Annotated in this window: 51 protein-coding genes (2 of these 51 only partly in view); 24 read left to right on the forward strand and 27 right to left on the reverse strand. The window is 68.0% G+C overall.

Annotated elements, in window-relative coordinates:
• The 4 genes in view from AC1DSZ_RS16800 to AC1DSZ_RS16815 are tightly spaced (at most 38 nt apart) and all read right to left on the reverse strand, a layout consistent with a single transcriptional unit that may run on beyond the window.
• On the reverse strand, positions 1-1,147 hold the 5' portion of the coding sequence (locus AC1DSZ_RS16800) for an ABC transporter ATP-binding protein (RefSeq protein WP_476839497.1). The gene continues 2 nt to the left of window position 1, outside the view; only the first 1,147 of its 1,149 coding nucleotides appear in the window; the start codon lies at positions 1,145-1,147; the stop codon is cut by the window's left edge — 1 of its three bases falls inside, at position 1.
• The gene (locus AC1DSZ_RS16805; protein ID WP_476839644.1) at positions 1,144-2,178 is read right to left on the reverse strand and encodes an ABC transporter ATP-binding protein; all 1,035 of its coding nucleotides are present in this window, start codon (positions 2,176-2,178) and stop codon (positions 1,144-1,146) included. The genes AC1DSZ_RS16800 and AC1DSZ_RS16805 overlap by 4 nt, the downstream gene beginning before the upstream one ends.
• Before the next feature lie 22 nt (positions 2,179-2,200).
• On the reverse strand, positions 2,201-3,715 hold the full coding sequence (locus tag AC1DSZ_RS16810) for an ABC transporter substrate-binding protein (protein ID WP_476839498.1): 1,515 nt from the start codon (positions 3,713-3,715) through the stop codon (positions 2,201-2,203).
• A gap of 38 nt (positions 3,716-3,753) precedes the next feature.
• A complete protein-coding gene (locus AC1DSZ_RS16815) occupies positions 3,754-5,586 on the reverse strand; it encodes a gamma-glutamyltransferase family protein (RefSeq protein WP_476839499.1) in 1,833 nt (610 codons plus the stop codon).
• A 184-nt stretch (positions 5,587-5,770) separates the two neighbouring features.
• Here AC1DSZ_RS16815 and AC1DSZ_RS16820 point away from each other — a divergent pair, with 184 nt between their 5' ends.
• Positions 5,771-6,160 (forward strand): SgcJ/EcaC family oxidoreductase, encoded by a 390-nt coding sequence (locus AC1DSZ_RS16820; protein ID WP_476839500.1) that lies wholly within the window; start codon positions 5,771-5,773, stop codon positions 6,158-6,160.
• Positions 6,161-6,175: 15 nt separating this feature from the next.
• On the opposite strand, the gene AC1DSZ_RS16825 is transcribed toward AC1DSZ_RS16820, so the two are convergent.
• On the reverse strand, positions 6,176-6,883 hold the full coding sequence (locus AC1DSZ_RS16825) for an HAD-IA family hydrolase (RefSeq protein ID WP_476839645.1): 708 nt from the start codon (positions 6,881-6,883) through the stop codon (positions 6,176-6,178).
• A gap of 125 nt (positions 6,884-7,008) precedes the next feature.
• Here AC1DSZ_RS16825 and AC1DSZ_RS16830 point away from each other — a divergent pair, with 125 nt between their 5' ends.
• On the forward strand, positions 7,009-7,950 hold the full coding sequence (locus AC1DSZ_RS16830; RefSeq protein WP_476839501.1) for a LysR family transcriptional regulator: 942 nt from the start codon (positions 7,009-7,011) through the stop codon (positions 7,948-7,950).
• 27 nt (positions 7,951-7,977) lie between these two features.
• Here the strand turns inward: AC1DSZ_RS16830 and AC1DSZ_RS16835 are convergent, their stop codons facing one another.
• Both AC1DSZ_RS16835 and aroQ read right to left on the reverse strand, forming a co-directional pair.
• Positions 7,978-9,036, reverse strand: a complete 1,059-nt coding sequence (locus AC1DSZ_RS16835) for a Gfo/Idh/MocA family protein (protein WP_476839502.1) — start codon at positions 9,034-9,036, stop codon at positions 7,978-7,980.
• Positions 9,033-9,467: a type II 3-dehydroquinate dehydratase gene (aroQ, locus tag AC1DSZ_RS16840; RefSeq protein ID WP_476839503.1), complete on the reverse strand. Its 435-nt coding sequence runs from the start codon at positions 9,465-9,467 to the stop codon at positions 9,033-9,035. The genes AC1DSZ_RS16835 and aroQ overlap by 4 nt, the downstream gene beginning before the upstream one ends.
• 370 nt (positions 9,468-9,837) lie before the next feature.
• On the opposite strand from aroQ, the gene AC1DSZ_RS16845 reads away from it, so the two are divergent.
• The 9 genes from AC1DSZ_RS16845 to AC1DSZ_RS16885 all read left to right on the forward strand — a co-directional run bounded on the left by AC1DSZ_RS16845 (position 9,838) and on the right by AC1DSZ_RS16885 (position 18,916).
• Positions 9,838-10,134, forward strand: coding sequence for an STAS domain-containing protein (locus tag AC1DSZ_RS16845; protein ID WP_476839646.1), 297 nt, complete (start codon positions 9,838-9,840; stop codon positions 10,132-10,134).
• Positions 10,135-10,143: 9 nt separating this feature from the next.
• Positions 10,144-10,509 carry a response regulator gene (locus AC1DSZ_RS16850; RefSeq protein WP_476839504.1) on the forward strand — a complete coding sequence of 122 codons (366 nt, stop codon included), beginning with the start codon at positions 10,144-10,146 and terminating at the stop codon, positions 10,507-10,509.
• 4 nt (positions 10,510-10,513) lie between these two features.
• Entirely contained in the window at positions 10,514-12,505 is a 1,992-nt protein-coding gene (locus tag AC1DSZ_RS16855; RefSeq protein ID WP_476839505.1) for a chemotaxis protein CheA, read from the forward strand.
• Entirely contained in the window at positions 12,505-12,960 is a 456-nt protein-coding gene (locus tag AC1DSZ_RS16860; RefSeq protein ID WP_476839506.1) for a chemotaxis protein CheW, read from the forward strand. Before AC1DSZ_RS16855 ends, AC1DSZ_RS16860 begins: the two co-directional genes overlap by 1 nt.
• A 39-nt stretch (positions 12,961-12,999) precedes the next feature.
• Entirely contained in the window at positions 13,000-14,832 is a 1,833-nt protein-coding gene (locus AC1DSZ_RS16865; protein ID WP_476839507.1) for a methyl-accepting chemotaxis protein, read from the forward strand.
• A 22-nt stretch (positions 14,833-14,854) separates the two neighbouring features.
• Complete coding sequence (locus tag AC1DSZ_RS16870) at positions 14,855-15,256, forward strand: chemotaxis protein CheW (RefSeq protein ID WP_476839508.1); 402 nt, start codon at positions 14,855-14,857, stop codon at positions 15,254-15,256.
• A gap of 71 nt (positions 15,257-15,327) precedes the next feature.
• Positions 15,328-16,206 carry a CheR family methyltransferase gene (locus AC1DSZ_RS16875; protein WP_476839509.1) on the forward strand — a complete coding sequence of 293 codons (879 nt, stop codon included), beginning with the start codon at positions 15,328-15,330 and terminating at the stop codon, positions 16,204-16,206.
• On the forward strand, positions 16,203-17,318 hold the full coding sequence (locus AC1DSZ_RS16880) for a protein-glutamate methylesterase/protein-glutamine glutaminase (RefSeq protein ID WP_476839510.1): 1,116 nt from the start codon (positions 16,203-16,205) through the stop codon (positions 17,316-17,318). Before AC1DSZ_RS16875 ends, AC1DSZ_RS16880 begins: the two co-directional genes overlap by 4 nt.
• A complete protein-coding gene (locus AC1DSZ_RS16885; protein WP_476839511.1) occupies positions 17,315-18,916 on the forward strand; it encodes a coiled-coil domain-containing protein in 1,602 nt (533 codons plus the stop codon). Before AC1DSZ_RS16880 ends, AC1DSZ_RS16885 begins: the two co-directional genes overlap by 4 nt.
• Positions 18,917-18,920: 4 nt before the next feature.
• On the opposite strand, the gene AC1DSZ_RS16890 is transcribed toward AC1DSZ_RS16885, so the two are convergent.
• The 10 genes from AC1DSZ_RS16890 to AC1DSZ_RS16935 all read right to left on the reverse strand — a co-directional run bounded on the left by AC1DSZ_RS16890 (position 18,921) and on the right by AC1DSZ_RS16935 (position 30,042).
• Positions 18,921-21,023, reverse strand: a complete 2,103-nt coding sequence (locus tag AC1DSZ_RS16890) for a methyl-accepting chemotaxis protein (RefSeq protein ID WP_476839512.1) — start codon at positions 21,021-21,023, stop codon at positions 18,921-18,923.
• On the reverse strand, positions 21,020-22,123 hold the full coding sequence (locus AC1DSZ_RS16895) for a TRAP transporter substrate-binding protein (protein WP_476839513.1): 1,104 nt from the start codon (positions 22,121-22,123) through the stop codon (positions 21,020-21,022). Before AC1DSZ_RS16895 ends, AC1DSZ_RS16890 begins: the two co-directional genes overlap by 4 nt.
• 161 nt (positions 22,124-22,284) lie before the next feature.
• The gene (locus tag AC1DSZ_RS16900) at positions 22,285-23,391 is read right to left on the reverse strand and encodes a mandelate racemase/muconate lactonizing enzyme family protein (protein WP_476839514.1); all 1,107 of its coding nucleotides are present in this window, start codon (positions 23,389-23,391) and stop codon (positions 22,285-22,287) included.
• Between the two features lie 32 nt (positions 23,392-23,423).
• Positions 23,424-24,437, reverse strand: a complete 1,014-nt coding sequence (locus AC1DSZ_RS16905) for a Gfo/Idh/MocA family protein (protein ID WP_476839515.1) — start codon at positions 24,435-24,437, stop codon at positions 23,424-23,426.
• An 18-nt stretch (positions 24,438-24,455) separates the two neighbouring features.
• Positions 24,456-25,340, reverse strand: coding sequence for a sugar phosphate isomerase/epimerase family protein (locus AC1DSZ_RS16910; RefSeq protein WP_476839516.1), 885 nt, complete (start codon positions 25,338-25,340; stop codon positions 24,456-24,458).
• 2 nt (positions 25,341-25,342) lie between these two features.
• Positions 25,343-26,179, reverse strand: a complete 837-nt coding sequence (locus tag AC1DSZ_RS16915) for a carbohydrate ABC transporter permease (protein WP_188518537.1) — start codon at positions 26,177-26,179, stop codon at positions 25,343-25,345.
• Positions 26,176-27,060: a carbohydrate ABC transporter permease gene (locus tag AC1DSZ_RS16920; RefSeq protein WP_476839517.1), complete on the reverse strand. Its 885-nt coding sequence runs from the start codon at positions 27,058-27,060 to the stop codon at positions 26,176-26,178. Before AC1DSZ_RS16920 ends, AC1DSZ_RS16915 begins: the two co-directional genes overlap by 4 nt.
• A 72-nt stretch (positions 27,061-27,132) precedes the next feature.
• Positions 27,133-28,413, reverse strand: coding sequence for an ABC transporter substrate-binding protein (locus AC1DSZ_RS16925; RefSeq protein WP_476839518.1), 1,281 nt, complete (start codon positions 28,411-28,413; stop codon positions 27,133-27,135).
• Positions 28,388-29,380, reverse strand: a complete 993-nt coding sequence (locus AC1DSZ_RS16930) for an alpha/beta hydrolase (RefSeq protein WP_476839519.1) — start codon at positions 29,378-29,380, stop codon at positions 28,388-28,390. Before AC1DSZ_RS16930 ends, AC1DSZ_RS16925 begins: the two co-directional genes overlap by 26 nt.
• Positions 29,377-30,042 carry a GntR family transcriptional regulator gene (locus AC1DSZ_RS16935; protein WP_476839520.1) on the reverse strand — a complete coding sequence of 222 codons (666 nt, stop codon included), beginning with the start codon at positions 30,040-30,042 and terminating at the stop codon, positions 29,377-29,379. The genes AC1DSZ_RS16930 and AC1DSZ_RS16935 overlap by 4 nt, the downstream gene beginning before the upstream one ends.
• A 167-nt stretch (positions 30,043-30,209) precedes the next feature.
• Between AC1DSZ_RS16935 and AC1DSZ_RS16940 the strand changes: the two genes are divergently transcribed.
• From AC1DSZ_RS16940 to AC1DSZ_RS16950, 3 genes are read left to right on the forward strand one after another with little or no spacing between them, the layout of a single operon-like run.
• Positions 30,210-30,908 (forward strand): hypothetical protein, encoded by a 699-nt coding sequence (locus AC1DSZ_RS16940; protein ID WP_476839521.1) that lies wholly within the window; start codon positions 30,210-30,212, stop codon positions 30,906-30,908.
• 32 nt (positions 30,909-30,940) lie between these two features.
• Entirely contained in the window at positions 30,941-31,987 is a 1,047-nt protein-coding gene (locus AC1DSZ_RS16945) for a LacI family DNA-binding transcriptional regulator (RefSeq protein ID WP_476839522.1), read from the forward strand.
• A 56-nt stretch (positions 31,988-32,043) separates the two neighbouring features.
• Positions 32,044-32,871: a shikimate dehydrogenase family protein gene (locus AC1DSZ_RS16950; protein WP_476839523.1), complete on the forward strand. Its 828-nt coding sequence runs from the start codon at positions 32,044-32,046 to the stop codon at positions 32,869-32,871.
• 15 nt (positions 32,872-32,886) lie between these two features.
• Here AC1DSZ_RS16950 and AC1DSZ_RS16955 read toward each other — a convergent pair whose 3' ends face one another.
• From AC1DSZ_RS16955 to AC1DSZ_RS16975, 5 genes are all read right to left on the reverse strand, one after another.
• On the reverse strand, positions 32,887-33,678 hold the full coding sequence (locus AC1DSZ_RS16955; protein ID WP_476839524.1) for an enoyl-CoA hydratase/isomerase family protein: 792 nt from the start codon (positions 33,676-33,678) through the stop codon (positions 32,887-32,889).
• A gap of 25 nt (positions 33,679-33,703) precedes the next feature.
• The gene (locus AC1DSZ_RS16960) at positions 33,704-34,543 is read right to left on the reverse strand and encodes an ABC transporter ATP-binding protein (protein ID WP_476839525.1); all 840 of its coding nucleotides are present in this window, start codon (positions 34,541-34,543) and stop codon (positions 33,704-33,706) included.
• Between the two features lie 10 nt (positions 34,544-34,553).
• Positions 34,554-35,057, reverse strand: coding sequence for a MaoC/PaaZ C-terminal domain-containing protein (locus AC1DSZ_RS16965; RefSeq protein WP_476839526.1), 504 nt, complete (start codon positions 35,055-35,057; stop codon positions 34,554-34,556).
• Positions 35,058-35,099: 42 nt separating this feature from the next.
• Positions 35,100-36,134: an ABC transporter substrate-binding protein gene (locus AC1DSZ_RS16970; protein ID WP_476839527.1), complete on the reverse strand. Its 1,035-nt coding sequence runs from the start codon at positions 36,132-36,134 to the stop codon at positions 35,100-35,102.
• Between the two features lie 64 nt (positions 36,135-36,198).
• Positions 36,199-37,062: an ABC transporter permease gene (locus AC1DSZ_RS16975; RefSeq protein ID WP_476839528.1), complete on the reverse strand. Its 864-nt coding sequence runs from the start codon at positions 37,060-37,062 to the stop codon at positions 36,199-36,201.
• A gap of 166 nt (positions 37,063-37,228) precedes the next feature.
• On the opposite strand from AC1DSZ_RS16975, the gene AC1DSZ_RS16980 reads away from it, so the two are divergent.
• On the forward strand, positions 37,229-38,788 hold the full coding sequence (locus AC1DSZ_RS16980; protein ID WP_476839529.1) for an acyl CoA:acetate/3-ketoacid CoA transferase: 1,560 nt from the start codon (positions 37,229-37,231) through the stop codon (positions 38,786-38,788).
• Here AC1DSZ_RS16980 and AC1DSZ_RS16985 read toward each other — a convergent pair.
• On the reverse strand, positions 38,773-38,898 hold the full coding sequence (locus tag AC1DSZ_RS16985; protein ID WP_476839530.1) for a hypothetical protein: 126 nt from the start codon (positions 38,896-38,898) through the stop codon (positions 38,773-38,775). The two genes, AC1DSZ_RS16980 and AC1DSZ_RS16985, sit on opposite strands and share 16 nt — an antisense overlap.
• Before the next feature lie 303 nt (positions 38,899-39,201).
• Here AC1DSZ_RS16985 and AC1DSZ_RS16990 point away from each other — a divergent pair, with 303 nt between their 5' ends.
• From AC1DSZ_RS16990 to AC1DSZ_RS17020, 7 genes are all read left to right on the forward strand, one after another.
• On the forward strand, positions 39,202-42,009 hold the full coding sequence (locus AC1DSZ_RS16990) for a hypothetical protein (protein ID WP_476839531.1): 2,808 nt from the start codon (positions 39,202-39,204) through the stop codon (positions 42,007-42,009).
• A 205-nt stretch (positions 42,010-42,214) separates the two neighbouring features.
• Complete coding sequence (locus AC1DSZ_RS16995; RefSeq protein ID WP_476839532.1) at positions 42,215-42,799, forward strand: acetyltransferase; 585 nt, start codon at positions 42,215-42,217, stop codon at positions 42,797-42,799.
• Positions 42,800-42,802: 3 nt separating this feature from the next.
• On the forward strand, positions 42,803-44,632 hold the full coding sequence (locus AC1DSZ_RS17000) for an AMP-binding protein (protein WP_476839533.1): 1,830 nt from the start codon (positions 42,803-42,805) through the stop codon (positions 44,630-44,632).
• Positions 44,633-44,649: 17 nt separating this feature from the next.
• Positions 44,650-45,471 (forward strand): hypothetical protein, encoded by an 822-nt coding sequence (locus AC1DSZ_RS17005; RefSeq protein WP_476839534.1) that lies wholly within the window; start codon positions 44,650-44,652, stop codon positions 45,469-45,471.
• Positions 45,468-46,559: an MBOAT family O-acyltransferase gene (locus AC1DSZ_RS17010; RefSeq protein WP_476839535.1), complete on the forward strand. Its 1,092-nt coding sequence runs from the start codon at positions 45,468-45,470 to the stop codon at positions 46,557-46,559. The genes AC1DSZ_RS17005 and AC1DSZ_RS17010 overlap by 4 nt, the downstream gene beginning before the upstream one ends.
• A complete protein-coding gene (locus AC1DSZ_RS17015) occupies positions 46,556-46,708 on the forward strand; it encodes a hypothetical protein (protein ID WP_476839536.1) in 153 nt (50 codons plus the stop codon). The genes AC1DSZ_RS17010 and AC1DSZ_RS17015 overlap by 4 nt, the downstream gene beginning before the upstream one ends.
• Positions 46,709-46,963: 255 nt before the next feature.
• Positions 46,964-47,167: a YgaP family membrane protein gene (locus AC1DSZ_RS17020; RefSeq protein ID WP_476839537.1), complete on the forward strand. Its 204-nt coding sequence runs from the start codon at positions 46,964-46,966 to the stop codon at positions 47,165-47,167.
• 5 nt (positions 47,168-47,172) lie between these two features.
• On the opposite strand, the gene AC1DSZ_RS17025 is transcribed toward AC1DSZ_RS17020, so the two are convergent.
• A complete protein-coding gene (locus AC1DSZ_RS17025) occupies positions 47,173-47,514 on the reverse strand; it encodes an ArsR/SmtB family transcription factor (protein WP_476839538.1) in 342 nt (113 codons plus the stop codon).
• A 113-nt stretch (positions 47,515-47,627) separates the two neighbouring features.
• On the opposite strand from AC1DSZ_RS17025, the gene AC1DSZ_RS17030 reads away from it, so the two are divergent.
• Positions 47,628-48,614, forward strand: coding sequence for an efflux RND transporter periplasmic adaptor subunit (locus tag AC1DSZ_RS17030; protein WP_476839539.1), 987 nt, complete (start codon positions 47,628-47,630; stop codon positions 48,612-48,614).
• Positions 48,611-51,913: an efflux RND transporter permease subunit gene (locus tag AC1DSZ_RS17035; RefSeq protein WP_476839540.1), complete on the forward strand. Its 3,303-nt coding sequence runs from the start codon at positions 48,611-48,613 to the stop codon at positions 51,911-51,913. Before AC1DSZ_RS17030 ends, AC1DSZ_RS17035 begins: the two co-directional genes overlap by 4 nt.
• 25 nt (positions 51,914-51,938) lie before the next feature.
• Here AC1DSZ_RS17035 and AC1DSZ_RS17040 read toward each other — a convergent pair whose 3' ends face one another.
• The 3 genes from AC1DSZ_RS17040 to AC1DSZ_RS17050 all read right to left on the reverse strand — a co-directional run.
• The gene (locus AC1DSZ_RS17040; protein ID WP_476839541.1) at positions 51,939-53,420 is read right to left on the reverse strand and encodes an HlyD family type I secretion periplasmic adaptor subunit; all 1,482 of its coding nucleotides are present in this window, start codon (positions 53,418-53,420) and stop codon (positions 51,939-51,941) included.
• On the reverse strand, positions 53,417-55,564 hold the full coding sequence (locus AC1DSZ_RS17045) for a type I secretion system permease/ATPase (protein ID WP_476839542.1): 2,148 nt from the start codon (positions 55,562-55,564) through the stop codon (positions 53,417-53,419). The genes AC1DSZ_RS17040 and AC1DSZ_RS17045 overlap by 4 nt, the downstream gene beginning before the upstream one ends.
• A gap of 78 nt (positions 55,565-55,642) precedes the next feature.
• Positions 55,643-56,518 carry the final stretch of a sialate O-acetylesterase gene (locus AC1DSZ_RS17050; RefSeq protein ID WP_476839543.1) on the reverse strand. 2,235 nt of this gene lie beyond the right edge of the window, so 876 of the gene's 3,111 nt are visible here — the last part of the coding sequence; its start codon lies off the right edge, out of view; its stop codon occupies positions 55,643-55,645.

Below are 56,518 nucleotides of genomic sequence, written 5' to 3' on the forward strand. Positions count from 1 at the left end.
AGCCTCCCGCCATGGGCGCGGCTTTGGCGGCCGCCGAAGCGGCCGTTTCGGCGGCCGAAGTGGCCGCCATCGCCTCGAAGGCGCCGAACAGCTCTTCGAGCTTGGCGTTGCGGGGCTCGCGGATGCGCGAAGCCTCGTCCTGCGGCGGCAGCTCGCGCCAGAACGCGCAGGCGTTGGCGTGGCCGCTAGGCTCGACGTCGAGGCTCATGTCCACCTGCTGGCAGGCCGGCCGCGCATGCGGGCAGCGGGTGTGGAGGCGGCAGCCGGGCGGCGGGGCCAGCGGGCTCGGCAGGTCGCCGTGCAGCCGCGCCGCCCGCGCACGCTGCAGGCTGGGCGGCGCCGCCACCGTGATGGCCGACAGAAGAGCCCGCGTATAGGGGTGGCGCGGGGCGCTGAAGATCTCCTCGGCCGTGCCGATCTCGACGATCTTGCCGAGATACATCACCGCGACCCGGTCGGCGATGTGCTTCACGACGCCGAGATCATGCGAGATGAACACATAGGCGAGGCCGAGCCTCGCCTGCAGGTCCTTCAGCAGGTTCAGGATCTGCGCCTGGATCGAGACGTCGAGCGCCGACACAGCCTCGTCGCAGATGATGGCGTCCGGCTCCGGCGCGAGCGCCCGCGCGATCACGACGCGCTGGCGCTGGCCGCCCGAGAACTCGTGCGGGTAGCGGCTCGCCAGCTCGGGCCGCAGGCCCACCATTTCGAGCAGTTCGGCCACGCGCCTCGCCCGCCCGTTCGCCGGCACGATGTTTTGCAGCATCAGCGGCTCGGCGATGGTCTGCCCGATGGTCATGCGCGGGTTGAGCGACGCGTAGGGGTCCTGGAAAATGAGCTGCACGTGCCGGCGCTGTTCGCGCATGGCGCCGTGGCTCATGCGGGTGACGTCGCGCCCGGCGATCAGCACCTGGCCGGCGCTGGGCTCCAGGAGGCGCATCATCAGCCGGCCGAGCGTGGACTTGCCGCAGCCGGACTCGCCCACGATCGCGAGCGTTTCGCCCGGCATGAGCGCCAGCGACACGCCGTCCACCGCGCCGAGCCGCGCCAGCGGGCGGCCCAGCACGCTGCGCTTCACCACGAAGCTCTTGGCGACGTCGCGGACCTCGATGATCGGCCCCGGGGGTGAGGCGGCGGTTGCGTTCACGGAACCAAGGTCTCCAGCGGCGCGCGCCAGCAGCGGCTGAAATGGCCGGCGGTGATTTCGGTAAGCGCCGGCGTCTCGGCGCATTTCTCGATGCGGAAGGGGCAGCGCGCCTGAAAGCGGCAGCCGGACGGCGGATGGGCCATGTCCGGCACCGTGCCGGTGATGGCCACCAGCCGCTCGCGCTTCTCGTCCATGCGGGGCAGTGAGCCGAGCAGCCCCACCGTGTAGGGATGCTGCGGGAAGGTGAAGAGGTCCTCCACCGAGCACTGCTCCACCACCTGCCCGGCATACATCACGATCACGTCGTCGCTGGCTTCCGCCACCACGCCGAGGTCGTGCGTGATCAGGATGATGGCCGCGCCGGTCTTGCCCTGCAGCTCGCGCATCAGGTCCAGCACCTGCGCCTGGATGGTGACGTCCAGCGCGGTGGTGGGTTCGTCGGCAATCAGCAGTTCGGGGTCGCAGGCCAGCGCCATCGCGATCATCACGCGCTGGCGCATGCCGCCAGAGAGGTTGTGCGGATATTGCCCGTAGCGCTGCTCGGGCGACGGAATGCGCACGAGCCGCAGCATCGCGATCCCGTGCTCGGTCGCCTGCGCCTTGGTGAAGGGGCGGTGGCGTAGGATGACCTCGTTGATCTGCTCGCCGACCGTGTAGGACGGGTTCAGCGAGGTCATCGGCTCCTGGAAGATCATCGCCATCCGGTCGCCACGCAGGTCGCGCATCGCGCTCTTGGGCTCGGCGAGAAGCTCGCGGCCCTCGAACGCGACCGACCCGGAGATCCGGGCCGAATGCTCCGGCAGGAGGCGCATGATCGCCAGCGAGGTGACGCTCTTGCCGCTGCCGGACTCGCCCACGATGGCGAGCGTGCGGCCCTTCTTCACCGTGAAGCTGACGCCGTCCACGGCCGTGACGGTGCGCCCGTCATTCGAGAACGTGACGCGCAGGTCGCGGACGTCAAGAACCGTGGGCGCGTCCTCGCCGGCCCGCGTGGCGCGGGTCGGAGAGGTCTCGGTCGGGGCTGTCGACATGCTCATCGGCCGGGGCGCAACCTCAGTTCGTCCGCTTCACGCCGGAGAGGCGGATGATGCCGTCCGGGGCGGGCTTCATGCCGGTGATTTTGGCGTTGTGCGCGAAGATCCACTGCGAATGGTAGAGGTACACGATCGGCAGGTCCTTCTGCAGGATCGCGTTCGCCTTGTCGTACTCGACCTTGCGGGCGTTGGCGTCGCCGATGGAACGCGCCTTGGTGAGGATGCCGTCGAGCTCCTTGTTGCAGTACTTGGCGTCGTTGCCCGAGGCGCCGCAGGCCAGCATCGGGGTGATGTTCAGGTCCGGGTCGACGCGCCCGCTCCAGCCCACCAGATGCGCCTCGAACTTGCCCTGCCGGGCGATGTCGAGCAGCGTCATCAGCTCGGTTGGCTTGATCGTCATCGTGATGCCGACCTCGGCCACCATGGCCTGAACGAGCTGGGCGACCTGCTGGCGCTCCGCGTCGGTGGGCACCAGCAGCTCCAGGTTCACCGACTTGACGCCGGCCTCGGCCATCTTCTTCTTCGCGGCAGCCACGTCGCGCGGCGGCACAGGGAACTTCTTGTCGTAATAGGGGCTCGTCGGCGGGAACGGCTGGTTGCCGATGCTGGCCTGCCCGTCGAACACCACGTTGCTGATCGCCTCGCGGTCGATCGCCAGGCTGAAGGCCTGCCGGACGAGGTCCTTCTTGCCGGCGTCGAGGTCCGCGCCCTCGCCGTTGATGTCGAACGTGATGCCGTAATAGCCGAGGCCCACCACGGGCACGACCGTGAAGCCCTTGTCGGCCTTCACGGCCTTGACGTCCGTGGCCGCCATGCGCTCGATGAGGTCGAGCTGGCCGGAGCGCAGGTTGAGCAGGCGGACGTTGGAGTCCGGCATGCCGCGATAGATCAGCCGGTCGAAGCTGAACTTGTCGGCCGCGTAGTATTGCGGGAACTTGTCCAGGACGATGCGGTCCTGCGTGACGCGCTCCACGAACTTGTAGGGGCCGGAGCAGACCGGCGCGTCCGTGAACTTCTCGCCAAGGGCTTCGCCGGCCTTGGGGCTGATCATCATGCCGGCGCGGTCGCTCAGCGCCGCCAGCAGCGGCACGGACGGCTCCTTCAGGTTGATTTTCACTGTGAGCGGATCGACCACGTCGACCGACGCGATGGCGCTGATCTCGGCCTTGCGGCGGGAGATCTTGATCGTCAGCTCACGGTCGAGATTGTACTTGATCGCCGCTGCGTCGACCTTGGTTCCGTCGTGGAACACCGCGTCGGGCCGCAGCTTCAGGGTGAGCGCCGTGCTGTCGGCGTTCCACTCCCAGCTCGCCGCCAGCATGGGGATGATCTGGCCGTTCTCGTCGATGTCGACGATCTTGTCGCACAGCGACTGCAGCACGTGGCGGCCGACGAAGCTCCAGTTGGACACCGGGTCCAGCGTGTCGGGATCGTCCTGCAGGCCGATGCGCAGCGTGTTCTGCGCCGCCGCCGGGGCGGCGGACAGGCTGCCGAGCGCCAGGCTGGCCGCGAGCGCGAGATAGATCGGTTTCATCGACGTCCCTCTCCTGTTGGGCTTGTTCTTCATGAGCGTCATCGCGCGACCGCGTAGCCTTGCACGCCGCGCGGATTTGCGCCCGCTTTCACCAGCTGGACGTCGCCGTCCATCTCGCGCGCCACGGCGGCGAGCCGGCCCTCGGACCACGGATCGTTGAGCGTGATCCGGTGGCCGCGCCTGACGAGATCGTCCTGCACGTCCTGCGGGTAGCGCGATTCCAGCGTCAGCGAGCCGAGGCTCGTCTCGCGCGGCCAGAACGAGCTCGGCAGGTGATCCGTGTGGAACGCGGGGGCGTCGATCGCCTCCTGCAGGTTCATGCCGCCGTGGACGTGGCGCAGCAGCATGATGAGCTGCCACTGGTCCTGCTGGTCGCCGCCCGGCGTGCCGAAAGCCATGTAGGGCTTGCCGTCGCGGAAGGCCGTGGAGGGCGTCAGCGTGGTGCGCGGGCGCACCGAAGGCCTGAGGCTGGAGGGCAGCCCCTCCTCCAGCCAGAACATCTGGCCGCGGGTGGTGAGGCTGAAGCCAAGCCCCGGGATCACCGGGCTCGACTGGAACCACCCGCCGGACGGCGTCGCCGAAACCATGTTGCCCCAGCGGTCCACCGCGCTCACCTGCACGGTGTCGCCGCGCTGCGCGCCTTCCGGCGTCAGGGCGGCCTCGCCCTGCCGGTCGATCGCGGGCGCGACCTGCCGCGCCACCGTGGGCTCGCCGCCGCCGACGCCGGGCTGCGGGATGGTCCCGACCGGCCGCAACGGCGGCCACACAGGCGCGCGTCCGTCCGGCGAGCCGGGGCGGAATTCGGTCGAGGCCTCGGCGCCGATCAGGGCGCGGCGCTCATCCGCGTAGCCCGAAGAAAGCAGCGCCTCGAGCGGAACGTCAGGGCTGTCGCCATACCAGCACTCGCGATCCGCCATGGCGAGCTTGGCGGTCTCGGCCACGAGGTGCACGAAGTCCGGGCCGGTCGGGTCCAACTCGGCGATGTCGGTCCCTTTCAGGATCTGCAGCATCTGCAGCAGCACCGGCCCCTGGGACCATGCCCCGCACTTGAAGACTTCGTAGTCGCCATAAGCGACCGAAACCGGCTTCTCGACCAGCGGCTGATAGTCCGCCATGTCCTGCGCGGTGATGAGGCCCTTGTGGCGGCGGCCCGAGACGTCCCACACCTCCTCTGTGGCGCAGAACTCCTCGATCTGTTCCGCGATCGGGCCCCGGTACCAGAAGTCGAGCGCCGCCTGTATGCGCGCCTCGCGACCGCCGACGCCGCGCGTCCGCTCCAGGATCTCGCCGTACAGGGCGGCGATGTGCGGGTTGCGGAACAGCCGCCCCGCCTGCGGGGCAACGCCGCCCGGCAGGTAGATCTCGGCCGAGCTCGGCCAATGCGTGGTGAAGAGCTCGCGCATCTGCGCGATCGTGTTGGCGATGCGCGGCACCAGCGGATGGCCGGTGCGGGCGTACGAGATGGCCGGCGCGAGCACGTCTTCGAGGTCGGCCGTGCCGTAGTCGCGCAGCAGCGTCAGCCAGGCCCCGAACGCGCCCGGGATGCAGGCCGGCAGCAGCCCTGTGCCTGGAATGATGTCGAGCCCGAGCGAACGGAAATGCGCCACCGTGGCGGCCGCCGGCGACGGCCCCTGCCCGCTGATCACGACAGGCGCGTCCGCGCCAGCGGGCGTCACGATGATGGGGACTTCGCCGCCCGGCCCGTTCAGGTGCGGCTCCACCACCTGCAGCACGAAGCCGGCCGCCACGGCCGCATCGAACGCCGTGTGGCCCTTTTCGAGAACCGCCATGCCGACCGTGGCGGCGAGCCAATGGGTCGACGAGACGGCCCCGAAGGTGCCCCGCAGTTCAGGTCGGGTCGTGAACGTCATGGAACTTCCAAGTTGCTGAATGCGAAGACGTCTCTCGCAACCCATGCGTATTTCAACGGAGGGTCTCGAGGTCAATCGCTTTAGCGCAACCCAGACCAGCACGGCGCGAAATCGACGGCTCTTGCGTGCAGGGCCCCGGACGTGTGGTCTACGCGTACCCAGCACCGAAAGGCACGACCGCACGATGACCAACGCCGACGAGGAAGCCGCCATCCGCGCCGTGATCGCCGCCATGCAGGACGCGTGGAATCGCGGCGACATGCCCGGCTACATGGAAGGCTTCGCCAACCCGGACGTCATCTTTGTCTCGCGCGGCCGCATCCAGAAGGACTGGCAGGGCACGCTGGACCACTATGTCGCCGATTACGGGGGCTCGCCGGGCTCGCAGGGCCGCCTCGCCTTCTCGAACATCCGCATCGAGATGCTGGCGCCGGACGCCGCCCAGTTGATCAGCGACTACGCGCTGGTGCGGCCGGCCGGCAACCAGACGGGCGTCAACACCCGCCTGATGCGCAAGCGCGAGGGCCGCTGGGTGATCGCCCTCAATCACGTCTCCAATATCGAGAGCCGCTGACCGCCGCCCTGCGGCTCAGCGGCCGAACTCCCGCTCCACAGCGTCCGCGAGTTCGCCGAGGCTGGCGAAGTGGAAGTCGGGCTTGGTGACCTGCCTGGGCTCGGGCGTGCCGCCAAAACCCTTCTGCCCCTGCCGGCGCTCGATCCAGCAGACCTTGTAGCCGAGCTCCCGGGCGACCCCGATGTCGTGATACTGGCTCTGCGCCACGTGGAGGATGTCCTCCTGCCGATAGCCGAAGGCCGACTGGCGGCCAAGATTATACGAGAAGAAGCGCGGGTCGGGCTTGGGATACTGCGCGTCATCCACGGTGACGCTGTCGTGAAACGGCAGCCCCAGCGTGTTGGCGCTGGCGCTGTAGGCCACGCGGTCGAAGTTCGTCATCGCGACGAGGCGGAACCGGCGACGCAGCCGCTTCAGCGCATCGGCTGAATCCGGAAATGCCGGGAACTGGAAGAAGTGGCGCATGAAGGCGTCGGCCGCCGCGTCGTCATGCGGCAGGCCAAGCTCCCGGGCGGCGTCGCGATACACGTCGCGCATCACCACGCTGGACCGGCCCGGGTATTTCGCCCGCGCGGTGAGGTAGGGCCCGAAGATGGCGTCATCGGCGAGGCTTGCGGCCGCGGATCCGCCGATCGCCCGGAATCCATCGAGGATGCCCTTCTCGAAGTCGATGCAGGTTCCGATGATGTCGAAGGTCAGGACCTTGAAGTCGGCGAAGGACATGGTGGCGGCGGAGGACATGGGCGGAGCTCCTGTGGCGGCAGGCCACGGTTGCGATGCCGCGAAAGTGCCGCTTGCGCGGATGCTCCGCAATCCGACTAATACTCACCCGGGAGTTACATGATGTAATGCCGCCGCTGCGCCGTCTCCTTCCATCCCTGAACGGGCTCGTGGCCTTCGAGGCCGCGGTCAGGTGCGGCACCTTCGCGGGCGCCGCCGCCGAACTCGGCGTCACCGGGCCGGCCGTGAGCCGCACGATCGGCCGCGTGGAGGCGCAACTCGGAGCGCAGCTCTTCGATCGCACGCCCCGCGGCGTCCAGCTCACGGCGGATGGCGCCGAGCTCTTCGCGGCCGTCACCAAGGGTTTCGGCGAGATTGAGCGGGCGCTGGCCAAGATCGCGCGCCCGAGAAACGCCGGCCGCAAGCCGATCCTGCTGTCGGTTTCGTCCGCCTTCGCGACGCACTGGCTCATGCCGCGCCTCGGCGCCTTTCACGAGCGCTTCCCCGGCCAGGAGATCCAGCTGCAGCTCATGTCCGGGCCGATGCGGGGCCCGGTGGACGGCATCGATCTCGCCATGCGGTACGATCACGTGGCCGACGACGACCACGCCGTCCTGCCCCTCATGGAGGAGCTGCTGATTCCGGTCTGCGCCCCGCATTTCGCCCGCGAGGGCGTGGACGGCCCGGAGGTCGAACAGTCCCTGCGCATGATCACCTTGCGAGAGGCGCAGCCAGATTGGGGCGCGATCTTCTCGCCCGGCTCGGGCCGTTCCGAGGCCGAGCAGCTATCGTTGGCGGACTACTCGCTGGTCGTGCAGGCCGCGCTGGTCGGCCAGGGAATCGCGCTGGGTTGGCTGAACACGGTTTCGCTGCTGCTCGCGCAGGGCAAGCTCGTCCCCGCCGCACGGGCCGTCATCCGAACCGGGCGGCGCTGCGAATTCGTGATCGGAACCAGCGACAAGCGCGCGGTTCTTCACGAGATCCATCACTGGATCGCGGCCGAGATGGCCAAGGACATCGCGGCCATCCGGTCGCGTTATCCCGAGCTGGGCGACCTGCAAGCCGGGTGAATGACTTTCAAGCCGGCTGACGCGCCATCATGCCGTGACCCCGGCATCCGCCAGCATCTCGCCGATCGCCACCGCACGGTTCTCCCGTCCGGCGCGGGCGATGGCCAGCGTCGCCGCCAGCGTCATCATGCCGTCGCGCGCCGAGATGAGCGGCGCGGCTGCGCCTTTCACCACGTCCAGGAAGTGATCGAGCTGGTTCACATAGGTCAGCGAACGCTCCACCGGCCGGTGCTCGCGGACCAGCGGGTCCTGCCAGTCGCCGTCAGGGTCGGCGTGACGCCACAGATAAAGGTCCGATATCGACAGCGACCCCTTGCGGCCCGCCAGGAACAGCGCGGCGCCGGGCTGCGTCGGATGGTAGAGCGCCTGCCCGGAGGTGTACTCCCAGGCCCAGGGGCTCACGGCCGCATCCGAGATCACGAAACTTCCGAGCGCGCCGTTGCGGAAGCGGATCGCCAGGCTGGCGGTGTCCTCCACCTCGAAGCCGCGGACAGCCGAGGAGGTGAACGCCTGGACGCTGTCGATCTCGCCCACGAGCCAGCGCAGCACGTCGATGTCGTGGATGAGGTTGATCAGCAGCACGCCGCCGCCGGCCTGCTTGCGCCAGTCGACGAAATAGCGGTCCGGCTTGTCGAACAGCGTCATGCCGCTCACGGCCACCAGCGGGCCGAGCGCCCCCTCCTCGATCGTCCGCTTGGCGGCCCGGATGTCCGGGCTGTGCCGGCGCTGGTGCCCGACGAGCACCGGGACGCCCGACTGCTCGGACGCCTGCACGATCGCGAACGCCGCCTCGACGGTGTCGGCGAGCGGCTTTTCGACGAGGCACGGGATGCCGCGCTCAATGCACGCGATCGCGGCCGAGCGATGCATCTGGTTGGGGGACGCCACGATCACGCCGTCGGGCCTGCTGTGATCCAACATCGCGGCGAGGTCGGCATGCAGGGGCACGCCCAGGCGCTCCGCAGTTGCGACGGCCGTGGGGGCCGGGTCGCAGATCGCCGCCAGCGTGGCGCCCGTATGGCCTGCGATCAGCGTGGCGTGCTCCTGCCCGATGAGGCCGGCCCCGACAAGGGCCAGCCGGGTCATCGGGTCATCTCCGCCATGGCGCGCAGGGCCAGCCGGTAGCCCAGGGCGCCGAACCCGGCCATCACGGCCGTCGCGGTCCGGGACACCAGCGACTTATGGTAGATCTCCTCGCGCTTGTGCACGTTCGACAGGTGCAGCTCGATCTTCGGGCCGTCGAACATCTTCAGCGCGTCGAGGATCGCGATGGACGTGAACGTGTAGGCCGCCGGATTGATGATGATGCCGGCCGCCTGCTTCCGGGCCGCGTGGATCGCCTCGATGATCTCGCCTTCAAAGTTCGACTGGCGAAAGTCGATCTCGATCCCGAGCTCCCGGGCGTCGGCCTCGCACCACTGGCGAATCTCGTCGAGCGTCGTGGAGCCGTAGATTTCGGGCTCCCGCTCTCCCAACAGGTTCAGGTTGGGACCGTTCAGAATAAAGATTTTCGGCATGATCGCGTGTTCCGGGAAGGCTGCGCAACGCTGCGCCAAAGCCGCCGCGTTGCAGGATTGCGCGTTCACCGGGAGCGCCCGGCGACGGAGCCGACGCTACCTTTTCACCCTAATGGCCGCGCCGTCGAGAGACCTGAGAGATTCCGGCGAACGCTTCGCCTGAAGACCTCCGGTCTATCACGCGCCGTGGCGTGGCGAGACCCCGCCGCGCTCAGGCGTTTTCGCTCGCCGGCCAGCGTAACCAATCGTTCAGCACAGCCGAAATTCGTCGGGTCGTTTCAAATTTTACGGACCCATTTTCAGCGTTTTTAATGGAATGAAGCCCATGACAACTATCAACCTAAGGTTGCAAGTCTGGGGCCTGCAAACAATGCGCTGCGAAATCGTACCACTTGATTCTTTGATGGATCTCGACGCCGCGGAGGCGTTGCGGCTGTCCCTCGCGGAGGCGTTTCTGGCCGGCCGGGACGTCGAGCTGGACGCCTCGCGCGTGACCCAGATGACGTTCGGCGCCGTGCAGGTGATGCTGGCCGCCCTCCAGCAGTCAGACGCCGCCGGCGTGCAGATCCGTATCGCGCACGAGCCTGCCCCGGTCGTCCAGCGGAGCTTCGCAAGCGCCGGCTTCGACATCGCCGCGCTGGCGACGACCAGCCTCTCGCGCAACTAGGAGGCGACCATGAAAACCATCCTCACGGTGGACGATTCACCCAGCATTCGCCAGATGGTGCGGCTGGTGCTGACCCAGGCCGGCTTCAAGGTCGAGGAAGCCGGCGACGGTTCGCAGGGCCTCGCCAAGGCGCGCACGCAGGCGTTCGACCTGGTGGTGACCGACCTCAACATGCCGGTCATGGACGGGCTGTCGCTGATCCGCGAGCTGCGCGGGTTGCCGAACTATCGCGGCGTGCCGATCATCTTCCTCACGACGGAGTCCGACGGCGCGATCAAGCAGCAGGCCAAGGCGGCCGGCGCGACCGGGTGGATGACCAAGCCGTTCCAGAAAGAACAGCTGCTCGCCATCGCGTCCAAGTTCCTGGGCGCCTGACGCCATGGAGGAACTGGACCCCATCGCGACGTTTCGGCAGGAGGCCGCCGATCTGCTCGAGGAGCTCGAGCAGACATTGCTCGACCTCCATGCCAACCCGGCTGCGCGCGACCTGATCGACGCGGCTTTCCGGGCCATGCACACCATCAAGGGCTCGGGCGCCATGTTCGGGTTCACCGACGTGGCGGCGTTCACGCACGACTTCGAGACCGCGTTCGACCTGCTCCGCAAGTCCGGCGCGCAGCCGAGCCCCCGCCTGATCGAGGTCGCGCTGGCCGGGAAGGATCACATCCGCGCGTTGATCGAGAACGCCGCCAGCACCGACCCGGTGTTCGGCGACGCCATCCTGAGCGACCTGCGTGAATTGCTCGGCCAGCCCTCGCCGGACGCTGCTTCGGTTACGCCGACTCCGACGGCCGCCCAGCCGACCAGGCGCTATCGCATGACGCTGCGGTTCGCGCCCTACGTCACCGTGAACGGGACCAACCCGCTGCTTCTACTCGACGAACTGCGCGGCCTCGGCGACTGCGTGGTGGAGCCCTTGCTGGATCGGCTGCCGCCGCTGGGCGAACTCGACGTCGCCGAGTGCCATGTCGGCTGGCGTGTCGACCTGACCACCGACAAGCCGCGCTCGGCCATCGAGGACGTCTTCATGTTCGTGATCGACGACATGGAGCTGGACATCGCCGAGCACGAAGACTCCCCCGCGACCTCGGACGTCGCCGCCGCGCCCACGCGCGCCGCCGCGCAGTCCGAACCTGCTGCCGGGCCCCAACCTGTCGTAACGGCCGCCACCGAGGCGTCGACACGCGCCGATGATCGCGGCTCCACCGTGCGGGTCCAGGCCGAGCGGCTCGACCGTCTGATGGACCGGGTCGGCGAACTGGTGATCGCGCAGGCCCGCCTCTCGCAGCTCGCGCACAACCGGCGAGAGCCGGCCCTGCAGGCGGTGGCGGAGGAAATCGAGCGTCTGTCGGCCGGCCTTCGCGACACCGCGATGGGGCTGCGGATGATGCCGATCGGCACGCTCTTCGCGCGCTTCCGGCGCCTCGTGCATGACCTCTCCGGCGAGCTCGGCAAGCCGCTGGAATTCGTGACCTCGGGGGAGGAAACCGAGCTCGACAAAACCATGATCGAGCGCCTCGCCGACCCGCTCGTGCACGTCATTCGCAACGCCGTGGACCACGGGCTGGAAACGCCCGAGGTCCGGCTTGCAGCCGGCAAGGGCGAGACCGGCCTGATCAGGCTCTCGGCCCGGCATATCGGCGCCGAGGTGCACGTGTCGGTGCGCGACGACGGGCGCGGGCTCGATCTGGCGCGCATCCGCGCCAAGGCCGAGGAACAGGGGCTGCTGGCGCCCGGCGCGCCCGCCAGCGAGAGCGAGCTGGTGCAGCTGCTGTTCGCGCCCGGCTTCTCCACCGCCCGCGAGATCTCCGCCCTGTCGGGCCGGGGCGTGGGCATGGACGTGGTGAAGCAGACCATCGAGGCCATGCGCGGCCACATCGACGTGACGTCCACGCCCGGCCAGGGCTCCACCTTCACGCTGCGCCTGCCGCTGACGCTGGCGATCATCGAGGGCCTGCTGGTGCGGGTTGCGAACGGCCGCTACGTCATCCCGCTTTCGGCCGTGGAGGAGTGCATCGAGCTCGACCGGCGCGACGACCAGCGCTCGGCCGGCCGGTCCTTCCTCAACGTGCGCGGCGCGCTCGTGCCGTTCCTGCGGCTGCGGGACGCCTTTGGCGAAACCGGCGCGCCGGGCGAGCACCAGAAGGTGGTCGTGGTGGCGGCGGGCCAGAACCGCGTCGGCCTCGTGGTCGACCAGATCCTCGGCCACCACCAGACGGTCATCAAGTCGCTGTCGCGCCTCCACGCGGATGTGGAGGCCTTCTCGGGCGCCACCATCATGGGCGACGGCCTGCCGGCGCTGATCCTCGATGTCGGCCAATTGGTCGGCGGCCGGGCCCGGCCTGCTCACGGCGACAGGGAGGCGGCATGATGGCGTTTGTTGCAGGCCAATCCACCAAGCGCGTCGTCATGCTGGGGCTTGGCGACGAGCTTTTCGCCGTCGACGCCGCCGCGGTACGCGAGATCCTGGATCCCGTGCCGGTCACGCGGGTGCCGGGCGCACGCGATTTCGCGCCGGGCGTCATTAATGTGCGCGGCTCCGTGATCCCGCTGGCCGACCTGCGCGTCCGCTTCGGCATGACGGCCTCCGCAGCCACCGCCGATACGCGGTTCGTGGTCCTGGAGATCGCCATCGACGGAGACCCCTCCCCGATGGTGGCCGGGATCGTGGCCGACAAGGTCTACGAGGTCACCGAAATCGAAATTCCTTCGCCCGACGCGACGCCGCGCGTCGGCATGAGCTGGCCCGCCGAGATGGTGGCCGGCATCGCCCTCTGGAAAGGCGACTTCGTCGTCGTTCCCAACTTCACCACCATCCTGAACTGACTGAGCCCGGCTCGCCGGGCGCCTGGGGGACTACTCGTCATGCGCTTCACCGTTCGCGCCAAGCTCGGCTTGGCTTTCACCGTCGTGATCGGCCTTTCGGCCACCACCGCCTGGGTGAGCTACCTGAAGCTTGCCGAAACCAACGCCAGCCTCGACTACGCCATCCACAGCGTGGCCAAGCGCACCGACATCGGCGGCGACCTGCTCGCCAGCATCCTGCGTGACGTGCAGGCCGAGAAGGAAATCCTGCTGGCCACCGACGAGGCTGCCATCGTGGCCACCCAAAAGCGCATCGGCGAGCTGCGCGCGAACACCATGCGGCTTCGCGACCAGCTCAGCGCGCTCGCCACCACGGAGGCCGGCAAGAAGGCGCTGGAGGATCTGAAAGGCGATTTCGCGCGCCACGTCGCCATACAGGACCGCATCTTCGACCTGGCGAAACTCGATCTCGGACGCAAGACCACCGAGGCGCTCGAGCTTTCCAACACCGAAGGCAAGCAGGCCGCCGAGACCACGGTCGACCGGATCGAGCACTATCTGAAGCTCCTCGACGCGGTCTTCGAGCAGACCTCGGTAGCGTCGGTGGAACAGTTCCGCAGCGCGCAGCTGCAGCTCGGCCTCCTGGCGCTGGCTTCGCTGCTGGTCGGGCTGTCGGCCGCCTTCACGCTCTCCTTCCTGGTCAACCGCGGCGTGCGCCGCTCGGTCGAGATGGCCGCCACCATCGCGCGCGGCGACCTGAGCCAGCGCATCGCCATCACGTCGCAAGATGAGTTCGGCGACCTTGGCGCGGCCATGAACACCATGTGCGACGGCCTTCAGGACGCCGCCGGCGTCGCAGCCCGCATCGCGGCCGGCGACCTCACCGTTCAGCCGAAGCCTCGCTCGGAGGTGGACTCGCTCGGCATCGCGCTGGAGCAGATGGTGGAGCGCCTGCGGACCGTGGTGTCGGACACCATCACGGCCGTCCGCAACGTCGCTGGCGGCAGCCAGGAGCTGTCGTCCAGCGCCGAGCAGCTGTCGCAGGGCGCCACCGAACAGGCCTCCTCCACCGAGGAGGCGTCCGCCTCCATGGAGCAGATGGCCGCCAACGTGAAGCAGAACGCCGAAAACGCGAGCCAGACCGAGAAGATCGCCCGCCAGTCCGCCAAGGACGCCGAAGCCAGCGGCGTCGCGGTGGGCACGGCCGTGGAGGCCATGCAGACCATCGCCGAGAAGATCACCATCGTGCAGGAGATCGCCCGCCAGACCGATCTCCTCGCCCTGAACGCGGCCGTCGAGGCGGCCCGTGCGGGCGAGCACGGCAAGGGCTTCGCGGTGGTGGCCTCCGAGGTGCGCAAGCTCGCAGAGCGCAGCCAGGCGGCCGCGGCTGAAATCGGCTCGCTGTCGTCCAGCACCGTGAAGTCCGCCCGCGAGGCCGGCTCCATGCTGGCCAAGCTGGTGCCCGATATCCGCCGCACGGCCGAACTCGTTGAGGAAATCACGGCCGCCTGCCGCGAGCAGGATGTCGGCGCCACGCAGATCAATCAGGCCATCCAGCAGCTCGACAAGGTGACGCAGCAGAACGCCGCCGCCTCCGAGCAGGTCTCGGCCACGTCCGAGGAACTGTCGGCCCAGGCCGAGCAGCTCCAGTCCACCATCGCGTTCTTCCGCCTGGACGACACTGCGCCCGCGACCGCGCCCGCCGACCAGCCGGTGCGCGCGCTGCAGCAGCGGGTCGAGGCCAACTTCCCGGCCGCGTCCCGGCCGAAGACGGCCGAGAAGCCCGCCCCCAAGCGCGCCCGCGCTCCGGCCGGCCGCGCGGTGGCGAATGGCGGCTTCGTGTACGACCTCGGCGGTGAAGACGCCGAAGACGCACAGTTCCGGCGCTCGTGAACGTGGCCCGCAGGAGCTCACCATGGCGACCGTGAACCAGTTCGTGACGCTGGGCGTCGGCGAGGACGTCTTCGCCCTGCCGATCGAGAGCGTGCGGGAGATCCTCGAGATGCGCCGCATCGCGCGCCTGCCGCACGCGCCGAACTGCGTGCTGGGCATGATCGACGTGCGCGGCGAGAGCGTGCCGGTGCTGGACCTGCGGCTTCGGCTCGGCCTCGAGCCGGTTCCCGAAACCGCCGCGACCCGGATCGTGATCCTGAACGCCGAGCAGGACGGGTCCGAGCTCGCAGTCGGCCTCCTGGCCGAACGCGTGTTCGAGGTCGCGGAGCTCGATGACGGCGGCTCGATCCGCCGCCCGCCGTGGGCGGCGCCCAGGCGTCCGCCTGCGTGTCCGGCGTCGGCCGCCGGCGGGACGCCTTCGTGATGGTGTTCGACGTGCCGCGGCTGCTCCGGCTCGACGACCTCCCCTCGCTCGCGCTGAAGGCCGCCTGAGCCATGGTGGAGGATCATCTCACCGACGCCCAGTTCCGGCGCATCGCGAGCCTGGTGGAAAACCACACGGGCATCCGCGTGCCGGCCTCCAAGCGCATCATGGTGGAGGCCCGCCTGCGCAAGCGCGTGCGGGCGCTCGGCCTGCCGGACCTGTCCGCCTACGCGGCGCTGCTGGCCGGCGACGCGCCGGAGGCCGAGTTCCCGCATTTCATCGACTGCATGACCACCAACAAGACCGACTTCTTCCGCGAGCCGGTGCATTTCGACGTGCTCCGCGACAGCGTGGCGCCCGACCTCCTGCGGCGCGACCCCAAGCGTCCCCTGACGCTGTGGAGCGCCGCGTGCTCCACCGGCGCCGAGCCCTACACGATCGCGATGGTGCTGGACGCGATGGCCCGCGAGGCGCCGTTCCGCCACCGCATCCTCGCCACCGACATCTCCACCGACGTGCTGGCCCAGGCCCGGCGCGCCGTGTTCCCGCTCGACATGGCGGCCCCGATCCCTCCGGAGATGCGCAGGCGCTACGTGCTGACCTCGCTCGATCCCGCCCGGGCGGAGTTCCGCATCGCTCCCGAATTGCGGGCCCGCGTGGCGTTTGGCCACCTCAACCTGATGGACGGGCAATACAGCGTCGAGACCGACATCGACGTCATCTTCTGCCGCAACGTGCTGATCTACTTCGACCGCGACGTGCAGCACGCCGTGCTGACGCGCCTCGTCTCGCACCTGCGGCCCGGCGGCTACCTGTTTCTCGGGCACTCGGAATCGATGGCTGGCGTCGGCCTGTCCGTGCGCCAGGTGCTGCCGACCGTCTACCAGAAGGCGGCCGCGCCCAAGCGCCTCGCCGCCGGAACCGCATTCCCCAGGACCGCAGCCGCATGACCCCTCCCCCGAAGATCCGCGTCCTGATCGTCGATGACAGCGCGTCCGTCCGGCAAACGCTGACCGGCATCTTCGAAGGCGCGCCCGACATCGTCGTGATGGGCGCCGCCTCCGATCCTTTCGCGGCGGTGCGGCGGATGCAGGACGAGATGCCCGACGTGCTCATCCTGGACATCGAGATGCCGCGCATGGACGGCCTGACCTTCCTGCGCAAGATCGTCGCCCAGCGACCCATCCCGGTGATCATCTGCTCGACGCTGACGGAGGAGGGGTCGCAGACCCTGCTCGACGCGCTGGAAGCCGGCGCGTTCGACATTCTCCCGAAACCCCGCGTGGAAACGCGGCGCTTCCTGCAGGACTCGCGCGCCCACATCTGGGACGTGGTGCGGGCGGCCGCCCAGTCGAAAGCCGGCGCGGCCCGCCGACGGCTCGCCGCGGCCGCCTCCCCGGTCGAGGCCAAGCTCACCGCCGACGCCATGTTGCCCGCGCCGGCCCAGCGCCGCGCGCTGGCGGCCACCACCGAAAAAGTCGTGTGCATCGGCGCCTCGACGGGCGGCACGGAATCGCTGCGCGAAGTTCTGCAGGCGCTTCCGGTGGATTGCCCGGGCATCGTCATCACCCAGCACATGCCGGAGAAGTTCACCGCCGCATTCGCGCGCCGGCTGGACGGGCTCTGCCAGATCGACGTGAAGGAAGCCGAGGACGGCGACGCCGTGCTGCCGGGCCGGGCGCTGATCGCGCCGGGCAACCGGCACACGCTGCTCAACCGCAGCGGCGCGCGCTACTTCGTGAACGTCAAGGACGGGCCGCTGGTGTCCCGCCACCGGCCATCCGTCGACGTGCTGTTTCGCTCGGCCGCCCAGTATGCGGGCGCGAACGCGCTGGGGGTGATCATGACCGGCATGGGCGACGACGGCGCCCGCGGGCTCCTGGAAATGCGCAAGGCCGGCGCGCTGACGGTGGCGCAGGACGAGGCGACCTGCGTGGTGTTCGGCATGCCCAAGGAAGCGATCGCCCGGGGGGCTGCCGCCAAGGTGCTGCCGCTCGGCCTGCTTGCTCCCGAAATCATCAGCGTGCGTCGGCACGCGCCCGTTCTGGAGAGCATGGCGTGATCGCTTCCGCTGAAAATCCCCGCTTCGCCGTCGAGAACGCCGCAATCGCGGTGCGCACCGGCGCCGGGCTCATCGAGGGCCGCTTCCTGGCGGTCGGAAGCGCGCTGGACGAGGCGCTCGCGATCGTGGGCTCGCTCACCGAGCGCGTCGCCGCGATCCCGGCCGATCTCAACAACGAAAGCATGATGCAGGCGTCCGAGACGCTGTGGCGCATCGCGTCCGAGATGTCGGCGGTGTGCGACGCCCTGCCCATCGAGCGGGCGGCGCTGGACGGCGTCAAGGCGAGCCTGGACCGCATGCATGCGCCTCTGGACCGGCTCGTGACCAGCATTCGCACGCTCGCCATCCTGGCGCGCAGCTCGCGGATCGAGGCCGCCTACCTGTCGAACAATCGCTACAACTTCGTCGAGTTCGCGGACGAAATCGTGGAGTTGGCCGCTGGCGCCCAAGGCGGCGTCAACGCTCACGCGCGCAGCTACGCCGCAATTTCCCGGCAGGTCGCCGAAGCGCGCGACTCGCAAAGGCGCTTCGAAGCCGAGCGGGGCCAGGACCTGCGCGGGAGCGTGCTGGAGTTGCAGGCCGCGTTCGACGCGATCGAGACGCGCCAGCATGACGCCGTCCGGGTCTCGGCCAAGGTGGCCGAGAACAGCGCCCGCATCGGCGACGTCGTCGGGGACGTGATCATGTCGCTGCAGGCCGGCGACAGCACGCGCCAGCGCCTCGAACACATCGAGGAAGGGCTGACCAACGCGGCCGAGGACGACGACGGGCTCGCGGCCACATGCGCGCTCGAAGGCGCGCAGCTCTCTCACGCGCTCGTCGATTTCGACGCCGCCGTCACGACCACGCGCGCCTCGCTGGCGTCCATCGGATCCAACGCCGACGCCATCGTGGCGCTCGGCCGATCGCTGATCAACGCCGACTCGGCCGAGACCCTGCACGAGCGCCTGAGCGCCAAGTTGTCGGCCGTGCGCGCCCTGATCCTGGAATGCGAAAGCGCCCGGCTGGGCGTCGACGGCGTCATGCGGACGCTGGCCGGCGCGCTGGCGGAATTCCGCGACCGCATGGAGACGCTGAACGCGATCAGCTTCTCGATCACCACGGTGGGCATGAACGCCGCCATCAAGTCCGCCCGCCTCGGCGGCGAGGGACGCGCCCTTGCGGTGATCTCGCAGGACCTCAGGCACTACGCCGGGCAGATCGTCCGCGATACGCGCGAACTCATGGACGTGTTCCAGGCCGTGCTGGACTGCAGCATGCAACTGGAGACCGCGCGGTCGCGCCAGAATTCGGGCCGCTTGGGCCAGGCCGAAACCGACATCGCCGCCATGATGCAGACGCTCGGCCGCAACGAGGCCACGCTGACGGCGGCGTTGCGGCTGTTCGCCGATGGCGGCTCCCGGCTGGAGCAGGTGCTGGGCGAAGCCGACCACGCCTTCGCGGCCCTGGAATACGACATGACCCCGGTCCAGGAGGCCGCAGCCAGCCTCGCGGTTTATGGCCGAGGCGCGAAGCTTGGCCGCGCGGCGGCGAGCGGCCGCTACACCATGGAGAGCGAACGCCGAATCCACCAGGCCTTACGGGCCGCCGGCGCTTAGCGCGTTAGGCCGCCGTCAGCTTGCGCATGAACTGGTCGGTCTCGGTGACAAGCCCGTTGGCCTCGTTCAGCAGGCGCCGGATGGTGGCGTTCATCTCGTCCACCGAGGCGTTGATGAGTTCCGAGCGGCCGGCGATCATCCCCACCGCGCCCGAAACGTCGGACGTGGTTGTGGCGGCGGCCCGGATGGTGCTCGTGATCGAAGCGGCCGAATGATCCTGCTGGCTCACGGCCAGTTCGACCTGCTCGGCCTCGGCCTTCATGTCGATGATGATCGTGTTCATCGCCGCGATGCTGTCCGTGGCCTGCGCGGAGGCGGTCTGGATCGCCTGGACCTGCTTGGCGATCGCCTCGGTGGACCGGCTCGTCTGGGCGGCGAGCGCCTTCACCTCGTTGGCCACCACCGCGAAGCCCCGGCCCGCCTCGCCGGCGCGGGCTGATTCGATCGCGGCGTTCAGCGCCAGGAGATTGGTCTGACCGGCGAGTTCGCCGATCATGTCCACCACGGCCGAGACCTGCGACGCCGACTGGTCGAGCGCGGTCATCACCTGCGTGGCCACGCGGGAGCGCTCCGACGCGAGGTCCGCCATGTGGGCCGCGCGCCGCGCGCGTTGCGCCACGCCCTTCACGGACGCGGAGAGCTGCTCGGCGCTGCCAGCCACCACCTCGACGGTCGATGACGTGCCCTCGGCCGAGCCCCGCACCACTTTGGCCTGGAGCACGGCCTCGGACGCCGCCGACGCCATCACCTTGGACTCGCCATCCGCCGCCTCGGCGGCCTTCTTGACGCGCGCCGCGCTGGCCTTGACCGACCGCTCGAAGCTGACCGCGAGATCGTGCAGTTCCGCCTTGTAGCGCAGCACGAGATCCTGCTGCCGCTTCAGCTCGGTGATGTCCTTGCGCATGCCCACCGATCCGCCCGTGACGGTCCGGCGTTCGGTCGCCAGCACCCAGCGCCCGTCCGGCAACAGGCGCTCGAACGAGCCCTTGGAGCTCTTGCGCCACGACACCATCTGCTCGACGAACGCCTCGATGTCCTCGCCCGCCTGGGGGTATTGCCCGACCTCGGCCCCCTTGCGCATCACCTCCTCGAAGGTCGCGCCGGGCACGAGGAACTGGGCGCTCGCCGAATAAAGGTCTTTGTAGTTCTGGTTGCAGATCACCATGCGGTCGCGCGTGTCCCACATCACGAACCCGTCCGACATGGCCTCGATGGCGTCGGTGAGGAGGCCAGATAGTTGCGCTTCCCGCCGCAGCGCGGTGATCACCCCGAAGGCGAACAGGACGAGAAAGGCCTCTGCGCCTACCGCGCCAAGGATGATGTGGCGGTTATCGAGCATGGCCTCGCGCAGCACGAGGTCCGGGTTGATGATCGCGAACAGCCGGTAGCCGTTGTAGAGGGCGTTGCCGCCCCACTCCCAGTCGGAGCCCTCCTTGCCGCTGAACGCACCGATACGGGTCTCGTCGTGCGGGAAGCTGGCGGCGAGCTGGCCGGCGGCGTCACGAAGCTCGAAGCGCACGCCCGGGTCGGCCGCAAGATTGGCGAGCGGACCGGTGATCATGGCGAGCGGAACCTCCGCGACCGCGAAGGCCTCGGGCAGGTCCGGCAGCGTGATGCGGCGCGCCAGATACATGGACCATTCGCCCGTGAGCGGGTTCTTGAGCGGCCCGTGGAGATGCGCCGCGCCTGGCGCGACGCCCGCTCCGAGGGTCTTCAGCGGGAACGCCGCCCGGCGGGAGCCGGCGCGGGCCGAGGCCCAGACCACGCCGTCCGGCCGCACCACCAGCAGGTCGCGATGCAGCGGGCTCTGGAAACTCAGGAGCTCGAGCATGCGCGACGCGGCCGCGCCGGACCGCATGTCGGAGGCCAAGCCGAGAATGCCGGGAACGCTCGCGAGCGTGCGGTCGACCTGCACGAATTGCCCGTTGACGATGCCGTCGGCCGCCCGGCCGACCCGGTCGAGACCTTCCCGCGACGAGCGATCCGCGTCCGCGACCGTCTTGATCACCACCGTGGCGGCGCCTCCCGCGATCACGAGCATCAGCACCACCGTGCAGAACACGACGGCGGCCTGGGACCAGCGGCGACCTCCGAGAAAGCTGCTCATGGGCGCGTGAGCGGCCCCGCCGCGGCCGCAGGGTTCGCGACGGCAGCCTTCTGTGGCCGGGGATTGCTCCAGATGCTGGCGCAGCCGTCGCCGCAGCGCTGGATCCAATGCGGCAGCACCGAGCTCTGGAGCACGGCCCCACGCAGCCGCTCATCCTCGGCCGAACTTGGAACGAGCTGCATGGCCCGGCGCTGCTCCGGCGGGCAGGAACTCCTGCCGATGTTGCAGTCGATCCCCCGCACCGTGTCGGCTTCGGCGGCGTCCCAGATCCGCTTTTCCAGTCCGGAGAGCCCCTTCTCGATGGCGCCCTGAATGTCCGGCGGAAGCGCCTGCCATGCCGCCTCATTGGCGGCGAAGATGGAAAGTCCCCAGTTGATCGCCATGGGAGACAAATGGGTCGCGATCGCCGCGAGCCCGTTCTCGTTGCCGCTGAGCGTGCCCGTGACGGCGCAATCCACCACGCCCTTACGGATCGCCGGAACAATCTCGCCGAAGGGTGTGACGACGGTTTTCGCCCCGAGGGCTTCGAACAGGTCCGACTGCGTGACCGACGACGTCCGGATGGTGCGGCCCTTGAGGTCACCGAAACCGCTGAAGGGCTTGGCGCAATACAGCACCTGGGCCGGATAGGCGTAGACGGCGAGAAGCTTGACGCCGTAGCGCTCCGACAGGATGGCGGTGAGGTGGTTCCGGTCGGCGGCGACGTTCTGGCGAAGCGTGGACAGGTCCGGGTTGAAGCCCGCGAGGTCCACGGCGTTTATTTCCGGGTCCTCGGCCTCGGCGACGCTCAGCACCACCGTGCCGAAGGGCGCAACGCCGAGGCGGATGAGTTGCAGCATGTCCTGCGCCCGCATGCCGCTGGCGTCGAAGGGAGCAATGCTCGCGCTGGCGCGGCCGCCCGACAGCACATCGAACTCGCTGCGCCAGAAAGGCTCTTCGAGGCTGCGGTACTGGTTGACGCCGCTCAGGCCCCCGATGACCTTCAGCTTCAGGTGCTCAGCCCTCGCCGGGCCGGGAAGCATCGTCGAACCCGCGACGGCGGCGAAACAGGCGAAGCCCCAGCACGCCAGCTTGAGGCCTTTCAGATGACGAATAGGCATCGCAGCTCGTGATCCCCCACGAAAAACATTCCGGCCCAGAGGCTCTCATGGCCGTGGCGATCAGCGGCTAAGCACGAGTGCTAAGCCAGATTTGCAACCTATGGTTTAAGGGTCCCTGAATGACGGTTGTATTTGGGCTGTTGTAGATACGAATGCCGCGCTCAGAGCTCGTCGTGCTCGCGCACGAAGTCCATGTCGGGCGTGAGGCCGAGGCCAGGCCCCTCCGGGACCGCCATGAACCCGTCCACCGGGACCGAAGCATTCTTGAACAATGCGGCCGTGATGCCTTCGAACATCAGCAACCGCTCGAGCATGAACGTGTTCGGCACGGCGGCCGCGAGCGGCAGGTGAATGTTTTCCATCGCGTGCGGCGCGAACTTCACGTTCCAGGCCTGCGTCAGCGCGGCGCATTTCAGCATTTCGGTGTAGCCGCCCGCGCGGGCGCCATCCACCTGCACGATGTCGGCCGCCTCGGCCAGCAGGAGGTCGCGGACGCCGAACCGCGTGTATTCGTGCTCGCCGGTCGCCAGCGGAATGTCCGTCCCGCGCCGGAACCGGGCGAGGCCCGGGATGTCGTCGGCGAACACCGGCTCCTCGAACAGCGTGATGTCGTATTCACGGATCCGGTTCGCGAGCTGGATCGCGGTTGCGGCGTCGAAGCAGTTGTTGGCGTCGACCAGCAGGCGGATATCGGGGCCCACCGCCTCGCGCACCTTGCGGACGCGCTCGACATCGCGGCCAAGGCTCTGGCCGCCGTTGAATCCAACTTTGAACTTGATGGCGCTAAACCCGCGCGCCACCATGGTTTTCATCTCGTCGACGAGTTGGTCGTCGTCATAGGACGTCCAGCCGCCGCTCGCATAGACAGGGACGCGCGTCCGGTCGCCGCCCAGCAGGCGCGAAAGCGGCAGGCCGACGATCTTGCCCTTCAGGTCCCACAGCGCGATGTCGATCGCGCTCAGGGCGCAGAACATCAGGCCCTTGCGGCCGATGCCGCGCAGGTAGTGGAACAGCTCCTGCCAGATCGCCTCCGTCTGCAGCGGGTCGCGCCCGATGAGCTTGGGCGCCATATTGCGGCGGATGACCTCCCGCGTCGCCTCGCCGCCAACCTCGTGGTAGGTGACGCCGATCCCCTCCAGCCCCTGGTCGGTGGTGATCCGCACCAGAAGAAATCCGATCGTCTCGACCTTGCGGGTCGCGTCGGCGAGCCCCGCCGGCGCTTGCGCCGAGACGAGGTGGACGTCGATCCTGCTGATCTTGTGGTCCATGGCGCCGCTCCGTGCTGCTTCGTTGTGGGGGATCACCGGGAGGCCGGCTGGTCGAGGCCGAGCGCCTGCTCCATCAGCGCCATCGCGCGGGCGCCGTCCGCCGCGTCCGGCGCCGACACGGCCTCGCCGCGGGCCGCGCGAACGAAGTCGCCGAGCAGGGCGTGATAGCCCTTGTGGTCCTCGTTTGCCGCGGCGGTGAGGTTCGGCTCCCAGACCAGCGTGTCCTCGCCGTCGACCAGCGAGGCCGAGCCGACCGACGCCTTGAAGGGGGGGTGCCGGAAATAGCGGACCTCATGGACGTTGCGCACCTCGACGCGTTTGTGGTCGCCCATCACCTGCCACCATTCCATGGGCGTGCCGCGGGACTGGTGGGTCCCCAGCACGAGCGTGCCGATGCCCCCGCTCGCGAAGCGAAAGTCCACGTGCAGCAGCAGCTTGCCCGGCGAAAGCTCGTGGCGCCGCGACGAAATAGCCGCGACCTCTCCCATCAGGTGCGGGACAAGATCGAAATAATGAACGCAGTGGTGCAGGTAGAAGCCGGTGTAGTCGACGTCGCCGGCGAAATAGGTCGGCGCCGTCATGTACTCGCCGAGGAAGCTGGCCCGCGGCCCGAAATCGTCCCCATGCAGCACGTTGGCGGCGATGCGGTTGGCGGTGGAATACCGCTTCATGAAGCCGAGCACGACCGGGACGCCCCTGGCCCTGGCGGCGTCGGCCAACTCCTGCGCCTGGCGCGCCGTGGGAGCCGGCGGTTTCTCGATGAACACCGGCAGGCCGCGCGCGATCGCGGCGAGGCCGATCTCGTGGTGCAGGGCCGGCCCGACCGCCATCCCGACGGCGTCGATGTCGCCCCGGGCGAGCAGCGCGCGCCAGTCCGGCGTCCGGTCCGCCTCGGCCACGCCGAAGCGGCGTCCGGCCAAGGCCAGGCGCTCGGGCAAGACGTCGCACAGCGCCTGAAGCACGACGTCGTGCCGGGTGAGCTGGGGAAGCAGCATCTCGGACGCGTGCGTGCCGCAGCCGATCCAGCCAATGCGAAGCGAGGTCATTGAGGCTCTCCGGGCAGGTCAGGCGGTCGCGCGCGCAAAGGCGAGCGTTGCGGCGAGATAAGCGATGCTGGCGGTGAGCGGCGCGTCCTCGTCTGCGGTGGGCGCGCGCCACTGCGCCAGCGTCACGCCGGCGGCTTCATCGGAGCGGCGGAACGGCTCCAGCACGATCGGGCCGCGATAGTCGACGTCGCGGATGGCGCGGGCCACCGAGGCCCAATCGATGTGGCCGGCGCCCACGAAACCGCGATTGTTCTCGTTGGCCTGGAAATGGACGAGCCGCGACCCGGTGCGCCGAATGGCGTCCGCGATGTCGAACTCCTCCATGTTCATGTGGAAGGTGTCGAGCATCACGCCCACGGCCGGGTTGTCGACGCGCTCCACGAGCTCCAGCGCATGCCGGGCCGTGTTGCAGACATCCGTCTCGAAGCGGTTCAGCGGCTCGACGCCCAGCAGAACGCCAGCGTCGGCGGCGCGGCGCCCGGCGATGGCCAGCCCCTTCACCACGGCGTCGATGCGGCGACGACGCTCGTCCGCGTCGACGGGAGCCGGCGCGCGCCCGGCGAACACCATGGGGGCGCCATAGAGCGGGCCGCCCACGATGCCGGCGCCGAGCTTGCCGGCGATCTCCACAGTCTGTTCCAGATAGGCGACGCCGGCGGCGTGCGCGGCCGGCTCGGCGCTTGCGAGGTCGCGCGTCAGGTTCACGCGGGCGGCCAGAACGCAGGAGAGGCCGGCGTCCGCGATGGCGGCGCGCGTTTCGGCAAGGTCGAGTTCGCCCGGCTCGGGCACCAGCAGCTCGACGACGTCGGCCCCTGCCCGCTTCATGCGCGCGAAGGTCGGGAAATGCTCGCGGGTGAACGGCCGCGCATAGAACATCGAGATGACGCCGATGGGGTTGGTCATGGTCATGCCTTCACTGCGCCGGAGGTCAGTCCCCCCACGATGCGCCTTTGAACCAACAGGAAGAGGATGGCGACCGGCAGCGCGATCAGCGCCCCGCCCGCGGTGAGCAGGCCCCACTGGACCGTGAACTCGCCGATGAAGAGCTGCAGCGCGACCGTGACCGGACGCACGGTCTGCCCCGACAGCATCATGGCGAAGAGATATTCGTTCCAGGAGGTGATGAAGACGTAGATCGCGGTGGTCACCAGCCCGGGCATCACCAGCGGCAGGATCACGAGGCGGATCGTCTGCAGCCGGCTGGCCCCGTCGATGGTCGCCGCCTCGTCGAGCTCGCGCGGGATCGCGTTGAAGTAGCTCACCAGCATCCAGATCGAGAACGGGATCGAGAAGGTGGAATGCCCGATGATCACGCCGATAAAGGTGTCGATCAGGCCGAGATTTCGCATCAGCACGAAAAGCGGAATGATCAGCAGCACGATCGGAAACATGTTGATGACCAGGAACCCGGTCATCAGCAAGCGCCTGCCGCCGAAGCGAAAACGCGAAAACGCATAGGCGGCGGGCACGCTCGTGACGAGGCCGACCAGCACGGCCCCGCAGGCGATGATGAAGCTGTTCAGGAGGTTGCCCGCAAAGCTCGTGCGCTGCAGCAGCATAGCGTAGTGCTCGAGCGTGAAGCGGCTCGGCCAATAGCGCACCGGGAACACGGACAGGTCCGAGGTGGGCTTCACCGAGGTGAGCAGCATCCACAGAAACGGGGCGAGCGCGAAGGCCAGGATCGCCAGCACGGGGATCTCGACCAGGAGAATGCGCTTGCGGGCGGAAAGGCGGCGGCTCATGCGTCGAGCTCCCTGGCCTGCCGGGTCACGTAGAGCCAGACGATGGCGAGCAGCAGCACCGTGAGCAGCAGCGCCAGCGCGGCCGCGGAGCCGAACTCCATGCCGCTATAGGCGCGCAGGAAGGCGTAGAGCGGCAGCGTGTGCGTGGCGTAGCCCGGCCCGCCGCCGGTCATCACAAGAATGACGTCGAGCGAGTTCGCCACCCAGATGATGCGCAGCAGCACGGCCGTGGCGACGATGCCGGCGATGCCGGGCGCGGTGATGTGGACGAACTGCCGGAACGCCGTGGCGCCGTCGATCTCGGCGGCCTCGTAGAGCTCGCGCGGCACGGTCTGGAGGCCGGCGAGGATCATCACGGCGAAGAAGGGGAAGCCCTGCCAGACGAGCGCCAGCATGACGCAGCCGAGCGCCGTCGCCGGGCTGGCGAGCCACGGGAAAGGCTGCGCAATCACGCCCATGCGGATCAGGAGGTCGTTGAGGACGCCAGTGTTATAGTCGTAGATCCAGGTCCACATCAGGCCGATGATCACGCTGGGCAGCGCCCAGGGGATGATCACCAGCGCCCGGGCAATGCCGCGCCACCAGAAGCTCTGATTGAGCAGCAGCGCGGTGGCGAGCCCCAGCACGAGCTGGGCGAACACGATGCCGCCCACCCACACGGCCGAATGGCCGAGCGAAATCCAGAAGACCTCGTCCCGCAAGGCCGCCGCGTAGTTGCGGAAGCCGACGAAGCGCGCGTCGTCCGGCGCATAGAGGATGTAGTCCTGCACGCTGTACCAGACCGTCTGAACGACCGGGTACAGGATCACCAGCGCGGTCAGCACCAGCGCGGGCAGCAGGAAGCCGTAGGGTGTCGCGGCGCGCACCGTGGCGTGGTTCATCGTTGTGTCCCGGGGGGCGTCGGCCGGGCGCGCACGGTGCGTCCCGGCCGGCATCGCGCTGGTGGTGATGCGTCAGCCGTTGAAGAGCTGGTCGACGGCCTTCATCAGGTCGTCGGGATTGATCTCGCCGGTCAGCGCGCGCTGCATGTTGGTGGGCAGGACGCGTCCTACGAAGTCGGGCGTCTTCACGCTGTCGGGCAGCGTGCGGGCGATCGGGAGCGAGGCGAAGCTGGCGTCGACGAAGCGCTTGGGGTGCCCCGTCCAGCTCTTCACGCCCGAGGTCGTGATCGGCAGCTGCCCGCTGAGCTTGGCTTGCTCGACATTTCCCTCGCCCGACGACAGGAACGAAATCCAGCGGAACGCCGCCTCCTTGTTCTTGCTGGCCGAGAAGATGGCGTTGGATTCGTCGCCGAAATAGGTCCAGCCGCCGCCGTCCGCGGCGCGCGGAAGCGGAACCGCCGAGGCCTTGTCGCCGAGCGCGCCAACGACTTCGGCGGCCGACCCGATGTGGTGGATCGTCATGGCGGTGCGCCCTGCCTTGAAGCTGTCGACGATCTGGCGGAACGCGTCCGTGGGAGCCGAAGGCGGGACCACCTTGTGCTTGGTCGCCAGCTCGATGAACCAGCGGTTGGCGGCCAGCGCCTTTTCAGTCAGCAACCCGCCCTTTTCGAAGCTGCCGCCGCCGCCGAGCACGAAGGGGCCCCAGTTGTCGTGGGCTCCCGCGCCGCCGCGCATGCCGTAGCCGAACATCCCGTCCTTGGTCAGCGCCTTCGCGGCGCCGAGGAACTCGTCGAAGGTCTTGGGCGGCTGCAGGCCGGCCTGCTCGAACAGGTCCTGCCGGTAGTAGAGATAGATCACCACGTAGTGGAGCGGCATGTAGTACTGCTTGCCGTCCGGAGCGCGGTTCAGCTTCCAGACGTCATCGGAGATGTCCGACTTGGCGTCCCACTTGGCCAGCATCCCGTCCAGCGGCTCCAGCGCCTTCATCTGGGCGAAGCGCGACAGGTATGACAGGCGCACCATGGCGCAATCCGGCTGGTTGCCGGCCACCACGGACGAGAACATCCGGTTGATGTAATCGGTGCCGCCGCCCCACGGGATGGCCTCGGCCTGGATCTTGATGCCGGGGTTCGCGGCCTCGAACCGCGACACCAGCGCGGCCGGCGTGTTCTGCGGATTGTCGTAGTGATACCACCAGCGGACGGTGGTCTGCGCCTGCGCGAGCGCGGGCCGCGCGAGTCCGCCGGCCAGCGCCGACGCGCCTGCGAGCTGCAGGAACGTCCTGCGGCCGAGCGCGCCGCTCGTGGTGGGCTTCAGCGTGGATCCGTCAGGTCCCTTGGTCCCCTTGGTCATCGGCCCTCTCCTCCCTGTTCTGGTTTTTTGTGGTCTTTGTCGCGAGCGCGCCGGCGAGCATGTCGCCTGCGGCCGTGATGATGGCCTGCGCCGGCGGCAGCCTGCGGCTCATGCGCAGGCAGCCATGGACGACGCCGGGAACGTGGTCGTAGCGGAAGCTGACGCCGGCCTCGGCCAGCCGGACGGCCAGGCGGCTCGTGTCGTCGCGCAGCGGATCCAGCCCGGCCGCCGCGAGATAGAGCGGCGGCAGCCCCGCGAGATCGGCTTCCAGCGGCGCGGCCTCGGGCGGCGGCGCGTCGAAGGCGTCGGCCAGGTAGTTGCGCCAGTACCAGCGCATGTTGACCGAGGTGAGCAGGTAGCCCTCGCCGAAGGCGTGGTGGCTCGGCGTATCGAAGATCGGCGCGTAGCAGCCGTAGAACAGCGCCGCCGCGGCGGGCAGACTGTGGCCCGCATCACGCAGGCGCATCATGGCCGCCAACGCCAGCGTCGCGCCGGCCGAATCCCCGGCGAGCGCCCAGCGCTCCGCCGCGACGGCGCGGCCAAGGCCGCCCTCCCGCACGAAGGCGATCGCCGCCATGCAGTCGTCCAGCGGCGCCGGAAAGGGATGCTCGGGCGCAAGGCGATAGTCGAAGCCGAACACGGCGCATCCCGACGCGACCGCGAGCTCGCGCATGGCGCCGTCATGCGTATCGATCGAGCCGAAGGTCCAGCCGCCGCCATGCACGAAGATGATGACGGGCAGCCCCTCGACCGCCGCCGGACGATAGAGCCGCGCCCGCATGGGGAACGGGCCCGGCACGGTCAGCTCCGTCACGTCCATCGCGGGCGCGCCGACGCTCCACGCCGCCGACGCCGCATCGCTCACCCGGCGCGCTTCGTCGATGGGCAATGTCTTTACGTCAACGGCGGGCAGAGCCCTGAACTCCGCAAGAATGGTCGCCATCTCGGGATGGATGAAGGGTGTCACGCCGTGGTCTCCGTTGGGGCGGCATCGCCGAGCAGCACGATGGTGTCGATGTGCTGCCCCAGCGCCTGCGCCAGGCCCTCGCCGTCCCGGGCGCGCAGGCAGTCCATGAGCACGTCATGGCGGGTCACCGTGTCGACCAGCGGCCGCCGGTGGCCGGGCGCCCAAAGCTTGAAGCGGTGGGAGTGCATCATGCAGCGCACCAGGATCTGCTCCAGCGCGTCCAGCCCGGAGGCGCGGAAGATGGCGAGGTGAAAGTCCTTGTCGGCCTCGATGAGCCCGTACTCGTCCTGCTGGGCGGCGGCGTCGTCCATCGCGGCGCGGATGGGCAGGAGCGTCTCGATCAGCGCCGGGGTGGCGGCCGCGGCCGCCCGCCGCGCCCCGCGCGTCTCGATGGTCCGGCGCAGCACCAGCATTTCCTGCGCTTCGTCGGCGGTGAGCCGGGTCACCACCGTGCCGCGGCGCCCGCTGCGCGACACGAGGCCCTCCTCCTGCAACCGGAGCAGCGCCTCGCGCACGGTGCCTTGGCTGGCGCCGATCTCGCGGGCGAGGCCGAGCTCCGTCAGCACGGTCTCGGGCTCCAGCTCGTTGAGCATGATGCGCCGCTTGACGTGGTTGTAGGCCACGTCGGCCGGTCGCATCAGTTTCAGCGCGGGAGCAAGCATATCATTATCGATAATGCGGGCGATCGCGGGCGTCAACGCTCTTGGTCACCCACCCGCTGCTGCCGTGGCGCAAGGGATGTAACGTTGCGAAAGACGCCCAAAATCCATTCACAGCAAGCGTGCAAGCGGTTACAGTTCTGCACAAGTGAGGCACGGAGTTTTGCGCAATGGCGATGGCAGGACGAGGCGTACTGGCGATCTGGAACGGGATCGCGCCGGAAGCGGAATCGGACTTCGTGGCCTGGCATGTGCGCGAGCACATCCCCGAGCGCGTCAGCCTCCCGGGCTTCCTGCGCGGCCGGCGCTATGCCTCGCAGGACGCGTCTCCGGCCTACTTCAACTTCTACGAGACAGAGGGTGCGGACGCGCTGACGTCGGACGCCTACAAGGCCCGCCTAAACGCGCCTTCGGACTGGACCAGGCAGGTCGTCCGCCACTTCACCGACACCTCGCGGACGGTTTGCGACGTCGCGATGAGCATGGGGGTCGGCAAGGCTGGCTGGATCGAGACGTTCCGGATCTCCGGTCCGGTTCCGGCCGACTTTGGCGATGCGGCCTCAGGCATCCTCCAGTCAGCGATGCATCAGCCCGGGATCGTGGCCGTCCATCTGCTCCAGGGCGAGCACCAGGCGAGCCGCAGCGACTCGGCCGAAAAAGCCATGCGCGCCCAGCCGGACGAGGTGGTGGACTGGATCGCGCTGGTCGAAGCTGTCGACCGGGCCGCGCTGGAATTCATGCGGCCGGCGCTCGACGTCGCGGAGCGCCTGCGCAAAGCCGGCGCGGCCGGAACGGTGAGGAGCGGGATCTACCAGTTGCAGTATAGCTTGACGCATGCCGAGATGCTGGCTCAACCAGGGCAGCGTTGAGGCGAGACGGCGCGCTGAACCGGGGGACAGGAATGAGCGTGGTCGAAGGCCGCAAGCGGCACCCCGGCAGCGTCGGCCTGCGCGACGTGGCGAAGCTCGCGGGCGTCTCCACCGCGACGGTCTCGCGGGCCATCAACAATCCGGACCTCGTCTCGCTCGAGCTGCGCCAGCGCATCTCCGCCACCATCGAGCAACTCGGCTGGGTGCCGGACGGCGCCGCCAAGGCGCTGGCGACGCGCCGCTCCTATGCGATCGGGGCCGTGTTCCCGACGCTGGCGACCGGCGATTTCGCGCGCGCCACCAACGCCGTGCAAAAGGAGCTGCAGGGCCTCGGCTACACGCTCCTGCTCGCCTGTTCGGAATACGACGCCTTGCAGGAGCTGGCGCAGGTCAAGAAATTCGCCGAGCGCGGCGTCGACGGGCTGATCCTGGTGGGCCGCGCCCATCACCCGGACCTGTATCGCTTCCTGGACAAGCATCGCATGCCGCACGTCTTCAGCTTTGTGCATGACGGGCAGGACGAGGGTGTCTGCATCGGCCCCGACAACCGCAAGGCCATGGCGGGCCTCACCAACTACCTGATCGAGCTCGGCCATCGCATCATTGCGGTGCTGGCCCAATCCGTAGAAAACAACGACCGCGCGGAGGCCCGCCTCAACGGCATCCGCGACGCGCTCGCAATCCAGGGCATCGCGGTGCGGCCCCAGCACATGGCGGTGGGTCGCTGGACCATCGAGGAGGGTCGCGAGATGTTCGGCGCCGTGTGGGACACGACGCCCCGCCCCACCGCGATCGTGTGCGGCAACGCCCACCTGGCGGTCGGCGCCATGATCGAGGCGCTGGCGCGCGGCGTAGATGTTCCGGGCGAGGTCTCGATCGTGAGCTATGACGACATCGACATCATGTCCCACCTGCCCGTCACCGTGACGGCGCTGCGCGTCCCCAGCGACGAGGTGGGCCGCAACGCCGCGCGCTCGGTGGTCGGAATGGTCGAGCAGCGGCCTTTGCCGGTCGTGTACGAGCATGTGCCGGAGCTGGTGATCCGCGGTTCTTCCGGGCCGCCTCCCCGCTCGGCTTGAGACAGCCCCCAATCCGGCAAGCTTGTCAGAATCATGTAACCGGCTACATTGCCCTGATGAGCACTTCTGCGCCTCGTCCCGACCGGCCGTTAATCACGGGCGCGACGCGCCTCTACGCCATCGTGGGCGACCCGATCGCGCAGGCGAAATCGCCGGCCGTCTACAATGCGCTGCTAGCCGCGGCCGGCCGAAACGCCGTGCTGGTGCCCTGGCGGCTATCGACGGAGAATTTCGAGGCCGGGATGCGCGGGCTGCTGTGCGCCGGCAATGTGGACGGGCTCGTCTTCACTTACCCGCACAAGCAGGCCGCCCTCCCGTTCGCCGACATCGTGCATCCGCGCGCCCGGCAGGTGGGCGCCACGAACGCGTTGCGCCGACGGCAGGATGGCCGGTGGGAAGCCGACATGTTCGACGGCGTCGGCCTCGTCCGCGCCCTGGAGGGCGTCAGGACTCCACCGCTCGGCCAGACGGTCTGGCTGATCGGCGCGGGCGGCGCAGGCGGCGCGATCGCGTTTGCGCTGGCGGAGGCGGGCGCGAGCCGGATCCATCTCACGGACGCTGAGGCCGGCAAAGCCGCAGCCATCGCCGGCGCGGTCGCGGAGGCCTTCCCGGGCGTCGCCATCGAAACCACAGCTCCGCCGCTGGACGCCATCTCGATCCTGATCAATGCGACGCCGGTTGGCCTGTCGGACGCCGATGGGCTACCGATCGCAATCGAAGGCCCGCTGCCCGCATCGCTCACCGTGGTGGACATCGTGCCTCGCGAGACGACGCGGCTTCTGGAACTGGCGCGCGCCAGCGGCTGCCGCACCGTGGGTGGAACCGCCATGGTCGCCGGGCAGGCCGCGGCCGTGCTGGACTATTTCGCCGAGACGGCGGCCTGAACCTGGCCCGTCGTTTCAGCGGCCGCTGAACACAGGCGGCCGCTTGTCGAAAAATGCGCGCATGCCTTCGCGCAAATCGTCGGAATCGAAGATCGCCTGCTGGGACACCGTCGAGAGGCTGAGCGCCGCGTCCAGCGGTTCGTCCAACGCCGCATCCACGAGTTGCTTGCCGAGCCGGTTCGACAAGGGCCCGCGTTCGGCGATCACGCCCGCCCAGGCCCTTGCGGCGTCCAGCGCGGATCCCTCGCGCGCAACGCGGTTGACGACGCCCCATGCGAGCGCCTGCTCGGCGTCGATCACCTCTCCGGTGAAAAGCATTTCCTTGGCCCGCGCGGGACCGACCAGCCGCGCCAGCCGCACCGAGCCGCTGCCCGCGAGGCCGCCGAGGCGGCACTCCGTCACGCCCAGCGCGATCCCCACGCGGGCGACCCGCAGGTCGCAGGCGAGCGCCAGCTCCAGCCCGCCGCCCAGCGCTGGTCCGTCCAGCGCCGCGATGGTGGGCGCCGGCAGCCGGGCCAGCCGCCGCAGCACCATGTCCTCGAAGAGGATCTTCTCCTCGCTGGCGCTCTCGCGCAGATGGGCGAATTCCTTGATGTCGCTCCCGGCGCAAAAGGCCCGGCCGCTTCCGCCATGCAGGATCACGCAACGCACCTGCGCATCCCCGGCCAAAGTCGCGAGCGCGGCGTTGAGCGAGCGCAGCAGCGGCTTCGTCACCAAGTTGAGAGGTCCGGCCCGCAACGCGATCTCGGCGACCGCGCCGGATCGGGTGAGCTCCACCGCGGCTTCCGAAGGATCCTGCGCCGTCACGACCACCCTCCCCTGCGCGACCTTGTCACGCCGGCTCCTTGGCGGCTCCGGGCGCGACGCCGTGCAACACGCCGAGCCGAGCGAAGTGCCGGTGAATGCGGTCGACATAGCGAGTGAACTCAGGCGCGTCGCCGAGCACCAGCGGCCGCGGCCGCGGCAGCGTCACCTCGATGTCGTCGATCACCTCGCCGGGGCTCGGGCTCATCACGAGAATGCGGTCGGAAAGGCCCACCGCCTCCTCGACGCTGTGCGTGATGAACAGCACCGTCGGGCGGCGCCGCAGCCAGAGCTCCTCCAGATCGGCGCGGACCTGAAGCCGCGTCAGCGCGTCCAGCGCGCCGAAAGGCTCGTCCATCAGGATCACGGCGGGGTCGTGCACGAGCGTGCGGATCAGCGACACGCGCTGGCGCATGCCGCCGGAAAGCTGCGACGGATATTTGTTCATCGCATGCTCGAGCTTCAGCTGCGCGAACAAGTCGCGCGCCCGTTTCTCGAGCGGCTGGCGCGGCAGGCCACGGATGTCCGCATGCAGCATCACGTTCTCGAAAGCGGTGCGGAACTCCAGCAGAAGGTGGTCCTGAAAGGCGATTCCTACATCGGTGATCGGCTTCACCACCGGGCGGCCGTCGACCACGACCTCGCCCGAGCTCGGCTTGAGCAGGCCAGCGGCAATGAGCATGAGCGTGCTCTTGCCGCAGCCCGAGGCGCCGACCACCGACACGAAGGCCCCCGCGTCGATGGAGACGTTCAGCGGCTTCAGCGCCTGGAACGGCTTGCCCGAGTGCTCGCCGAACACTTTCGAGACGTTGCGGATGCCGATCGGAACACCCGACTGCTCCGGCAGGGACAAGGCGGCGGCGCTCATGGGAGCCTCATCAAACGGCGACGGTGTCGGGATCGCCGCGCGACGCCGCGACGGCCTCGAGCGGCGTCTTGGACAGGAGAAGCGCCTTGCGACCCTTCTGCACCACGACGCCGTCCTGGTTCACCAGCTCCACCGCGAAGGTCGCGATGGCCTGGTTGGGACGCGAACGGCTGTCCCGGATCTCGATGATCCAGTAATTCACGAAGATCGTGTCGCCGATGAAGATCGGCCCCGCGAACGACCAGTCCGAAATGCCCAGGAAGGCGATGGCCGTCTCCCTGAGCTCGCCGGTCCTGGCCCACATCAGGCCATGCGCGTAAGCGAGGCCCAGCATGCCGTGCGCGACCCGGCGACCGAACTGGCTGGCGCGGCCATAGACCTCGCTCGTGTGCAGCTCGGAGAAGTCGCCGGTCAGGCCCGCGAAGGCCATCAGGTCGGCCTCTCCGATCGTGCGGCCGGGGCTGCGGAACCGCATCCCGACGTGAAGGTCCTCGAAGCGATAGCCAGTCGGCATTCCGGGTCTCCGTTCGCGGTTCAAACGCTCAGGCGCGCCTGCTCACTTGCAGGGGCGCATGTCCTTGTCCGCGGGCAGGAACGCGTTGGTGTAGTAGCTCTTGGGATCCTGCCCGGCGGGCAGCAGGCCGACCTCCGACAGGAGCGCCTGCGTCTTCTCCCACTGGCTGTCCTCGGCCTTGCCCAGGTACTTGGCGCCGCCGCTGCAGAACAACGGCGTGATAGCGGCGAGTTCACTGGCGGCGAGCTTGGCGTTCACCTCGGGAAACACGGTCTTGAGGTGCTGGACCGTCTTCTCGGGGTTGTCGATCGCGAAGCCCCAGCCCTTCAGGCTCGCGGCAACGAACTTCTTCACGACGTCCGGCTGCTCCTTGAGGAAGCTGTCGGCCACGAAGATCGAGGTGCTGACGGTCGGGACGCCGAAATCGGCGAAGCGGAAATTGTCCAACTCCGCGCCCTGGGCTTCGAGCTGGATCTGGTAGGCGTCCATCGAACCCAGGATCGCGTCGACCTGCCCCTGCAGCAAAGCCGGCACCATGGATGTCGGCGGCATGTTCAGGAGCGTCATGTCGGTCTCCTTCAGGCCGTTTGCCTTCAGGAAAAGCGGGAGCATCGTGGTCTGGGACGATCCGGCCGGGACGCCGACCTTCTTGCCCGCGAGCCCCTTCACGGAGGTCACGCCGGTCTTCTTCAGCGCCGACACCTCGTTGGGGTTGGACTGGTAGACGGTCGCGACCACCTTCATGGGCGCACCCTTGGCGATCAGCTGGCTGACCGCGACCGCGTCCGCATAGGCCACCTGCGCCCTGCCGTTGGCGACGAGCTGAGCCGTGTTGCCCGAGCCGTTGCCCTGCACCACGGTGACGTCGAGCCCCGCATCCTTGTAGTAGCCCTCGCCCACCGCGGCCGCGAAGCCCGCATTGGGGCCGCCCGCCGTCCAGTTGAGCTGGAAGGTCAGCTTCGTCTGGGCCGAGGCGGCCTGCGGCATCCACGCCGCCAGCGCCAGCGCGCCCGCGAGGGAAACGCCCTTCAGGCGCGAACGGCTGCCGGAATGCCGGCTCTTGATCGAAATCGTCATGTTTCGTCCTCCCTCGTCATCATTGTTGTTGTTGGGGCCGATGCGCCCGAGAGCGCGCCGGCATTCAATTGCGGCTGATCCGTTGCCAGGGGGTCAGGGCCCATTCGGCGAGTTCCACCGCGTAGTTGATGAGGATGCCGATCAGCGTCAGCACCACGAGCACCGCGAAGGTGAGTTGCAGGTCCATCGTGCTGGTGCCGCGCAGGAGCACGTAGCCGAGCCCCTCGTTGGCTCCCACGAACTCGGCCACGATGGCGGCCGTCGCCGCGATGGTGGCGGAGGTCTTGAGGCCCGCAAAGATCACCGGCAGCGCCGCCGGAAAGCGCAGGAACCGGAACGTCTGCCAGATGCTCGCGCCCATGGATTTCGTGAGGTAGAGCAGGCGCGTATCCAGGATCTGGAAGCCGCTGATGCTGGAGATCAGCAGCGGGAAGAAGGTCATCAGCGTGGTGAGCAGCACCTTGGATTCGATGCCGAAGCCCAGCCACACGAGAAACAGCGGCGCAACCGCGATCTTGGGAACGAGCTGCAGGAGCACGATCGGCGGGTAAAGCGTCTGCTTGGCGACCCGCGACAGCGCGATCACGAGCCCGAGCGGAATGGCCAGCACGATGGTGAGGCCAAACCCGAGCAGGATCTCGGTCAGCGTCACCTTGGCGTGTGTCCAGAGCAACGCCCGGTCGGCCACCAGCCTCTCGAACACCGAGTCGGGGCTGGGCAGCAGATAGGCCGGAATCTTGAAGAACCGTACGGCCGCCCACCAGCACGCGACGATCACCACGAAGGACAATGGCGGCAGGATGTTCCAGCCGATCGCGGCGGCGCGGCGCATCATCCGGCCCTGGCCGGGCGACGACGCCTGCACGGCGGGTGCGGACGCCACGGCATCGACCGTCCCGGGATCACGCGCGATGGGATTGGCGGCCATGTGTCCTCCCGTGATCGGACCCCGACGCTCCCCAGATCACCTCTGCGGCAGGTCCGGACGGCATGTCATTGTTGACTTGCTCGCTCAGTTATGTAACCGGTTACAAGAGAAAATGGTTCCCGTCAATACGCCTTGAGCGCCTTGCGACGCGCCCGGAGGACACGGCATGAAACTCGTCTCGGCCGAAGAAGCCGTCCAGCACATCCCCACCGGCGCACATGTGCTGGTCAGCGGGTCCGGCGGCGGCCACGCCGTCCCCGAGAAAGTGCTGGAGGCCCTGGAGGCGCGCTACCTCGAGAGCGGCGCGCCCGGCGCCCTGACGCTGATACACGTCGTCGGCATCGGCGACCGCATCGCCACCGGGGCGGCGCGTTTCCGGCACGAGGGCATGCTGAAACGCTCCATCACGAGCGCGCTGATCGATTCTCCGCCGCTGATCGCGCTCGCGACCGCAGACAAGATCGAGTCCTACACCCTGCCCCAGGGCGTGCTGTCGCAGATCATGCGCGACCTCGCGGCCGGGCGGCCCGGCCTTATCACTCGCACGGGACTCCATACCTTCATCGATCCCCGCCACGGCGGCGGCCGCCAGAGCCCGAGCGCGCGCGAGGACCTCGTCGAGCTGATGACGATCGACGGCAAGGAGTACCTCCGTTTCAAGCCCTTCCCGATCACGGTCGCGATCCTGCGCGGCACCACCGCGGACGAGGACGGCAACATCAGCATGGAGCAGGAGGCCATCTTCGGCGAGATGCTGGCCTCCGCCCAGGCGACCCGGCGCAATGGCGGCGTCGTCATCGTGCAGGTGAAGCGCATGGCCAAGAGCGGCGCGCTCCCGGCCAAGACGGTGAAGATTCCCGGCATTCTGGTGGACTACGTCGTGGTCGACCCCGCCCAGCGCCAGACCTACGCGACCGACTACAACCCCGCCTATGCGGGCGAGCTGAAGGTGCCGCTGCACGCCCTGAAGCGCCTGCCGTTCGACGTGCGCAAGATCGTGGCGCGCCGCGCCGCGATGGAAATCGTCCCCGGCGCGATCCTGAACCTGGGCGCGGGAATATCGACCGGCATCTCGGCGGTCTGCACCGAGGAGGCCATCCTCGACCAGATCGTGCTCACGAACGAGCAGGGCTTCATCGGCGGCGCGCCACTGACGGGCCCTGACTCGGGCGCGTCACAGAACTACGACGCCATCGTCGACCAGCCCGCCCAGTTCGACTTCTATGACGGCGGCGGGCTCGACGTGGCCTTCCTGTCCTTTGCGGAGGTCGATCCCGCCGGCAACGTCAACATCAGCCGCTTTGGCTCCAAGATCGTCGGCGTCGGCGGGTTCATCAACATCAGCCAGAACGCCCGCAAGGTGGTGTTCAGCGGCACGTTCACGTCCGGCGGCCTGGAGATCGCGGCCGGCGACGGCGCGCTGCGCATCGTCCAGGAGGGCCGGCACCGCAAGTTCGTGGAGCGCATTGAACAGGTCTGCTACAGCGCCCCCTTCGCGCAGAGCGAGGGCCGCGAGGCCCTGTTCGTCACCGAGCGCTGCGTATTCCGGGCTGTCGACGGCCAGCTCGAACTCGTCGAAATCGCGCCCGGGATCGATGTCGAAAAGCATATCCTATCCCTCATGGCGTTCCGCCCCCGGGTGGCCCCCCAGCTGCGCGAGATGGACGCCCGGCTGTTCCGCCCCGAACCCATGGGCCTCGCTGCCGGCCTTCACAAAGGCGGGTGAGGCGTCTTCGCGCCGCCCTTGGGACTTTGCGACGCCGCTTGCGTCATCGGCCAGGTCGCGCGCGAAGCCTGCATGCGGCGGATCTCGATCAGCCTGGTCTCGCCGTTCATTGGGCTGCTCTTTCTCACCATCGTGCCGTGGTTCTCGAGCGACATCCCGCCCGGGACGTGGCCGACGTGTAAGGGCTGTCCATGCGTAAGGGCCGCCTTGCTGGACCTGCCCTGCTTGGAGGCCGGGTCACCGGGCGATGCCGATCCGCATTGGCCACGAAGCAGACGGAAAGGACCAGGCAGTCAAGACATGTAATTAGAACGATTGGGCTATGCGAAACTTCGTAATTGTACGACTTGAAGTATTGCGGGGCAAATTCAGGAGATCATAATAAACTGAATCCGACAGCGATGAGGCTCGACATGGCTCTCTATAATCGTGCGGTCGCCAGCATCCCATTCCAAGATATTCTTACATCTACGATCCTAACCGGAGATGGCGTCGGATTAACGACAGTAAATCTAGCCCTGAGCGATGGATCTTTCCTTGAGCTCGATGGCGCCGGCCTCACCGTATTGGGCGGGAAACTCACGTCTGGAACGCTTACCGAGCTGCAGCACAAGAGCGGCGGCGTTACACTCGAAACACTGAGTGACGTCGACATTGCGGCGGCTGATTTTCAAGGCTTCTTGACGCCGGTCCCGAATGGATCCGGATTAATCGCTGATCTTTTGAATGCATCAGACGAACTCACCGGATCTCCGGGCAATGATAGTTTGGCCGGTTTTGCAAGCGACGATACGCTATATGGAAGAAGTGGTAATGATACGCTGGATGGCGGAAACGGATTTGATTATGCCAGTTATAAGTTCTCACTCGGAACGCTTAGTGTAAATGCGAATTTGATCACTGGCCTGGCGATTGACGCTGTCGGCGATACGGATCACTTGATCTCGATCGAAGGCCTGATCGGCAGCCGCAACTCCGATGTGCTGATCGGTGACGACGCTGACAACGTGTTCCGTGGGTATCAGGGGGCCGATCACATCGAAGGTGGCGCAGGGTTCGATACGCTTCAATTCATCAGCCGCAACGACGCCACCGATCCGGCATTGGCCGAGTATCTGGGAAGCGGCGGCTCGGTCGTAAACCTGGCGCTTGGAACTGCGAAAGACCAGTTTGGAAATATCGACACATTCACCAGCATTGAACGCGTGGAGGGCACGACCTTCGGGGACAGCTTCACCGGAAGCGGAGCAGACGAGGTCTTCGTCGGCTATGCGGGGCCGGACACGATCGATGGCGCAGGTGGCAAGGATCGCGTCAGTTACTCGAATGACGTCAATTTCGGCGGAAGTCTCCCCGTCATCGTCAATCTTTCGACGCAGGCGCTCGCACTCGGCGGGATTGTGTTGGCGGCGGGAACGGCTCGGGACAGTTTCGGCGCGATCGATACGCTCACAAACATCGAGAACGTCTCCAGCGGTGGGCAAAACGATACGCTCGTCGGGAACAATGGCGACAACGTCCTGGACGGACGTGGAGGCGCCGACGTCTATGTCGGTCTTCAGGGCAACGACACGCTGGTGGGCGGCGGCGGTGGTGGTAGTGGCGACGGTCCCGATACGGCTGACTACCATTTCGATGCGCAATTTGGAGGAACGTTCGGCATCCTGGTCAATCAGCGAGCCAATGTTTCGTCAGCGAACGGTGTTCCGCCCGATACGGTGATCGACGGCTTCGGCACGACGGACTCGATCGTGGGGATTCGCCACATCATAGCGACGGATTTCGCCGACGACATTCGCAGCGGCGGACGCGCGAACTACATCGACGCCCGCGCTGGCGCGGATTTTGTCGACGGTTTCGAAGACAACGACACTGTTGTTGGCGGCGCCGGCAACGACACGCTCGATGGCGGCGCGGATACCGATCGCGCCGTGTATTCCGGGGCGCTCGCAGATTACGCAGTGGGCTCCGGCGCCGCAGGCGAACTTCTGATCCAGGACGTTCGCGTAGGCTCACCAGACGGGCTGGATCTCACAAAGAATTTCGAGATCTACGTATTCGCCGACCAGGCCGTATCCAAGGCCGCCCTCTTGGCGGCAGGGCTGCCGACCTTCTCGGCCAACACCACCGGCGGCTTCAACTACTCGGTATCCCATGCCGACAACCCTGGCCTCGGATCCGGCGGCGTGGACACCCTCTACTTCACGGGCGATGGCCACATCGATCTACCGACCTCCATCGAAAACTTCGTGTATTCGGGTTTTGGTTCGGTCGACGTCACTGGCAACGACACATCGAACGCGATCGTCGGCGGCAACCAGGGCGACACGCTGTCGGGTGGCGGCGGCGATGACGTTCTCGTCGGATGGACCGGCGACGACGCCTTGGTGGGCGGCGACGGGAATGATCGGCTGTATGGAGGCCCTGGCGCCGACACGATGACGGGCGGAAAGGGCGATGACTTCTACCGTGTCGAGGACGCGGGCGACGTCGTCATCGAACTGACCGACCAAGGTTACGACCGGATCACGGCGTCGATCGGTAATTTCTCCGTTCAGATCGATGATCCCACCCATCCCGGTCTCAAATTGAGCTTCTCCGGCTACGCTCTGGATGCCGCTGTCGAGAGCTTGAGCTTAACAGGAAACAGCGGGCTGGATGCGGCCGGCAATAATCTGGACAATGGCCTGGTGGGAGACGCCAGCGCCAACATCATGCTCGGCAAGGGCGGCGATGATATGCTTGCCGGTAACGGCGGCGACGACTTTCTCGACGGTGGCGCCGGAAGAAACCGGCTCGACGGCGGCGGGGGAAACGACACGCTGCTGGGAGGATCCCTGCGAGACACGCTTTCGGGCGGAGCTGGCGACGACTGGATTGAGGGCCGCGGCGGCAATGACCTCGTCGGAGGCGGCGCCGGGTCCGACCTCTTCGTTTTTGCCGCCCCCTCGGCCGCGAACGTCACGCGCATCACCGATTTTGCGGCAGGCGACACCGTTGCGGTCCATGGCTCGGATTTCGGATTACCGGCTGGGCTCCTGGGGTCCGACCGTCTCGTCGACGGCGGACCGACGCTCGCGCAGGGCCAATTTGTCTACAAGGCGTCCGGCCTTGGCGGGTCGTTGATCTGGGACGCCGACGGCACAGGCTCAGGCTCGGGAATAGTCGTTGCGACCTTCGATCATGGCGCCTCCCTGGCTGGATCGTTCCTGGTCATCTAGGGCGGCGGACTGCTGCAATGCTCAGGAGAGAGGATGACCCCTAGTACATTTGGGGGCGTAGCGCGATTTCAATTAAGCGCACTAGGCTTGCGAAAGCAGAGACGTCAGCTCCTCTGCGCGCGAGGGTGGGGACGCAGCGGTGATCTTGTTCGGAGTTCGATCGCCGCTGGCCTGCGAGTATGAAGAGACCTGTCATCGGCTTGGCTTGACCATCACCGCCGCCGTGAGCCTGAACGGTATACCGAGGCTGGTCGATCGCTCCGTCGTCATCGAACTCGACGCCTTCCTGTCCAATCATGCCGGCGACGTTTTCCTGGCCTGCGCATTCGCGCCGACGCGCCGGGCCGCCCTGGTCAAGCAGGCCGCAGATCTCGGCCTGACGCTCGCCCCCGCACTGGTGGATCCGACGGCGATCACGGCCCGGACCGTGCGGGTGGGCGACGGAACCTTCATCAACGCCGGATGCGTAATCGGGGCCCTCTCGATCCTTGGCGAGGGGGTGCTCGTCAATCGGGCCACATCTCTGGGCCATCACACCATCCTCGGCGACTTCGTCAGCATCGGCCCCGGCGCCACCCTTGCCGGGAATGTCCATGTGGGCGCGGGCGCCATGATTGGCGCCGGGTCCGTGATCTTGCCGGACGTCCGGATCGGCGAAGGCGCCCTCGTCGCCGCCGGCTCCGTCGTTCGCCGCAATGTGCCGGATGGAGCCTACGTCGCTGGTCAACCAGCGGTCGAGAAGCTGTTCGATCCAGCGCGCTCGTCGCTCCACGTCGAAGACGGAGAATAACCGTTGTTGAGGCTCGCAGCGCTCTGGGAATCTACCCTCGCGCATCCATCGTCTGACTTCCTTTGCGGCCCGACGCGCAAGCTGTCCTTCGGCGACTTCGCGCAACTCGTCGGCCGGTTGCTCAACCTCTTCGACGCGCACGGTGTGACGTCCGGCGACCGCGTCATGATCCTGACCGCCAACGAGGAACTTGCCGTCGTGGCTTTCACGGCGGCGCTCCTGGACGGCGTCATTCCGGTCATGCTGACGCCCGATACCGCGGAACTCCGGGCGCAGGCGGTGAGCCGCTCGGTAGAGCCGAAGCTCCTGATCTGCGACCTCGGTCGCCAGCAACAGCCTTGGACACAGGCCCTCCCCGCCACGTTCGCGAGATCGCCGGCCGAGTCGCCGCCGAAGACCTGGCGTCTGTTCGGGTCGAGCAAAGCGGAGGATGTGGCGCAACGACTTGGCCTCGATCTGCCACTACAGGCGCGTAATCCGCGCCTGCCCGAGGCGCTGGACGAGACCGCCTACATCCTTTTCACGTCCGGCACGACCCAATCGCCCAGTGGCGTGATGCTCAGCCGCCGCAACCTCCTGGCCAACCTCGCGACGCTGTCACGCCTGTTTCGCTATGATTCCAGCTCCAGGATCTTCAACGACATGGTCCTCGCACACGGCGATGGCTTGGTGCAGGGACCGATGCTCGCGCTGGCGAATGGCTGCGCGCTGATCCGCTCGGGCGGGTTCACGGTCCCGGGGCTGGAATGCTGGCTCAACCGGGTACGGCAGGAACGCGCCAGCCACGTCATTACGGTTCCGGCTGTCTGGTCATTGATCGACCGCTACGCACAGCACGACGATTACTTCGACGCGCCCGAATGCAAGGGACTGCTTTCGGTCGCGGCGCGGCTCGATCCCGCCCTCTGGCGACGTCTCGAAACACGGTTCGGCAAACCTGTTTTCAACCAGTATGGTCTCACCGAAACGGTGGCGAGCGCGCTTTACGCCGGACCGCAAGCCGAAATGGGCGCTTTCGGAACCATCGGCCGGCCTGTCGACTGCGAGGCCCGCATAGAGCCGCTGCCGGGCGGCGCGGGCGCCGATGGCTCGGGAGAGTTGCAGCTCCGGGGCGACAACGTTTTTCCCGGCTACTGGCGGGATGCCGCCCGCACCGCCGCGACATTCACCCCGGATGGCTGGATGCGCACCGGCGACTTGGCCGTGCTGGGCCCGGATCACTCCTTCGACATCGTCGGACGGATCAAGACCGTGATCATGTCCGGCGGCTTCCTGATCCGGCCGGACGAAATCGACGAGGCGATGCTCGCGCATCAGAGCGTCGTCGAGTCGGCGACGGTGGCCCTGCCGGACGAAACCTTCGGTGAAGTCCCGGTAACGGCCGTGGTGGTCGAAGGACCCATCAGCGAGGCTGCGCTGACGTCCCATGCGCGAGCTCATCTCGAGCCGCTGAAGGTGCCCAAGCGGATCCTGGCGCTGCCCGGTATTCCGCGCGGCGACGCCGGGAAGCCCAACATTGCGCGGCTGCGTGAGGCGATTGCGGCAGCGCTCGCGCAGGAAGGAAGGCAATCCGACGGCGACGGCCATGCCACCGGGGCTGCCGCACTCACCACGCAGGTTCTCGGCCTCGCTGCGGAAGTGTTTCGCGTCGATCCGACAACGTTGAGCGCGGGCTCAACTCCGGCGTCGGTCGCCGCCTGGGATAGTTTCTCGCAGCTTTCGCTCATCTTTGCTGCGGAAGAGCGGTTCAAGATCAGGATCCCGGCTTCGCGCGTGGCTGGCCTGCGCAGCCTGGCGGATCTGGTCCAGATCGTCTCAGGGTCGAAGCAGTGACTAACAGGCGGCTTGGCGTGATCTGGGCGCTTGCGGCGCTGTCGTCCGTCGCCATCCTGGTCACCCTCGCGTCGTTGGGACGTGCAAGCGCTTCGCGTATTCCCGAGACCGTGAACGCGCCCGTGGTGGCCATCGGCTCATCGCTACTCCGCTACAGCATCCCGCCGCGCGGTTCTGCCCAACAGTCGTTGCTGGGCGACGGCGCGGAGCATGTCCGGCTTGCTCTGGATCAGATCACCGAAACGGAGCAGATGGAGCTGCTCGGCATTGCTTTGAGCAGCCGAGCCAAGACAATCCTCCTCGAAGTAAACCCGCTCGTTTTCGATTTCCGTGATCAGACGCCGGAACGTCACGCCAGCAGGTCGCTCAGCGAACGACTGGCCGCTCGGCAGAGACGTTTTGGCGAGCAGGTGCGTAGCGGGCTGAAGACTATTTTAGGGGCGGCACAAACATCGCCCGCCCTGGTTGAAGCGGCCAACCTCAATCTGCCGAACCGGATCAGCAGCGCCAAATTGGCGGCAGTGTATCCGCTGTCCCTGCATGATCCTCGCGAGGAGAAGACGCTCAAGAGGTTGATCGAGCAAGCTGAACGCCAGGGCGCTACCATCGTGTTGCTTTGCCCACCCCGTTCGCAGTCGGCGGCTGAGTTTATGGGTCCAACCGCAGTCGAGACCCTCCGCGCGCACATTCAGGCGACCGCCGACCGGCTTGGGCTACCCATGTTTGCTCCAGCCTTCGCGTGGCCCGACACTTACTACATCGACCAAGGTCACATGAATTGGCAAGGGCGACGCAAGTTTCTAGATGAACTGGCGAACTGGTGGGCGCGCCGCGGGTGAACACCAACGTCGCCCTGCTGATCCTCGCGTCCCTGCTCGCGACCCCACTCGCCTGGCTTCTGCCAAGGCGTTGGGGTCTGGACGCTGTCGCGGCCGTGACGGCGCTGACCTTGGCGCTCCTGTCGCCGTTCTCAGCGCTCTGGCTGGCGGCCGCGATCGGCAGCGCAGCCTTGGCGATGAAGCTCGGCGACGTCTTTGCGCAGCGCGGCTTATTTGCGTCATTGGCCGCCGCAGGCCTGTTGGCTGCCCTCGTCTTGTCGCGCTCACGCCCGGACGTCCTGTGGATCGGCGGGGCCTATTTCACCCTTCGCATCCTCCATGTCCTTTTCGATTGGTGGATGGGCCGACTGGCCGCGCCGGGTCTCACGCGGCTCGTACGGTACAACTTCTTTCTACCCGTGCTGGCGACCGGGCCGATCAACCGGATCCAGCACTTCGAACGCCAAAGCGAGCGCAGGCGGTGGGATCCGTCGGCTTTCTACACGGGCGCCGAGCGTGCTCTGTTCGGGCTGGCGCAGGCCACCGTTCTGGGCGTCTGGCTGATCTCCCATGTCGAGCGCGCCGTGGCTGGAGCCACCCGAAGCTGGCCGCCGTTCCTGCAGGACTGGTCCGTGTCGGTCATCGACTGGATCCAACTCTACCTCAACTTCGCGGGGCTCAGTTCGGTCGCACTCGGCCTGTCGCTGATGATGGGGCTGAGGCTCGAAGAGAATTTCAATCGCCCGTGGGCCGCGACCAATCTCATTGCCTTCTGGACGCGGTGGCACATGACCCTCTCCTTCTGGTGCCGCGACTATGTCTTCAATCCGGTGACGGCGCTGACGCGGTCACCGCTTGCGGGCTTAGGCGCCGCCATGCTGGCGATCGCGCTCTGGCACGAGATCTCGACCTACTATCTCTTCTGGGCGTTGTGGCAGGTGACCGGGATCGTCATCACCCGTGGATGGCAAACATGGTCCGCGAACCGGCGTGCTGGCTCGCCGTCAACGCCGGCATGGTCGCGTGTTCTCGGCCCGATCGCGGTTCTCAGTTGGCTGTCGCTGGCCCGACCGACCCTCGCCCATGTTTTCGGGATTGCGCCGCTATGACGCCGCTGCTCCTGCTGCTTCAGCGCCACGTCCCGCCACGTCTCATAGGCGTCACGCTGTTCATCATCTACACGCTGGTGGCGGTGGCTTGCCTGGCCACGATCGGCCTGCCGGCGGACCGCTCCTACTACGTCGACGTAGGGCGATAGGCTGTTATCCTGAAACGCTCTCGCAAGCCCGATGCGGACAAATTGGCCTGAGGCCACCCCTACCGAAAAGGCGGAGGTCGCCGCGGCTTGAATATAATCGAATTTTCGAATACATGATTTTTGTATCTGATAGCGAGTGGAAAGCTGGCGACCTGAAGGGAACACCCACTCTGTCGGCCGGCGTGGCTCGGGATCAGCAAGCTCTAGGAAATTTCACGACGAGGCGGCGTCGGCCGCCCCCTCAGGAGATCGAACATGACGATTGACCGCGCCGTTCTGGTTTTCGCCGGTTGCATGGTCCTGCTGTCTGCAGGGCTCGTGTATTGGGTCTCACCCTGGTTCTTGCTGCTCACGGCCTTTATCGGCCTGAACCTGATCCAGTCGGCGTTCACGGGGTTCTGCCCGGCCGCCCTGGTGTTCAAGGGGCTTGGCTGCCGCGTCGGCGAAGCGTTCCGCTGACGCCTTCAGGCGTCGGCTTTCGCTTTGCCCGCCTGCTGAGTGGCCGGAGCAGGGCAGAAGGTAGCCTGCAGGACTTCCATGACGCTGATGACGCGCATGTCCGCCAGCGCATACCAGATCGTCTGGCCGTCACGCCGGGTCTTCACCAGGCCGTCCTTGCGCAGCAGCGCGAGATGTTGGGACACCACGCTCTGGCGCACGCCCAGGAGCTCGGCCAGCTCGCCGACGGACGCCTCCTGCCCGGTGATCGAGCACAGGATACGCAGCCGCACCGGGCTCGCCAGGGATTTGAGGAACTCGCTGGCCTCGTCGGCAGCGGCGGACAGAATGTCGATATCGATGTTCATGCTTGTATATTTGCGGACATGCGAATATATGTCAACCGAAGGCGGAGCCGCTCTGGCGGCGCGCTGATCTAGCCCAACGCGGCGGTCCGCGGGACCACCACAGGAGACGCCCCATGCGGATGGCCCTCGCCCCCGTAGCGCTTTCGCTCGCCCTGCTGACGGCCGCCGCCGCAAACGCGGGCGAGTTCGTCGTCCAGCGCGCGACCGTTCCGGACATGAAGGCCGTGTTCGGCCAGGTGCAGAGCCGCGACACGGTGCCGGCGCGGGCCCGCATCGGCGGCGTGCTGATCTCGCGCACCGTCGAGGAAGGCAGCGCGGTGAAGGCCGGTCAGGTCATCGCCACGGTGGGCGACGAGAAGCTTGCCCTGCAGGCGCAGGCCATCTACGCGCGCATTAAGGCGCTGGAGGCCCAGTTGGCCAACGCCCGCGCGGATCTGGAGCGCTCCCAGGCGTTGATCGCGCGGGGCGTCGAGACGCAGAGCCGGCTCGACCAGTTGCGCACCGCCACCAGCGTGCTGGTCAACCAGATCGAGGCCGCCAAGGCCGATCGCGCCGTCATTGCGCAGCAGACCACCGAGGGGCAGGTTCTTGCCCCCAATGATGGCCGCGTGCTCACCGTTCCGGCCGTGACCGGGGCGGTGGTGATGCCCGGCGAGACGGTCGCCCGCATCGCATCGGGCGGATATTACCTTCGCCTCGCCCTTCCTGAGCGCCACGCGGCGCGCATTAAGGCGGGCGACGCGGTGAGCGTCGGCGCGCGCGGGCCGGGCGCGGCCGACAACGGCGGCGAGAAGCGTCAGGGCCGGATCGTGAAAGTCTATCCCGAGCTCGACGGCGGGCGCGTCATCGCGGACGCGGAAGTCGAGGGCCTGGGCGACTACTTCGTCGGCGAGCGCGTCGCGGTGTGGATCGCAGTCGCCGAACGGCAGGCGATCATGGTCCCGGCCGCCTCCGTACAGACGCGGGCGGGGGTCGACTATGTTCGAATGGTCGAGAGCGCCGGCGTTCTCGATGTGCCGGTGATCATCGGGCCTGCGGCCGACGGCCGCGTCGAAATCCTCTCCGGCTTGCGGGCCGGCGACAAGGTCCTGACGCCATGAGCACGCCCCCTCCCGCCCCGCATCGTCTCGGCGTCGCCGGCGGGCTGACGCGGTTCTTCATCCGCTCGCCGCTGACGCCGCTTGTCCTGCTCGCGTCCTTCGCGCTCGGGCTCGTGGCGCTCGTCACCCTGCCGCGCGAGGAGGAGCCGCAAATCTCCGTCCCCATGGTCGACATCATGGTGCGGGCGGACGGCCTCAAGGCCGAGGACGCCGCCAAGCTGGTGACCGAACCGCTGGAAACCATCGTCAAGAGCATCAACGGCGTCGAGCACGTCTACTCGCAGACCCAGGACGACGCCGTCATGGTGACGGCCCGCTTCCTGGTCGGCACCAGCTCCGACGCCGCCGTGCTGCGCGTGCACGAGAAGGTGCGCGCCAACATCGACCGCATTCCGGTGGGTATCCCCGAGCCGCAGATCATCGGCCGTGGCGTCGACGACGTCGCCATCGTTGTGCTCACCCTGACGCCCAAGCCTGAAGCGGCCGACCGCTGGGACGCCAACGGGCTATCACGCGTCGCCCGCGAGTTGCGCGCATCCCTGGCCAAGCTGGAGGACGTCGGGCTCACCTACATCGTGGGTGAGCAGCCGGAGGAAATCAGGGTCGAGCCGAACCCGGAGGCCCTGGCCCGCGCCGGCGTCACCCTGCAGCAGCTCGCCGCCAAGCTGGAGGGCGCAAACCGGTCGTTCCAGGCCGGCCAGGTGCGCGACGCCGGCCGCCAGCTGTCGCTCGTCGCTGGGCAAACCCTGCAGAGCTTCGACGAGATCGGCAATTTGCTGGTCACGACGCGCGATGGCCGGCCCGTCTACGTCCGCGACGTGGCGACGATCACGCTCGCCACCGAGCCGGCCGAAACCCGCACGTCCAGCCTCGTCCGCGACAGCAAGGCCGCATCCGGCTTCGTGCAGACCCCGGCCGTGTCGATCGCGATCGCCAAGCGGGCGGGCGCCAATGCGGTGGTGATTTCCGAGCGGATCGTGGAGAGCGTCGCCAACCTCAAGGGCAGCCTGATCCCGGCCGATCTCGACGCGGCCGTCACGCGCAACTATGGCGAAACCGCCAACGAGAAGGCCAACGAGCTCCTGTTCCACCTGGGGCTGGCGACGATCTCGATCGTGCTGCTGATCGCGGTCTCGATCGGCTGGCGCGAAGCCGTCGTGGTGGCGGTCGTGATCCCGACCACGATCCTGCTGACGCTCTTTGCGGCTCGGATCATGGGTTACACGCTGAACCGCGTCAGCCTGTTCGCACTCATCTTCTCCATCGGCATCCTGGTCGACGACGCGATCGTGGTGATCGAGAACATCTCGCGGCACTGGGCCATGCGGGACGGCCGAGCGCCGGCGCAGGCGGCCGTGGACGCGGTCGCGGAGGTCGGCAATCCCACCATCGTGGCGACCCTCACGGTCGTGGCGGCGCTGCTGCCCATGCTCTTCGTGTCGGGCATGATGGGCCCCTATATGAGCCCCATCCCGGCCAACGCGTCGGCCGCGATGGTGTTCTCGTTCTTCGTCGCCGTGATTCTCACGCCCTGGCTGATGCTCAAGGTCGCCAGCAAGGCTTTCGCGAGCGGCGGCGCGCATGCGTCCGGCGCCGAAGCCGGAGGGCACGGCGAGATCGGCGCGCTCGGACGGGCCTATCTGCGCGTCGCCAGGCCCCTGCTCGCCTCGAAGGCCCGCGCGTGGGTATTCCTGGCCCTCGTCGGCCTCGCCACGGTCGGCTCGCTGGCGCTGTTCGCCACGAAGCACGTCACCGTCAAGCTGCTGCCCTTCGACAACAAGCCGGAGCTGCAGGTCGTCGTCGACCTGCCTGAGGGCTCCTCGGTGGAGGACACCAACCGGACCCTGCAGGAGATCGCCCGGCGCCTCTCCGCCGTGCCGGAGATCACCGCGTTCCAGACCTATGCGGGCACGGCCGCGCCGTTCAACTTCAACGGCCTCGTGCGCCACTACGCGCTGCGCGCCTCACCGGAGCTGGGCGACGTGCAGGTCAACCTTACGCCCAAGGAGGCGCGCCAGCGCACCAGCCACGCCATCGCGCTGGAGCTGCGCCGCCGCCTCTCCGATCTGGCTGTTCCGGCCGACACGTCCATCAAGGTCGTGGAGCCGCCGCCCGGCCCGCCCGTGCTGGCGACGCTGCTGGCCGAGATCTACGGTCCCGACCCCGAAACCCGCCGCGCCGTCGCCGCCAGGGTGCGCGCCGCCTTCACGAGCGTGCCTTTCATCGTGGATGTGGACGACAGCTACGGCGATCCGGCTCCACGCATCCGCGTCGCCATCGACCAGGACAATCTGGAGTTCCACGGCGTCGAGCAGCGCGACGTCTACGACACGCTGCGCGCCCTGCATGGCGGAACCACCGTGGGCTACTCGCATCGCGGCGGTGGGCGCCAGCCCATTCCGATCAGGCTGGAGCTCTCCAAGCAGCATCGCGTGCTGGACGAGCGAGCGCTGTCGACCCCAGTTCCGGCCAACCTGTTACCCGGCAACCGCACCGTCGTCGAACTCGGCGACGTGGTGAGCCTGCGGCGGGAAACCGCCTCGTTCCCGATCTTTCGCCACAACGGTCGCGCCGCCGAGATGGTGACGGCCGAGCTCGCCGGCGCCTTCGAGGCCCCGGTCTACGGCATGCTGGCCGTCAACAACGCGCTGGCGAAGATCGACTGGGGCGCCCTGCCCCGGCCCGAGATCGCCCTCCACGGGCAGCCGCTCGACGAGAGCAAGCCGACGCTGCTGTGGGACGGCGAGTGGGAGGTCACCTGGGTGACGTTCCGCGACATGGGCGGCGCCTTCATGGTTGCGCTACTCGGGATCTACATCCTGGTGGTGGCCCAGTTCGGCTCATTCCGGCTGCCGCTGGTGATCCTGACGCCGATCCCGCTCACCTTCATCGGCATCATGCTGGGCCACTGGATCTTCAACGCCGCCTTCACGGCCACCTCGATGATCGGCTTCATCGCGCTGGCCGGCATCATCGTCCGCAACTCGATCCTACTGGTGGACTTCATCCGCCACGCGGATCGCACCGGCCGCAGCCTGCATGACATCGTACTGGAAGCCGGCGCCATCCGCTTCAAGCCCATCCTGCTGACTGCCCTCGCGGCCATGATCGGCGCAGCCGTAATCCTGACCGACCCAATCTTTCAGGGCCTCGCGATCTCGCTGCTGTTTGGCCTGGCGTCCTCGACGCTGCTCACCGTGCTGGTGATCCCGGCGATCTATGTGGTTCTTCGGGGCGATGGGCAGGCTGGCGGCGCGACACCGCACGACCGTATCTTAGGGAGTTCCCGCTCGGGCTGAAGGCGTAGCACCCGCGGATACCTGTTCACCGTTCCCGCATCGCCTCGGAGGTGGTCGCCACCAGCGGGGCGAGCAGATATTCCAGGATGCGGCGCTGGCCGGTCTTGATCTCGGCCGACACCGCCATGCCGGGTGACAGCGGCACGGCGCGGCCGTCCGCCATCACGTAGGCGTCCTTGGTGGTGAGCACTACCGGGAACACCAGGCTGCGGACGCGCTCGGCGCCAGTCGAGGAGCGGCTGTCGGTGGCCCGGCTGGGGTCGCCCTCGATCTGGCGGGCGTCCGGCTCCGGGATGGCGTCCTTGGCAACCCGCACCACGCGGGCCTCCAACACGCCGTAGCGCGTGAACGGGAACGCCTCGACCTTGATGGAGGCCTCCTGGCCGACCTCCACGAAGCCGATGTCCTTGTTTTCCAGGTAAACCTCGATCTCCAGCGCGGCGTCGCGCGGAACCACGCGCATGACCTCCTGGCCGACCACCAGCACCTGCCCGAGCGACGTGATGCTGGAGGCCTGCACGGCGCCGGCCGTGGGGCTGCGCAGCGTCATGCGCTCCACCTTGAGGCGGGCGCGCGCGGCGCGCTGCTCGGCCTCGTCGGCCTGGCGCTGCGCCTCGGCGCTGCGGGTGGCGTTGTCCGCCAGAAACGCGCGCAGGGTTTTCTCGCGTTCGGCCGCGATCGCCTCGAGGGCGCGCTCGGCCTCGGCCAATTGGCCGCGCTGACCGGCCAGCACGGTGCGCTGGTAGTTCAGCGATTCCAGCGCGTCGATCACGGTGGAGCGGGTGCCCGAATTGGTCCCGAGCAGGCTGGAGCGCATGTCGACGCGCTCCTGCAGGGTGGCGATCAGCGCCTCCTCGGCCGCGATGGTGTCCACCATGCGTTGGCGCTCGGCGCGCTTCTGCTGCGCCTGCGCGTCGAGGGCGGACAACTGCCCGACGATGTTGCGCAGGTCGGCGCGGCGCACCGCGTCCTCGCGGGCGCGGATGGAGGCCGGGATGGCGGACGGCCACGCCATCGGGGCGTCCTGAACGGGCTCGGCCGAGGCGCGCGCGATCACGTCAGTGCGCCGCAGCGCCTCGGCGCTCCAGGACACGAAGGAGGCTTCGGCGGCGCGCGCTTCCGCGACGGCGTCGTCGGGATCGAGCTCCACCAGCACGTCGCCGGCCTGCACGGTCGCGCCGTTCACGGCCGGGATGGCGCGGACCTTTCCGGTTTCGAGCGGCTGCACCACCTTGACGCGGCCGGTGGGCTGCACCTTGCCATGCGCCACCGCGACGATGTCGGTCCAGCCGAGCCACGACCAGGCGAGCGCCACGAACGCGAAGGCGCAGATGGTGAGCAGAAACGCCATCGCGATCGGCGAGGCCGGCTGCTCCAGCACCTCGAGGGCGGCGGGCAGGAACTCGGAATCTTCCCGGCTCATGGGTGGGCGGGAGAACGCCGGCGGCTGCGGACGCGGGGCCGGGGCGGCGTCCTCGGGCGCGGGCGGCGGCGACACGGCGTTCATGCGCCTGCTCCGTCGAACTGCATGGCCCAGAGCCGGGCGTAGAGCCCGCCGGGCCGGGCCAGGAGCTCGCCATGCGTCCCGGTCTCGACGATGCGGCCGTCCTGCATGCCGACGATGCGGTTGGCGTGGCGCACGGTGGAGAGGCGATGCGCGATCACGATCACGGTGCGGCCCTTGGCGATGTGGCGCATGTTGCCCTGGATGATGCGCTCGCTCTCGTAATCCAGCGCGCTGGTGGCCTCGTCGAAGATCAGGATGCGCGGATCGGTGGCGAGCGCCCGCGCGATGGCGATGCGCTGGCGCTGGCCGCCCGACAGGTTGGCGCCGCGCTCCTCGATGGGCGTGTCGTAGCCGGCCGGCAGGCGGGCGATGAACTCGTCCGCGCCGGCGAGGCGGGCGACGTGCATGACCTTGGCGCGCGACATGGCCGGGTCCGCGAAGGCGATGTTCTCGTGCAGGGTGCGGTTGAACAGGAGGTTTTCCTGCAGCACCACGCCGGTGTGGCGGCGCAGCCATGCGGTGTCTACCTGGGCGAGATCGACCCCGTCCAGCAGGACCTGGCCCTCAGTAGGGCCGTAGAAGCGCTGCAGCAGCTTGGCCAGCGAACTCTTGCCGGACCCGGACGGCCCGACGATGCCCACCACCTCGCCGGGCCGGATGGCGAGCGAGATGTCCTTCAGGACGTCGGGCGCGCCCGGCGCGTAGCGGAAGGTAACGCGGCGGAACTCGATGGCGCCGCGCGGCGGCGGCAGCGCCGCCATGGCGCGGCTGCCGGGCTCGGGCGGGGCGTTCAGGATGTCACCGAGGCGCACCACCGAGATGCGCACCTGCTGGAAATCCTGCCAGAGCTGCGAGAGCCGCAGCACCGGCTGGGCCACCTGCCCGGAGATCATGTTGAACGCGACCAGCGCCCCCACCGAGAGTTCGCCGCTCATCACCGCATCCGCGCCGAACAGAAGCAGCAGCGCGGTGGAGAGCTTGCTGACGAACTGGATCGCGCCCTGCCCGCCCGCCGCCATCAGGCTGGCCGAAAAGCCGGTGCGCACATAGGCGGCGAGCTTCTCCTCCCACTCGGCCCGCATGGCCGGCTCCACGGCGGCGGCCTTCACGGTCTGGGCGCCCACCACGGTCTCCACCAGCATCTGCTGGCTCAGCGCGCCGCGGTTGAACTTATCCTTGATGCGCTCCCTCAGCCCCGGGCCGACCAGCGCGGCCACCAGCACATAGAGCGGGATGGTGGCGATCACGATCAGGGCGAGCTTCGCCGAATACAGAAACAGCACCGCGATGAAGATGATCGCGAACACGAAATCCAGCGCCGACGACAGCGCCTGCCCGGTGAGAAAGGAGCGGATCGTCTCTAGCTCGCGCATGCGCGCCACCGTCTGGCCGGTGGGGCGGGTCTCGAAATAGCTGATCGGCAGGCGCAGCAAATGCGCGAAGAGCCGCTGGCCCAACTCCACGTCGATGCGGTTGGTGGTGTGGGTGAGCGCATAGGTGCGCAGGAACTGCAGCGCCGTGTCGAAGATATTGATCAGGATGAGGCCGGCGACCAGCACGTAGAGCGTCGAGGCGCTGCGGTGCACCAGCACCTTGTCGATCACCACCTGGAAGAAGAGCGGCGTCACCAGGGCGAAGAGCTGGATCACCAGCGAGGCTAGCACCACATGGGCGAGCGCCCGGCGGTAGCGCCAGATGGAGGGCGCGAACCACGCGATGCTGAAGCCTTGCGGGTCCAGCCCCGGCCCGCCCATGCGCCGCTGCACCAGGATGATCTCGGGCGCCAGCGTAGCCGCCACCTCGTCCACCGGGCGCTGCTGGTCGACGCGCGTGACCGGGTCCACGGTGCGGCAGAGCCCATCCGGCGTCAGCCCGCCCAGCACCAGATAGCCGCCCTCCAGCGTGCGGGCCAGCGCCGGCGTCGGCACTGCGGCGAGCCGCTTCGCCGAGGCGTCGCGCACCACGCGGGCTTTCAGCCCCACCATGGCGGCCGCGCGCACGATGTCGTTGGCCCCGGCGAGCCGGTCGCCCAGCGCCAGCTCCCGCGCCAGATGAGCGGGGTCGGCCGGAATGCGGAAATAGGCCGCGATGCCCGTGAGGGCCTGAAGGCCCCCATCAGGTTGCGGCGGTGCTTGCGGATCCATGCGCGTCCAGAAATGACTTAAACAAAACCGAACCCACCCGATGCTACGGCGCGCGCCGGGTGGGTCCGGATGCGGCCGCTACACGAACACGACGTCGTCGGCCGTGAAGCTCGACAGCGCCACGTTCCGGAGCGTGATCACGTCGGTGGCCGAACGGGTGATCACGAGGTCGACGCCCACCTGCCGGGTCGCGGCCCAGACCGCGTTCCAGTCGGCGAAGGCCGTCGTGGCGATCTGCAAGTGATCGTTTCCGATCTGATCAAAGTCAAGGATCGTGTCGCGTCCGAATCCAGCGTCGAACGTGAACACGTCGTCGTCCCGGCCGCCAATGAGCACGTCGTCGCCCGCGCCGCCGGTGAGCGTGTCGGCGCCGCTGCCGCCGCTGAGCGTGTCGTCGCCGGCCCGGCCGTCGAGGCTGTTGTCGCCCACATTGCCGGCCAGGACGTTGTTGAGGGCGTTGCCGGTCCCGGAGACGCCGGCGGATCCAGCGAGTGTCAGGTTTTCGACGTTTGCCGTCAGCGTGTAGCTCCCGCCGGTTAGCACGCGGTCGATGCCCTCATTCAGACCTTCGACGACGACGTCGTTGATACTGTTGACCAGAAAGAGATCGTCACCAGCGCCGCCAACCATGGTGTCGCCGCTATTCCCCCCATCGAGCACGTCGTTGCCAGCGCCGCCCATCAGGAGGTCTTCGCCGCCCCCGCCCCAGAGATCGTCATCGCCGTCGCCGCCCCACAACGTATCCCGACCGGCTTCCCCCTCCAGCGCGTCGTTGCCGCCCTGGCCCTGGATTGCATCGTCCCCTGCTCCGCCAATCAGGACGTCTTCGAGGGCGCCGCCGGTGATCGTATCGTCGCCCAGTCCACCGAAAAAGAGACTCCGGTGGCCTGCCTCCGCCACGCTCAGGTCCGCGGTGTCCGTTCCTACCTTGCGTTCGTCCGTGAGGGACGACGC

The organism is Alsobacter sp. P4_H11 (genome assembly GCF_056400925.1).

Coding starts and splice junctions, on each gene's coding strand:
- AC1DSZ_RS16805 (WP_476839644.1), bottom strand. CDS start 2,178: ATGTCGACAGCCCCGACCGAGACCTCTCCGACCCGCGCCACGCGGGCC.
- AC1DSZ_RS16810 (WP_476839498.1), bottom strand. CDS start 3,715: ATGAAACCGATCTATCTCGCGCTCGCGGCCAGCCTGGCGCTCGGCAGC.
- AC1DSZ_RS16815 (WP_476839499.1), bottom strand. CDS start 5,586: ATGACGTTCACGACCCGACCTGAACTGCGGGGCACCTTCGGGGCCGTC.
- AC1DSZ_RS16820 (WP_476839500.1), top strand. CDS start 5,771: ATGACCAACGCCGACGAGGAAGCCGCCATCCGCGCCGTGATCGCCGCC.
- AC1DSZ_RS16825 (WP_476839645.1), bottom strand. CDS start 6,883: ATGTCCTTCGCCGACTTCAAGGTCCTGACCTTCGACATCATCGGAACC.
- AC1DSZ_RS16830 (WP_476839501.1), top strand. CDS start 7,009: ATGCCGCCGCTGCGCCGTCTCCTTCCATCCCTGAACGGGCTCGTGGCC.
- AC1DSZ_RS16835 (WP_476839502.1), bottom strand. CDS start 9,036: ATGACCCGGCTGGCCCTTGTCGGGGCCGGCCTCATCGGGCAGGAGCAC.
- aroQ (WP_476839503.1), bottom strand. CDS start 9,467: ATGCCGAAAATCTTTATTCTGAACGGTCCCAACCTGAACCTGTTGGGA.
- AC1DSZ_RS16845 (WP_476839646.1), top strand. CDS start 9,838: ATGCGCTGCGAAATCGTACCACTTGATTCTTTGATGGATCTCGACGCC.
- AC1DSZ_RS16850 (WP_476839504.1), top strand. CDS start 10,144: ATGAAAACCATCCTCACGGTGGACGATTCACCCAGCATTCGCCAGATG.
- AC1DSZ_RS16855 (WP_476839505.1), top strand. CDS start 10,514: ATGGAGGAACTGGACCCCATCGCGACGTTTCGGCAGGAGGCCGCCGAT.
- AC1DSZ_RS16860 (WP_476839506.1), top strand. CDS start 12,505: ATGGCGTTTGTTGCAGGCCAATCCACCAAGCGCGTCGTCATGCTGGGG.
- AC1DSZ_RS16865 (WP_476839507.1), top strand. CDS start 13,000: ATGCGCTTCACCGTTCGCGCCAAGCTCGGCTTGGCTTTCACCGTCGTG.
- AC1DSZ_RS16870 (WP_476839508.1), top strand. CDS start 14,855: ATGGCGACCGTGAACCAGTTCGTGACGCTGGGCGTCGGCGAGGACGTC.
- AC1DSZ_RS16875 (WP_476839509.1), top strand. CDS start 15,328: ATGGTGGAGGATCATCTCACCGACGCCCAGTTCCGGCGCATCGCGAGC.
- AC1DSZ_RS16880 (WP_476839510.1), top strand. CDS start 16,203: ATGACCCCTCCCCCGAAGATCCGCGTCCTGATCGTCGATGACAGCGCG.
- AC1DSZ_RS16890 (WP_476839512.1), bottom strand. CDS start 21,023: ATGAGCAGCTTTCTCGGAGGTCGCCGCTGGTCCCAGGCCGCCGTCGTG.
- AC1DSZ_RS16895 (WP_476839513.1), bottom strand. CDS start 22,123: ATGCCTATTCGTCATCTGAAAGGCCTCAAGCTGGCGTGCTGGGGCTTC.
- AC1DSZ_RS16900 (WP_476839514.1), bottom strand. CDS start 23,391: ATGGACCACAAGATCAGCAGGATCGACGTCCACCTCGTCTCGGCGCAA.
- AC1DSZ_RS16905 (WP_476839515.1), bottom strand. CDS start 24,437: ATGACCTCGCTTCGCATTGGCTGGATCGGCTGCGGCACGCACGCGTCC.
- AC1DSZ_RS16910 (WP_476839516.1), bottom strand. CDS start 25,340: ATGACCAACCCCATCGGCGTCATCTCGATGTTCTATGCGCGGCCGTTC.
- AC1DSZ_RS16915 (WP_188518537.1), bottom strand. CDS start 26,179: ATGAGCCGCCGCCTTTCCGCCCGCAAGCGCATTCTCCTGGTCGAGATC.
- AC1DSZ_RS16920 (WP_476839517.1), bottom strand. CDS start 27,060: ATGAACCACGCCACGGTGCGCGCCGCGACACCCTACGGCTTCCTGCTG.
- AC1DSZ_RS16925 (WP_476839518.1), bottom strand. CDS start 28,413: ATGACCAAGGGGACCAAGGGACCTGACGGATCCACGCTGAAGCCCACC.
- AC1DSZ_RS16935 (WP_476839520.1), bottom strand. CDS start 30,042: ATGCTTGCTCCCGCGCTGAAACTGATGCGACCGGCCGACGTGGCCTAC.
- AC1DSZ_RS16940 (WP_476839521.1), top strand. CDS start 30,210: ATGGCGATGGCAGGACGAGGCGTACTGGCGATCTGGAACGGGATCGCG.
- AC1DSZ_RS16945 (WP_476839522.1), top strand. CDS start 30,941: ATGAGCGTGGTCGAAGGCCGCAAGCGGCACCCCGGCAGCGTCGGCCTG.
- AC1DSZ_RS16950 (WP_476839523.1), top strand. CDS start 32,044: ATGAGCACTTCTGCGCCTCGTCCCGACCGGCCGTTAATCACGGGCGCG.
- AC1DSZ_RS16960 (WP_476839525.1), bottom strand. CDS start 34,543: ATGAGCGCCGCCGCCTTGTCCCTGCCGGAGCAGTCGGGTGTTCCGATC.
- AC1DSZ_RS16965 (WP_476839526.1), bottom strand. CDS start 35,057: ATGCCGACTGGCTATCGCTTCGAGGACCTTCACGTCGGGATGCGGTTC.
- AC1DSZ_RS16970 (WP_476839527.1), bottom strand. CDS start 36,134: ATGACGATTTCGATCAAGAGCCGGCATTCCGGCAGCCGTTCGCGCCTG.
- AC1DSZ_RS16975 (WP_476839528.1), bottom strand. CDS start 37,062: ATGGCCGCCAATCCCATCGCGCGTGATCCCGGGACGGTCGATGCCGTG.
- AC1DSZ_RS16980 (WP_476839529.1), top strand. CDS start 37,229: ATGAAACTCGTCTCGGCCGAAGAAGCCGTCCAGCACATCCCCACCGGC.
- AC1DSZ_RS16985 (WP_476839530.1), bottom strand. CDS start 38,898: ATGAACGGCGAGACCAGGCTGATCGAGATCCGCCGCATGCAGGCTTCG.
- AC1DSZ_RS16990 (WP_476839531.1), top strand. CDS start 39,202: ATGGCTCTCTATAATCGTGCGGTCGCCAGCATCCCATTCCAAGATATT.
- AC1DSZ_RS17015 (WP_476839536.1), top strand. CDS start 46,556: ATGACGCCGCTGCTCCTGCTGCTTCAGCGCCACGTCCCGCCACGTCTC.
- AC1DSZ_RS17020 (WP_476839537.1), top strand. CDS start 46,964: ATGACGATTGACCGCGCCGTTCTGGTTTTCGCCGGTTGCATGGTCCTG.
- AC1DSZ_RS17025 (WP_476839538.1), bottom strand. CDS start 47,514: ATGAACATCGATATCGACATTCTGTCCGCCGCTGCCGACGAGGCCAGC.
- AC1DSZ_RS17030 (WP_476839539.1), top strand. CDS start 47,628: ATGCGGATGGCCCTCGCCCCCGTAGCGCTTTCGCTCGCCCTGCTGACG.
- AC1DSZ_RS17035 (WP_476839540.1), top strand. CDS start 48,611: ATGAGCACGCCCCCTCCCGCCCCGCATCGTCTCGGCGTCGCCGGCGGG.
- AC1DSZ_RS17040 (WP_476839541.1), bottom strand. CDS start 53,420: ATGAACGCCGTGTCGCCGCCGCCCGCGCCCGAGGACGCCGCCCCGGCC.
- AC1DSZ_RS17045 (WP_476839542.1), bottom strand. CDS start 55,564: ATGGATCCGCAAGCACCGCCGCAACCTGATGGGGGCCTTCAGGCCCTC.